This is a genomic window from Rhodococcus shunpengi, from assembly GCF_048381395.1.
Classification (GTDB): domain Bacteria; phylum Actinomycetota; class Actinomycetes; order Mycobacteriales; family Mycobacteriaceae; genus Rhodococcus.
In genome coordinates this window covers 1-57,671 of record NZ_JBLWIU010000035.1, presented here as the reverse complement: position 1 = coordinate 57,671, position 57,671 = coordinate 1, and the positions used below count along the sequence as shown (strand labels likewise).

At 62.6% G+C, this 57,671-nt stretch carries 49 protein-coding genes and 1 pseudogene (1 of these 50 running past the window's edge); 36 read left to right on the top strand and 14 right to left on the bottom strand.

The annotated features are described in order from the left end of the window. On the top strand, positions 1–1,010 hold the 3' portion of the coding sequence (locus tag ACNJ7K_RS24120) for an AMP-binding protein (RefSeq protein WP_487042311.1). It extends 241 nt beyond the left edge of the window; the window shows 1,010 of its 1,251 coding nt (coding positions 242–1,251); its start codon lies beyond the left edge, outside the window; the stop codon is at positions 1,008–1,010. 149 nt (positions 1,011–1,159) lie between these two features. Here the strand turns inward: ACNJ7K_RS24120 and ACNJ7K_RS24115 are convergent, their stop codons facing one another. Further along, complete coding sequence (locus ACNJ7K_RS24115) at positions 1,160–1,912, bottom strand: FadR/GntR family transcriptional regulator (protein ID WP_487042310.1); 753 nt, start codon at positions 1,910–1,912, stop codon at positions 1,160–1,162. A gap of 964 nt (positions 1,913–2,876) precedes the next feature. On the opposite strand from ACNJ7K_RS24115, the gene ACNJ7K_RS24110 reads away from it, so the two are divergent. The 5 genes from ACNJ7K_RS24110 (at position 2,877) to ACNJ7K_RS24090 (ending at position 10,200) form a co-directional block, all read left to right on the top strand. Continuing rightward, on the top strand, positions 2,877–3,923 hold the full coding sequence (locus ACNJ7K_RS24110; protein ID WP_487042309.1) for an LLM class flavin-dependent oxidoreductase: 1,047 nt from the start codon (positions 2,877–2,879) through the stop codon (positions 3,921–3,923). 453 nt (positions 3,924–4,376) lie between these two features. After that, on the top strand, positions 4,377–5,225 hold the full coding sequence (locus ACNJ7K_RS24105) for an SDR family NAD(P)-dependent oxidoreductase (RefSeq protein WP_487042308.1): 849 nt from the start codon (positions 4,377–4,379) through the stop codon (positions 5,223–5,225). Between the two features lie 11 nt (positions 5,226–5,236). Next, positions 5,237–5,746, top strand: coding sequence for a nuclear transport factor 2 family protein (locus tag ACNJ7K_RS24100; protein ID WP_487042307.1), 510 nt, complete (start codon positions 5,237–5,239; stop codon positions 5,744–5,746). Positions 5,747–6,262: 516 nt separating this feature from the next. Continuing rightward, positions 6,263–8,032, top strand: coding sequence for an FAD-binding protein (locus tag ACNJ7K_RS24095; RefSeq protein WP_487042306.1), 1,770 nt, complete (start codon positions 6,263–6,265; stop codon positions 8,030–8,032). Positions 8,033–8,844: 812 nt separating this feature from the next. Beyond that, a complete protein-coding gene (locus tag ACNJ7K_RS24090) occupies positions 8,845–10,200 on the top strand; it encodes an MFS transporter (protein WP_487042305.1) in 1,356 nt (451 codons plus the stop codon). Positions 10,201–11,221: 1,021 nt separating this feature from the next. Here the strand turns inward: ACNJ7K_RS24090 and ACNJ7K_RS24085 are convergent. Continuing rightward, the gene (locus ACNJ7K_RS24085; protein ID WP_487042304.1) at positions 11,222–12,019 is read right to left on the bottom strand and encodes a crotonase/enoyl-CoA hydratase family protein; all 798 of its coding nucleotides are present in this window, start codon (positions 12,017–12,019) and stop codon (positions 11,222–11,224) included. A gap of 122 nt (positions 12,020–12,141) precedes the next feature. Here ACNJ7K_RS24085 and ACNJ7K_RS24080 point away from each other — a divergent pair, with 122 nt between their 5' ends. Continuing rightward, entirely contained in the window at positions 12,142–12,357 is a 216-nt protein-coding gene (locus tag ACNJ7K_RS24080; protein WP_487042303.1) for a hypothetical protein, read from the top strand. Positions 12,358–12,383: 26 nt separating this feature from the next. Here ACNJ7K_RS24080 and ACNJ7K_RS24075 read toward each other — a convergent pair whose 3' ends face one another. After that, entirely contained in the window at positions 12,384–14,474 is a 2,091-nt protein-coding gene (locus ACNJ7K_RS24075) for a beta-glucosidase (RefSeq protein ID WP_487042302.1), read from the bottom strand. A gap of 1,629 nt (positions 14,475–16,103) precedes the next feature. Here ACNJ7K_RS24075 and ACNJ7K_RS24070 point away from each other — a divergent pair. Both ACNJ7K_RS24070 and ACNJ7K_RS24065 read left to right on the top strand, forming a co-directional pair. After that, positions 16,104–16,502, top strand: a complete 399-nt coding sequence (locus tag ACNJ7K_RS24070) for a hypothetical protein (protein WP_487042301.1) — start codon at positions 16,104–16,106, stop codon at positions 16,500–16,502. 89 nt (positions 16,503–16,591) lie between these two features. Further along, the gene (locus ACNJ7K_RS24065; protein ID WP_487042300.1) at positions 16,592–17,662 is read left to right on the top strand and encodes an Abi family protein; all 1,071 of its coding nucleotides are present in this window, start codon (positions 16,592–16,594) and stop codon (positions 17,660–17,662) included. 155 nt (positions 17,663–17,817) lie between these two features. Here ACNJ7K_RS24065 and ACNJ7K_RS24060 read toward each other — a convergent pair whose 3' ends face one another. Further along, positions 17,818–18,024, bottom strand: coding sequence for a hypothetical protein (locus tag ACNJ7K_RS24060; protein WP_268655834.1), 207 nt, complete (start codon positions 18,022–18,024; stop codon positions 17,818–17,820). Next, the gene (locus ACNJ7K_RS24055; RefSeq protein WP_139000140.1) at positions 18,008–18,511 is read right to left on the bottom strand and encodes a hypothetical protein; all 504 of its coding nucleotides are present in this window, start codon (positions 18,509–18,511) and stop codon (positions 18,008–18,010) included. Before ACNJ7K_RS24055 ends, ACNJ7K_RS24060 begins: the two co-directional genes overlap by 17 nt. Before the next feature lie 560 nt (positions 18,512–19,071). Here ACNJ7K_RS24055 and ACNJ7K_RS24050 point away from each other — a divergent pair. Continuing rightward, positions 19,072–19,350 (top strand): hypothetical protein, encoded by a 279-nt coding sequence (locus tag ACNJ7K_RS24050; protein ID WP_487042299.1) that lies wholly within the window; start codon positions 19,072–19,074, stop codon positions 19,348–19,350. Positions 19,351–19,756: 406 nt separating this feature from the next. Here the strand turns inward: ACNJ7K_RS24050 and ACNJ7K_RS24045 are convergent, their stop codons facing one another. Continuing rightward, positions 19,757–20,413, bottom strand: coding sequence for a DUF2510 domain-containing protein (locus ACNJ7K_RS24045; protein ID WP_206022915.1), 657 nt, complete (start codon positions 20,411–20,413; stop codon positions 19,757–19,759). Positions 20,414–20,796: 383 nt separating this feature from the next. Here ACNJ7K_RS24045 and ACNJ7K_RS24040 point away from each other — a divergent pair, with 383 nt between their 5' ends. The 3 genes from ACNJ7K_RS24040 to ACNJ7K_RS24030 all read left to right on the top strand — a co-directional run bounded on the left by ACNJ7K_RS24040 (position 20,797) and on the right by ACNJ7K_RS24030 (position 23,359). Continuing rightward, the gene (locus tag ACNJ7K_RS24040; protein ID WP_268655836.1) at positions 20,797–21,486 is read left to right on the top strand and encodes a hypothetical protein; all 690 of its coding nucleotides are present in this window, start codon (positions 20,797–20,799) and stop codon (positions 21,484–21,486) included. Between the two features lie 55 nt (positions 21,487–21,541). Then, positions 21,542–22,384 carry a serine hydrolase gene (locus ACNJ7K_RS24035; protein ID WP_240794966.1) on the top strand — a complete coding sequence of 281 codons (843 nt, stop codon included), beginning with the start codon at positions 21,542–21,544 and terminating at the stop codon, positions 22,382–22,384. Positions 22,385–22,996: 612 nt separating this feature from the next. Then, complete coding sequence (locus ACNJ7K_RS24030; protein ID WP_240794965.1) at positions 22,997–23,359, top strand: hypothetical protein; 363 nt, start codon at positions 22,997–22,999, stop codon at positions 23,357–23,359. A gap of 297 nt (positions 23,360–23,656) precedes the next feature. On the opposite strand, the gene ACNJ7K_RS24025 is transcribed toward ACNJ7K_RS24030, so the two are convergent. The 4 genes and pseudogenes from ACNJ7K_RS24025 to ACNJ7K_RS24010 form a co-directional block, all read right to left on the bottom strand. Beyond that, positions 23,657–24,910: an acyl-CoA dehydrogenase family protein gene (locus tag ACNJ7K_RS24025; protein ID WP_138998927.1), complete on the bottom strand. Its 1,254-nt coding sequence runs from the start codon at positions 24,908–24,910 to the stop codon at positions 23,657–23,659. A gap of 54 nt (positions 24,911–24,964) precedes the next feature. Further along, positions 24,965–25,171 (bottom strand): annotated as a pseudogene (locus tag ACNJ7K_RS24020) (phosphotransferase family protein); the annotation flags it as partial. Between the two features lie 60 nt (positions 25,172–25,231). Continuing rightward, positions 25,232–26,638: a 4-hydroxyphenylacetate 3-hydroxylase N-terminal domain-containing protein gene (locus ACNJ7K_RS24015; RefSeq protein WP_138998925.1), complete on the bottom strand. Its 1,407-nt coding sequence runs from the start codon at positions 26,636–26,638 to the stop codon at positions 25,232–25,234. Between the two features lie 88 nt (positions 26,639–26,726). Continuing rightward, positions 26,727–28,325, bottom strand: coding sequence for an acyl-CoA synthetase (locus ACNJ7K_RS24010; protein WP_138998924.1), 1,599 nt, complete (start codon positions 28,323–28,325; stop codon positions 26,727–26,729). Positions 28,326–28,712: 387 nt separating this feature from the next. Between ACNJ7K_RS24010 and ACNJ7K_RS24005 the strand changes: the two genes are divergently transcribed. From ACNJ7K_RS24005 to ACNJ7K_RS23990, 4 genes are all read left to right on the top strand, one after another. Then, positions 28,713–29,087, top strand: a complete 375-nt coding sequence (locus tag ACNJ7K_RS24005; RefSeq protein ID WP_138998941.1) for a PEP-utilizing enzyme — start codon at positions 28,713–28,715, stop codon at positions 29,085–29,087. Next, the gene (locus ACNJ7K_RS24000; RefSeq protein WP_138998923.1) at positions 29,084–30,280 is read left to right on the top strand and encodes a hypothetical protein; all 1,197 of its coding nucleotides are present in this window, start codon (positions 29,084–29,086) and stop codon (positions 30,278–30,280) included. The genes ACNJ7K_RS24005 and ACNJ7K_RS24000 overlap by 4 nt, the downstream gene beginning before the upstream one ends. A gap of 198 nt (positions 30,281–30,478) precedes the next feature. Then, on the top strand, positions 30,479–32,212 hold the full coding sequence (locus ACNJ7K_RS23995; protein WP_138998922.1) for a PEP-utilizing enzyme: 1,734 nt from the start codon (positions 30,479–30,481) through the stop codon (positions 32,210–32,212). Positions 32,213–32,286: 74 nt separating this feature from the next. Then, positions 32,287–33,435, top strand: a complete 1,149-nt coding sequence (locus ACNJ7K_RS23990; RefSeq protein ID WP_138998921.1) for an Rv3169 family protein — start codon at positions 32,287–32,289, stop codon at positions 33,433–33,435. A gap of 220 nt (positions 33,436–33,655) precedes the next feature. Here the strand turns inward: ACNJ7K_RS23990 and ACNJ7K_RS23985 are convergent, their stop codons facing one another. Next, positions 33,656–34,489 (bottom strand): helix-turn-helix transcriptional regulator, encoded by an 834-nt coding sequence (locus ACNJ7K_RS23985; protein WP_240794963.1) that lies wholly within the window; start codon positions 34,487–34,489, stop codon positions 33,656–33,658. Between the two features lie 115 nt (positions 34,490–34,604). Between ACNJ7K_RS23985 and ACNJ7K_RS23980 the strand changes: the two genes are divergently transcribed. Genes ACNJ7K_RS23980 through ACNJ7K_RS23925 form a run of 12 tightly spaced genes read left to right on the top strand, consistent with a single transcriptional unit; the run spans position 34,605 to position 46,910 of the window. Next, positions 34,605–35,321, top strand: coding sequence for a PEP-utilizing enzyme (locus ACNJ7K_RS23980; RefSeq protein ID WP_138998919.1), 717 nt, complete (start codon positions 34,605–34,607; stop codon positions 35,319–35,321). A gap of 3 nt (positions 35,322–35,324) precedes the next feature. Next, a complete protein-coding gene (locus tag ACNJ7K_RS23975) occupies positions 35,325–36,902 on the top strand; it encodes a hypothetical protein (RefSeq protein ID WP_138998918.1) in 1,578 nt (525 codons plus the stop codon). Next, a complete protein-coding gene (locus tag ACNJ7K_RS23970; RefSeq protein ID WP_138998917.1) occupies positions 36,889–38,358 on the top strand; it encodes a class I adenylate-forming enzyme family protein in 1,470 nt (489 codons plus the stop codon). The genes ACNJ7K_RS23975 and ACNJ7K_RS23970 overlap by 14 nt, the downstream gene beginning before the upstream one ends. A gap of 30 nt (positions 38,359–38,388) precedes the next feature. Continuing rightward, on the top strand, positions 38,389–38,997 hold the full coding sequence (locus ACNJ7K_RS23965) for a hypothetical protein (protein WP_138998916.1): 609 nt from the start codon (positions 38,389–38,391) through the stop codon (positions 38,995–38,997). Next, positions 38,994–40,733, top strand: coding sequence for a pyruvate, phosphate dikinase (locus tag ACNJ7K_RS23960; RefSeq protein WP_138998915.1), 1,740 nt, complete (start codon positions 38,994–38,996; stop codon positions 40,731–40,733). The genes ACNJ7K_RS23965 and ACNJ7K_RS23960 overlap by 4 nt, the downstream gene beginning before the upstream one ends. After that, positions 40,730–41,290, top strand: coding sequence for an acetyl-CoA carboxylase biotin carboxyl carrier protein (locus ACNJ7K_RS23955; protein WP_138998914.1), 561 nt, complete (start codon positions 40,730–40,732; stop codon positions 41,288–41,290). The genes ACNJ7K_RS23960 and ACNJ7K_RS23955 overlap by 4 nt, the downstream gene beginning before the upstream one ends. Further along, entirely contained in the window at positions 41,283–42,692 is a 1,410-nt protein-coding gene (locus ACNJ7K_RS23950) for an acetyl-CoA carboxylase biotin carboxylase subunit (RefSeq protein ID WP_138998913.1), read from the top strand. The genes ACNJ7K_RS23955 and ACNJ7K_RS23950 overlap by 8 nt, the downstream gene beginning before the upstream one ends. Then, the gene (locus ACNJ7K_RS23945; protein WP_138998912.1) at positions 42,689–44,188 is read left to right on the top strand and encodes a carboxyltransferase; all 1,500 of its coding nucleotides are present in this window, start codon (positions 42,689–42,691) and stop codon (positions 44,186–44,188) included. Before ACNJ7K_RS23950 ends, ACNJ7K_RS23945 begins: the two co-directional genes overlap by 4 nt. Beyond that, positions 44,188–44,598, top strand: a complete 411-nt coding sequence (locus tag ACNJ7K_RS23940) for a Zn-ribbon domain-containing OB-fold protein (protein WP_138998911.1) — start codon at positions 44,188–44,190, stop codon at positions 44,596–44,598. The genes ACNJ7K_RS23945 and ACNJ7K_RS23940 overlap by 1 nt, the downstream gene beginning before the upstream one ends. After that, positions 44,598–45,737 carry a thiolase family protein gene (locus tag ACNJ7K_RS23935; RefSeq protein ID WP_138998910.1) on the top strand — a complete coding sequence of 380 codons (1,140 nt, stop codon included), beginning with the start codon at positions 44,598–44,600 and terminating at the stop codon, positions 45,735–45,737. The genes ACNJ7K_RS23940 and ACNJ7K_RS23935 overlap by 1 nt, the downstream gene beginning before the upstream one ends. Beyond that, positions 45,734–46,510, top strand: a complete 777-nt coding sequence (locus ACNJ7K_RS23930; RefSeq protein WP_138998909.1) for a tyrosine-protein phosphatase — start codon at positions 45,734–45,736, stop codon at positions 46,508–46,510. Before ACNJ7K_RS23935 ends, ACNJ7K_RS23930 begins: the two co-directional genes overlap by 4 nt. Further along, positions 46,497–46,910: an SRPBCC family protein gene (locus tag ACNJ7K_RS23925; RefSeq protein ID WP_171061651.1), complete on the top strand. Its 414-nt coding sequence runs from the start codon at positions 46,497–46,499 to the stop codon at positions 46,908–46,910. Before ACNJ7K_RS23930 ends, ACNJ7K_RS23925 begins: the two co-directional genes overlap by 14 nt. A gap of 90 nt (positions 46,911–47,000) precedes the next feature. Here the strand turns inward: ACNJ7K_RS23925 and ACNJ7K_RS23920 are convergent, their stop codons facing one another. Next, positions 47,001–47,159 carry a hypothetical protein gene (locus ACNJ7K_RS23920; protein ID WP_171061650.1) on the bottom strand — a complete coding sequence of 53 codons (159 nt, stop codon included), beginning with the start codon at positions 47,157–47,159 and terminating at the stop codon, positions 47,001–47,003. A gap of 508 nt (positions 47,160–47,667) precedes the next feature. Here ACNJ7K_RS23920 and ACNJ7K_RS23915 point away from each other — a divergent pair. Beyond that, positions 47,668–48,867, top strand: coding sequence for an acyl-CoA dehydrogenase family protein (locus ACNJ7K_RS23915; RefSeq protein WP_138998907.1), 1,200 nt, complete (start codon positions 47,668–47,670; stop codon positions 48,865–48,867). A 61-nt stretch (positions 48,868–48,928) separates the two neighbouring features. Here the strand turns inward: ACNJ7K_RS23915 and ACNJ7K_RS23910 are convergent, their stop codons facing one another. Next, positions 48,929–51,277, bottom strand: a complete 2,349-nt coding sequence (locus ACNJ7K_RS23910) for a LuxR C-terminal-related transcriptional regulator (protein WP_487042331.1) — start codon at positions 51,275–51,277, stop codon at positions 48,929–48,931. Between ACNJ7K_RS23910 and ACNJ7K_RS23905 the strand changes: the two genes are divergently transcribed. The 5 genes from ACNJ7K_RS23905 to ACNJ7K_RS23885 all read left to right on the top strand — a co-directional run bounded on the left by ACNJ7K_RS23905 (position 51,161) and on the right by ACNJ7K_RS23885 (position 54,462). Further along, positions 51,161–51,523, top strand: coding sequence for a hypothetical protein (locus ACNJ7K_RS23905; RefSeq protein ID WP_240794971.1), 363 nt, complete (start codon positions 51,161–51,163; stop codon positions 51,521–51,523). The two genes, ACNJ7K_RS23910 and ACNJ7K_RS23905, sit on opposite strands and share 117 nt — an antisense overlap. Positions 51,524–51,836: 313 nt before the next feature. Continuing rightward, positions 51,837–52,232, top strand: coding sequence for a nuclear transport factor 2-like protein (locus ACNJ7K_RS23900; protein ID WP_138998905.1), 396 nt, complete (start codon positions 51,837–51,839; stop codon positions 52,230–52,232). Positions 52,233–52,244: 12 nt separating this feature from the next. Next, the gene (locus tag ACNJ7K_RS23895) at positions 52,245–52,889 is read left to right on the top strand and encodes a 3,4-dihydroxy-2-butanone-4-phosphate synthase (protein WP_240794961.1); all 645 of its coding nucleotides are present in this window, start codon (positions 52,245–52,247) and stop codon (positions 52,887–52,889) included. Positions 52,890–52,935: 46 nt separating this feature from the next. Continuing rightward, the gene (locus ACNJ7K_RS23890) at positions 52,936–53,442 is read left to right on the top strand and encodes a flavin reductase family protein (RefSeq protein WP_240794960.1); all 507 of its coding nucleotides are present in this window, start codon (positions 52,936–52,938) and stop codon (positions 53,440–53,442) included. A 42-nt stretch (positions 53,443–53,484) separates the two neighbouring features. Further along, positions 53,485–54,462 carry an NAD(P)H-dependent flavin oxidoreductase gene (locus ACNJ7K_RS23885; RefSeq protein WP_138998903.1) on the top strand — a complete coding sequence of 326 codons (978 nt, stop codon included), beginning with the start codon at positions 53,485–53,487 and terminating at the stop codon, positions 54,460–54,462. A gap of 521 nt (positions 54,463–54,983) precedes the next feature. Here the strand turns inward: ACNJ7K_RS23885 and ACNJ7K_RS23880 are convergent. Then, positions 54,984–55,820, bottom strand: a complete 837-nt coding sequence (locus tag ACNJ7K_RS23880; RefSeq protein ID WP_138998902.1) for a mycofactocin-coupled SDR family oxidoreductase — start codon at positions 55,818–55,820, stop codon at positions 54,984–54,986. Between the two features lie 838 nt (positions 55,821–56,658). Between ACNJ7K_RS23880 and ACNJ7K_RS23875 the strand changes: the two genes are divergently transcribed. Then, the coding region (locus tag ACNJ7K_RS23875) for an acetyl-CoA C-acetyltransferase (RefSeq protein WP_487042298.1) at positions 56,659–57,671 on the top strand (1,013 nt) is incomplete at its 3' end.

Genomic DNA, 57,671 nt, shown 5'->3' with positions numbered 1-57,671 from the left:
TCAATCACGATCTCGATGCATCCGAGATCGCGTACATCCTGGGCAACTCCGATGCCAAGGCATTCATCGCGCATGAGCAGTTCGCCGACAAGGCCAGGGCAGCCGTCGTCGAAGCGGACCTGCCTCAACTCAGGACGTTGGCAGTGGGCACGATCGAAGGGTTCGTCGAGTTCGCGGACGTGGTCGACCAGCAACCCGCTATAGAACCGGATGGCAGGACCGCAGGCTCGCCGATGGCTTACACATGGGGTGCAAGCGGCCGTCTCGAAAGTGCAAGGCGACCACTCTCCGGGATGACACCAGAGACGCAGGACGCGCTCACTTCACCAATGAACATGTTGGCAGTGTTCGGATTGTCTCAGGCAGTACGTAATGCGCATCTCTGCGTATCCCCGCTTTACCACGACGCGCCTCGAGAGTATGCGCTGTTCGCGTTGCAGCTCGGACATACGGTGATCTTGACGACGAGCTTCGACGCGGAGCAGTTCTTGACACTGGTCGAAAAGCACCGGGTCACCAGCACACAGATGGCTCCCATCCAGTTTTACCGGCTGCTCAAGCTTGCTGAAACCACCCGCGAGAGGTACGACGTCTCGTCGCTACGCGTGATTTGTCATACCGCAGGTCCATGTCCGGCGGATGTCAAACGACGCATCATGACGTGGTTCGGTTCGGCCATGTACGAATCCCATTCCTCAGGGGACGCAGTCGGCGGAATCCTGATCACGCCGACCGAGGCACTCGATCGCCTACAGACTGGAGGACGACCCACTCTGCACGGCGCCACCGTAAAGATCCTCGATGAACTGGGAAACGAACTGCCGTCCGGCCAACCAGATGCCGTGTACCCGGCCCAACCACAGACAAGACGTCCCACAAGTGCCCCAAGAACGGATCGGAGGCCGCGCCCCGCCGTGACGTCTGTTGCCCGATGGGCGGTGGCACCTGCCAGGAGGAAAGCGGGTACCTGTGTCGTGTGTCGCGGTGAAGAGTCCCGCACCGAGGCGTAGGCACACGCCGGTCCTGTCAACGAAGAGCCGATGTTCCCGGCCGCTGCAATTCATTCGGGACTTCGGCCGTGGAGGTCGAAATCGAATGAGTTTCACCTGAATTTCCATGCAGCGGTGAGAAATTCGGACGCTCGACAGTTACCTCCTAATCAGCTGATTGCCTCACCGGTGGAAGAGTGCTCCTTGACGAACTCTAGGTGAACGGCCATTTCGCGGGAGGCTGCCTCGGAGTCTCCCGCTTCGATAGCCTTCAGGATCGCGAGGTGCTGCTTGACGGTCTCGCGTCCCACTTCTTCGCTGAGATCGAGGAAGGACACCGGCTGGGAAGTGCTGTGAACTGATCTCACGAGCGCAGCGAGGAGGCGATTGCCCGAGGCCTGGGCGATTGTGGAATGAAATTTGTGGTCGAGTGCTGGGACGGCCGGGTCGCTGGTGTCCGCCTTCCGTTGCTTGTTCACGACGTCACTGAGTATCTCCAAGTGGTGATCTTGGCGATGAGAGGCAGCTAGTGAAGCCGCGGGAATTTCCAGAATCTCCCTCACGGCCGTCAGTTCGGCAATGTCGAGCGTGCCGAGACGAAGGGTTGTGGACAGGGACTCCGAAAGCTGGTTGGACAAGCCCTCGTGGGTTACCGAGTTGACGAAACTACCCCCCGAGGTTCCAGGAACTCTGCGGATCAGCCCGCTCTTGGCGAGTCCTTCGAGTGCCTGGTGGACCGTCGGCCGGCTCACCTCGAAGAGAGTGGCCAACTGCGATTCGGGCGGAAGCTTCTCGCCGTGCGCGAACTGGCCCGATAGTATGGCTTTCGCGATCTGGTCTTCCACCTGCTTACGGGGCCGCTTCACCGGCTGAGGAGCGAAGCTGTTGGCAGCCTTCTTTGCCTGCGAGCCACGTGCGGCCATGACGTGCACCTTTCCTGAATGGGGTCGCGCACTTGATGCAACCCGATGGTCCTGGATCAGCATAGTTGTTTGCTCCTCAGTAGTTGTTCACCCGGATGCTCACAACTTGCGCCGGTGTCGTGTCGCGCGGTGATCCTCTTGTAGTGCCGGGTAGCGCAACGCCTTCAGTGCGGATCCGCAACCGAAGAGTCCGTGTGAAGGGACCTCGCTCGGCTGTTGTCCGGCAAAGACGTGCGCATCGGTGAACAGCGAGACTGCCGCGAACAGTGACTCTGTGCTGCCTATCGGTTCTTCCGGCGACTCTTCCGGCGATGTCCTGGCAGCTCCGATGAATTTGTAGGCCCTGGGTGCTGATCTGGCGATTCGCGTACTTCTCGTCCTGACCGCAGGTAGGCGGGATCGACCCCCTCCGAATCGACATGCAGCATCAGAGAGACTTGCTTGCAGGGCGTTCATCATGCTGATGAGAGTCAAGTGTTTGACCTCTTGCATCTTTCGGTACGTCGGTATACGGTTGTGCGCCAGGTCACATAGTGCCAACGATGCCGTCTTAGACGATCATCTGCCTCGTTCGGAACCGTCACTTGCTTGAAGGGGTACCGGCGAAATGCTGAAGTCAGTCAAGGGAGAAGGGGTAAGGCTCGATGAACACTGATCTTCGCCAACCCGACGGGTTCGGGGCGGGCGCTACCCCGAGATTTGCGTTCGGTAGCGCGACGTCCTGAATTCTGCCGAAATTGCGACCCCCATCAAGAAAGGTCTAGCGAAGGGGTCGATTATCGCTGCGTAACTGATAGACCTCTCTTACGCCCGTCGGACCGACTCGCCCGAGCGATTTTCCTCGTGGTGTACCGAGATGGAAATTGTACGTCTCGTATAGGCGGCCACACGTTGCAAATCAGTCACGTTATCAATTCTCTCAGAAAATAGCTGCTGTTGGGCACGGAGCTGGAAAGGTGAAAAGATGATTGAAATCCAAATGATGTTGGAGATGCGTTTACCTCGGGACGGTGAGGTATCACACGATCAGTACTACGAGTGTGGGCTGAGGCTTGCAGAGATCGCTGATGAAATACCGCTAACAGCAATCCTTCTCAACGAACATCACGGTTCGCCGGACGGATATCTGTCTTCGCCCTTCGTGTTCGGAGCAGCCATTGCGGCGAGGACGACCAAGATTCGTATTATGGTACCGATTATGCCGTCGCTGCATGCTCCCGTCGAAATGGCAGAGCATGCAGTCACGCTCGACCTTATAAGCAAGGGTCGCATCGATCTTCTTACCCTTGTGGGATATCGTCCGGAAGAGTTCGAGATGAATGACGTCAGTTTGGCGGACCGCGCCTCACGGACGGACGAGGGGCTACAGGTTCTTCGTGGAGCGTTCTCGGGCAACCCGTTTCAGTGGAGGGGCAAGGAGATCTTGGTCTCGCCGAGGCCCGCGCAGCCGCAAGGCCCACCGATCTGGGTCGGTGGCGCCGTGCCAGCATCCGCAAGACGGGCGGCGCGGTTCGGAGACGGCTTTTATCCGACCGTTCCCAATGAAGAATTGTTTCAAATTTACCGTGAAGAGTGCCAAAGGATCGGCAAGGGATCGGGAGCTGTTTGGCACAATCCCCTGGCTCCCCTCGCAATCTTTGTCTCAGATGACGTCGAGCGAACCTGGGAAGATATCGGCGAGCCCTGTATTCACGCGCTGAACACATATGCAGAATGGGCGGCGGCCGGCTCCGGAGAGTCGCCGATGACGATGTCCATGGATGTGAATCAGCTACGCGGCAGTGGGATAGTTCAGGTACTTACACCCGACGAAACGCTCCGTCTGGCAGAAGAGAAGGAGCGTGCAGGAAACTACCTCTCACTTCACCCGCTGTTCGGAGGAATCCATCCAGATGTTGCGCTCCGCTCGATGGAACTGTTTGCCGACAAAGTCGTTCCCCGCCTGGACGTGAGACCACCCAAGGCAGTCGAACGCAACGATCCCGCCTCCCGCTCACAAATTCCGGCTTAAGATTCCGGTCCAGTGCTCTGTAGCCATCGAGTTACAGGCGTTTACGCAAGAGGGGCCGCGTGATTTTCGAGCAAGCGACCTTCAGCGTGATCGCGCCGGCAGATGTGCCTGTACCCGGCCAGGTTGTAGGAAATTTGCGCACCTTATCTCTGCTGAAAGGCGGATGCGTAGGATGTAAATCACGGACCAGCACCCGAAATGAATCGGTTGCGCTTCCGGCGCAATGAATCCTGATTTCGGGCGGGAAATCGGTGGTCGGTTAAGGGGCGATCTACATCGCACACAGTCCGATGTCAATGTGCCGGACTTTTCGTAGCAAACTTCCAAAGTTCCTGAGGGTTTGGACATTCGGTACAGACACCCTTCGCGTAAGCGCTATCGAGACAGGATGCAAGCATCGAAACCACTGAGCTTTGTCGGCTGATTTCTCACGTCCGAAGAGGGACCCATCGGATGCATCGGTTACGTAAAGGAGCGCCAAGCATGGATGACAATATTTTCTTGGAACGGTACGGTCCGTGGGCTGTAATCGCGGGAGCGTCGGAGGGGACCGGTGCCTCATTTGCTCGGAGACTGGCGCGATATGGCGTTAATCTTGTTCTCGTGGCCCGACGTGCAGGACCGCTGCAGGATCTCGCGGACGATATTCGGGTGAACTACGACGTAGAGTGTGTTACCGCGTGTATCGACCTCGGCAAGGAAAACGCTCCTGAGCGATTGCTCGACGTGGCAGGCGACCGCGAGATCGGTCTGTTCATCTTCAACGCCGGCGCAGATCCCAACGGGGAAATGTTCCTGGATGCAGCCCTAGATGATTGGAACTCATTGGCCGTGCGCAACGTCATGACGGTGATGAGATCGACTTATTATTTCAGTGGTCCAATGCGCGACAGAGGTCGAGGTGGGGTGATCCTCGTCGGGTCCGCGGCGTGTTACAGCGGTGTCCCGGGCATCAGCGTCTATGCCGCAACCAAAGCATTCAATCTGGTACTCGGCGAGGCATTGTGGGCGGAAATGCAGCCGCACGGTGTCGATGTCCTAAATCTGGTCCTTATGCACACCGATACTCCAGCTCACAGAAAGTTGATGGCTAGCCGGGGGATGGCCCTGCCCGATGACTTGGCGTCGCCCGATGAGGTCGCTGCAACAGGTCTCGAGCGTCTGCCACATGGTCCGATTGTCAACTGGGGGTTGGACGATGAGGAGACAGGTTACACGGGAATCGGTACTTCGGCTCGCGCCCGCAAGGAGCGTGTCCTGGCCCTCACCGAATCCGTATCGGCTTATGTGAGAAAAGGATAAGTGATTCAACATTGGAATCGACGCGTTTCACTGCGGATGTCGCCGATAAGATCGCTATCATGGAGCAGATCTACCGCTATTGTCGGTCGGTCGATCGGCTTGATGTCCCACTTGGTCACAGCGTATTTCATGAGAAGAGCTACGTCGACTATGGCCCGGGAGTTTACAAAGGAGACGGTCGGGGAGTCATTGATTACATCTGTCAAGCCCATAGTGAGTTCCTCTCGCATTCTCACCAAGTTTCGAACATCTTGATCGATATCGATGGTGATCGAGCAGGTAGTGAGGCCTATGTGACAGCCACTCTTCGTACTGGCGACCCAGCGAGGCCACGTGAGATCCGTGTCTATGGGCGTTACATCGACTCATGGTCGCGCAGAGAAGAAAAGTGGGGAATCGACAGACGCGATGTGGTGATCGACTTTGACTCCGTGAGCGAAGTATCTCCTGTCCAAACAGAAGTACGTGGAACTCGGGATCAGTCAGATCCGTCGTATCAAGTTTTCTTACACAGACCGTGAGTTTGCCGACGGTACCTGACCGTAGCATTCCCTCGGTCAGGTACCGGGGGGGCGAAGATCGTCGCGCGTGCGTTCCGCGATGCCGCTCCATGGGCGCAGTCACGCAGGCGAGCTGTGGACGCGCCCTTCGTCGAGGCCGGTGCTTGCGGTGGGTGAGCGCCGCCCGGTTGAAGGTCTTGACGTGCCCGAGTTCGGCGAGCTGGAATTCGACGTCTCTGGCCGGTCGCCGCGGTCAGTTGATGCCGGAACTATAACGTTAAGACCGACAAATATGTGCTTCAATCAAGATCGATCTTCGACTTGTAATTGTGGCCGTTCGTGCACGGGGTTATAGTCGCCTTCGCTGTTCGGCCGAATAGTCCTGTAGTTGGCGCCGCGAGATTCAAGGCTGAAATTATGAGTCCGGCTCGTGTTCGAAAATCGATCGATTCATAACGGAACGAGTTGGTCCCCTTTATCGACTTGACGAGATCACTCTCTGTCAGTGGAACTTCAAGTATTGCGGGAGGAAAATCAGTGTTCGATCAATCCGGGGCGACGAATGGCACAGTATGGGACGTCTCATTCGACTTTGTGAGTGTCGGGAGCGGTGGCGGTGGGCTCGTCGCTGCATTGAAAGCCGAGGACGAGGGTCTGGATACGCTCGTCATCGAGAAGCAATCGTTGGTCGGTGGGTCCACCGCGATGTCCGGTGGCATGGTCTGGATGCCGAACAACCCCCTGATGCGAGCGAACGGCACAGACGACTCTTACCAGGACGCGCTCGCCTATTTCGATTCCGTGGTCGGTGACGGCGGGCCGGGCTCGTCGCCGGCTCGACGGCACGCATTTGTGACCGAGGGGCCCCGGATCGTGGGCTTCCTGCAGCGGCACGGCGTGAAGTTCGTGCCTGCTCCCGGCTGGGCCGACAACTATGACACTTACCAGGGCGGCAAAACCGAGGGACGATCGATCGAGTGTCCGCCCTTCGACGCCGGCAGGCTCGGAGAATGGGAGCACAAGATCCAACCGGGGATCACGGCAGGAATCGGTTTCGTTGCAGGAACTTACGAACTTCTGTCCCTGATGAACTTCAATAGGTCCGTTCCTGCGTTCGTTCGGACGGCGCGTATCTTCCTGCGGACCAAGCTCGCGCGCGTACGCAAGAAGACTCTCCTCGGCGGTGGAGCCGCACTGATCGGCAACTTGCTCGAGGCGACCTTGGACCGGGACGTCCCTATCTGGACGGACACCGCAGTCGTCGATCTGGTAACGGAGGGTGACCGAGTCGTCGGTGTGCGCGCCACAAGGGCCGGCAAGGATGTGTACATCCAGGCCCGTAAGGGCGTGCTTCTCGCAGCAGGCGGCTTCGCGCACAATCGGCAGATGCGCGAGATGTACGGTGGCGACCAGATCCCTCCGGGTGAGTGGACAATCGCGAACCGGGGCGACACCGGCGAGGTGCTCGCAGCTGCTATGCGGCTCGGTGCGCAGACCGACCTGATGGACGAGGCCTGGTGGCTCCCGCGCACGATGGGTGGGGGCGGTATCTCGACCTTGGACAACGCGCGGTGCCGTCCACGTACGATAATGGTCGACGCATCCGGGCAGCGCTTCGTGAACGAGGCCAACTCCAAGGTGCAGGTCGGCAAAGCAATGTTCGCCCGCGACAAGACCGCTCGGGCCATACCGTCCTGGCTCATCACCGACGACCGCTATCGACGCCGGTACAACCACACCCACTCGCTGCGACACTTGGGACGTTTTCCGAAGGAATGGCTGGCGACAGGATACGTAAAGTCTGCTCCCACTCTTGAGGATCTCGCTCGTTCCTGTGGCATCGACCCTCACGGACTGGAAGCGACGGTGCAGCGGTTCAACGCCCATGCCAGACAGGGCATCGATCCGGACTTTCATCGTGGAGAGTCCGAGTACAACCGTCTCAACGGTGACCCGGCCAACAAGCCGAACCCGACGCTCGGCCCGATCGAAGACGCACCGTTCTACGCGATCGAGTTGATACCCGCCGATGTCGGTACCTGCGGGGGTCTGGTAACCGATGAGCATGCCCAGGTTCTGGGGACCGACAACGAACCCATCACCGGTCTCTACGCCACCGGCAATACGACCGCCACCATCATGGGACGCACCTACATGAGCGCCGGCGGAAGCATCTCCAACAGCATCGTGTTCGGTTACCTCGCTGCAGCACATGCAGCACAGTGCACGAGCGAGACCGACGCGCGCCACACGTCCAGTGGGGACAGTGCTAGAGATTCGATTGGTGACGGTCCCAGACGGCTTTGAGTCGTCTCCATCCCCGGTGCGTGAGCTGTCGTCATCGGCCGTGGTGTCCAACGGGCGCCGATGCGCGGGATTCGCCGACATCAGTGGCAACATCGAATCGAAAGCTACCTGCACAACGTGCTGCGAAGTCGGACTCGATTCCCTGAGGTAGGAGAATGCTCTCATCTGCCTCCTGCGCACACTCAACTTTCCGCGGGCGATAAATCGTCATACCGATGTCCTGGCATGGTTCGACAGCGGCACAGGCCAACAGTGACTCGCGATGGACTACGACGATCTCGTCCGAGGGAACGACGGCGAGTGGCGTTTCACTCAGCGGAGCATTCGTTTGAGAGGGACGGTGACTCCCACGGAGCAACGCTAAGAACTAGCGGCCGTCACTGAGGTATTGTCCAAGTCGCCTGCACGGGTTGCGATCTGCACGCAGCGGTGAGCTTGTCGTTCAGGGGTCCGGCGACTTCGGCCTCGATGCTCTCGAATCCGCTGGCAGCGACTTCTTCGCGTCGTGAAAGTATTTGCAGCATAGAAGGCGCGATCAGCGCAGGTCCCTGCGATCAACGTGATTCTACGCTGGTAGATCGAGAATATCGTGCCTGCAATGTGCTGGTGACCTACGGTTCCCCAGTGGATCTGTGCATCTCGGTCGACGTGAAATCGACGTCGACCGATCACAGCGCCACTCGTTGAAGGCGCAGTCGTGCAATGTATCTAATCTGGATTCACATTCCGAGTTACCGTCGGTCGGTGCGGAGATCCGCGTCGACTCCATCCGTCACCCCCTGATTCTCAGCGTTTCACGATGGAGGACTTTTATGAAGTTGAACGCATCCACTGATACCGAAAGGTCGCGGTTCGGAATCCTACCGGTGATAGCTACCTGTCTGGTCATCGCGACATTGGAAGGGCTGGACATGATCATGTTCAGCGCGGTTCTGCCTACCCTCCTCGAGGAGGGTGAGTGGGGAATCACCGCGGCCACAGCCGGGTTGATCGGCAGCCTCTCGTTATTGGGCATGCTCGTGGGCGCGATCGTCGCCGGCTACGTCACGGACACCGTTGGGCGCAGACCTGTAATTCTCGCATGCGTCGTATTATTCAGCCTCTTCACGACACTTGGTGGGCTGGCCTCCAGCGCCACTCTGTTCGGGGTGTTCCGTTTCCTTGCGGGCGTCGGATTCGGCGGTGCCCTGCCCACCGTCATCGCGTTGACTATGGAGTATGTTCGAAAAGATCGCCGCCAGTTCTACAACGGTGTAGTCCAAACCGGCTTTACGCTCGGCGGCTGCCTAATCGCGCTGGCCGCGATGGTAGTGATCCCCTCCTACGGGTGGCGTCCGCTGTTTCTCATTGGCGGCGGACTTGGACTCGTCGTGCTCGCGATCGCGGCCAAGACCCTGCCCGAGTCGATCGCTTTTCTTGCTCGGACAGGTCGGGTCGAGGAGGTTAGCCGGATACAGATGCGTTATGGGGTGGAGGTGGAGGAGAACCCGCCGGCAAAAAATTCTGGCGGAGGATCCGGCGACCGAAGTCAGGCACTGCGGTTGATGTTCGGACCGCAGTATCGAGTCGCGTCGCTGCTCTTTCCGCTTATTTGCTTCTGCGGTCTCCTGGTCGCCTACGCGATGGGCACATGGATCCCCCAGATTCTCCGCGCCAGTGGCTATGACCTCGGATCGGCATTAACGTTTCTCATCGGGTTCAACCTGGGCAACGCAATGGGCATGGTGGTTATCAGCGGTCTCGCTGACCGATTCGGGTCGCGTCCGGTGATCTCTCTCGGGTTCGTCGCGGGAGCCGCGGCAGTGGTCCTGTTGACGTTGGAACCGGCACAGGCGATCGTGTTCGTACTTGTTCTGCTGATCGGTTTCTTCTCCTCATCGCAGACAGCTGTTTCAGGCTTCGTTGGGGTCTACTACCCGGATCGCGCAAGAGGCACAGCGCTGGGGTTATCCCTCGGGTTGGGTCGCCTAGGTGGTATCTGTGGACCGATCCTCACAGGTCTGATCGTTGGGTCATCGCTAGGGGTCGAATGGGCGTATTACATATTCGCAGTAGTCGGCGTACTCACGGCAGGTCTGGTTCTGCTGGTGCCTCGAATCAATCGTTCGACGAACGACGAAGAATACGGACCGACAGGTGAGCGGCCGACTGCGTCGGCAGAAGTGTAGCCCGGCAACCGAATAAAGCCCGTTGACCGATCGCTTCATCCTCAAACCGTTCGTGTGTTCCGGAGAACAGAAGGTTGCTTTGAGGAGGTGGTTCATTGTTCGTAGCAAGTCGTCACTTGTGGTAGAAGTCCGGTCCGGGTAACTGTCAGATTGCCCAGTAGCAGGCTGGCGGCTTCACTTGGAACGGAGTGGGGGCGAGGGCAGCGTCGAAAGCCCTGCAAGGGCAAGCGAAGATGCGGTCCGCAGCGTGAAGCGAAGACTGCGACGTTGTTAGAGGTCCCCCTCTTGGGGTGAAGGGAATGAGCTGGCGGCGTGGATGCAGAGGCTCCTTTGGCCGACGTCGCGGCACGCAGGTGGGAATCGAGACGGCCGAGGCTGAGGTTGCTGTCGATCGCGGCCGGGTCGCCCGGCATGCCCGCAGTGTCCATCTGCGTCTGGCCACTGTAGCTCCCGAGGTCGATGTCCTCGTAGTCGGCGTAAACCGGCGCACCACGCTCCGGCGCCCGCGTGATCTGAACGTATCTGTTTCATAGAGACGAAAGGTCTCCATAGCCGATCCGAACGGCCCAGGCTGGCACGTCATCCGTGGGAAAGATCGAGGTGAAGAGGCAACGTAATCGGCGCAGTACCTACAGACTGACCGAGACACTCCAGCCTGCGCAGTTCACCTGCCGTGAATCCGCGTCTCACAGACGTGGCGACCTGACTTGCCGGTATCCACGCGCTCGGTAGTGAACCCGAGCACCTCCATCATGGCCGCGGGCTGGGCCTTCAAATCCTGAGCTACCGCGACGAGATCGCGCGAGCTCCTTCGATGCCGCGTGCAACCTCATGCCCGACCCCCGGTTTATCGCGACCGCCACAAGTGTTCGTGGGAGGAAGTGACGCTCGCGCCACCTCGGTCCCGGTTTGACTCTCGCTCTTCCTACTCGAGGGATATCCGGGAGGCGTGCGTCGAGGACGAAGACACCACCGGCGGGGATAGCAATATGGCCCGCCGGTGGTGCGGCAGATCAAAAAATCAGCGGCCTGTCCAGACCGGCGCACGCTTTTCTGCGAACGCAGTGGGGCCTTCTTTGGCGTCTTCGCTGGAAAAGACGGTCGAGAATGCTGCGGCATTCTCGTCCCACACATCCTGCTCCCAGTCGGCACCGGTGGCCGTGCGATGAATCATCGCCTTCGACTCCCGGACCGAGATCGGTGCGTTCGCAGCGATCTGCTCGGCGAGTTCGAGTGCCACCTCGAGCGCGGTGCCGGCCGGCGCCACGCGGTTGACCAGTCCCAGCTCTTTGCCTTGGGCAGCGGTGATCGGCTCGCCGGTAAGGGCGAGCTCGAGGGCGACCTTCTTAGGGATCTGCTGCTGCAGACGGATCACGCCGCCTGCCGCGGCGAACAGTCCTCGTTTGACCTCGGGCAGTCCCAACTTCGCTTCCTCGTCCACCACGGCGAGGTCGCTGGCAAGGACCAGCTCGGTGCCGCCGCCGAGTGCGAAACCATTGACCGCAGCAATGGTCGGCTTGCTCACCCAATGCTGCACGTATCCGGCGAAGCCCCACTCGGGGTGGCCTTCGGCGGCGGTGTCCTGGCCGGCGGCAAGGGCTTTGAGATCGGCTCCGGCGCAGAATGCGCGGCCGGCGCCTGTGACCACGATGACACGGACCTCGTCGTCGGCTTCTGCTTTCTCCAGCAGTGTTCCCACGGCGGTCGACAAGGCTGAGTTGACGGCGTTCAGTGCCTTCGGACGGTTCAGAGTGATGACCGCGACGTTGCCGCGCCGCTCCCACAACGCTGCGGGAGCATCCACCTCGGTGCTTGTCATATGTATGGCTCCATAATGTCGAAGGAAGTGTTACTGATCGATCGTTAAACAAGTAGCATGCAGTAGAGCAGCCGGTCAATAAAATCACCCGATGTTCAAAGTAGTGCCCCGCGAATCGCAGTATGCAGTTTGGCGTCGATGCCGCCGCCGATGCGTTGAGGATCCCGGTTCGTCAACACGGAGGTGACTTCACCGACGACGCGCTCGACGTGCTCGTCACCGCCAGCGGCGGCTACCCGTATTTCCTGCAGGAGTTTGGCAAGGCCATCTGGAATCTCGCACCGGAGGCGAGCACACTGGTGCCGTCGACGATCGCACGGTTGACGACTTGTCCGTGACCGGAACGTTCACGCGCCCAGCGGGGTCAGTTGCCGAACAGTGCGTTCGCCAACGTTGTCTCGGCGGTGAGGTCGAAACTGCGGGCGGACTTACCTACCGCGACTTTGTATGTCCCTTCGGTAATGCGCCATTTTTTGGCAGTACCGTCGAAGCGGGCGAGTAGTCGCGGCTCGGCAATCAGTCGCACTCGATGTGATTCGCCGGGTTGTAGCTCGAGGCGTTCGAAGCCGAGCAGTCGCTGCCGCCGTTCGCCGACCGCTTCGGTGAGGTACAGCTGGGGTACGTCGACGCCGGGGCGGTCGCCTGTGTTGGTGACGGTGAACGTCGCCGTGACCGTCTCACCGCCGGTCACGTCGAGGTCGCGGTACTCGAAGGTGGTGTAGCTGAGTCCATGGCCGAAGGCGTACATGGGTGTGGCTCCGGTCTTGGCGAACCAGCGGTAACCGATCTCGGCGCCCTCGTTGTATTCGATCGTCACCGCGGTGCCCCACGGTGTCCCGAGCCCTGGCAGGTCCGGCCGGGGTGTCTGCTGGAGATCTGCCGGGAAGGTGATCGGCAGCCGGCCGGACGGGTTGACCGCGCCGGTGAGCACTTCGGCGATCGCCTGCCCGCCGGCCTGTCCCGGGTACCACGCCTGCACGATTGCTTTCACCTTGTCACACCATGGCATGGTCACGGGGTTTCCCGTCTCCAGCACCACCATGGTGTTCGCGTTGGCGGATGCTACTGCGTCGATGACAGCGTCCTGACCCCACGGCAGCGAGAGGTCGGCGTTGTCGAATCCCTCGCCCTCGACGCGAATCCCGAAGGCGATCACGAGGTCGGATCGTTTCGCGGTCAATGCTGCCTCTGCCGGGGTGTACCCGGGGTCGAAGTCGAACTGTGCCTGGGGTAAAGCTTTTTTCAGCTCCTGCAGGGGAGGGGGCGGGAGGAGGAACAAGTTGCGGTGTTTGCCCATGACGCCCGCTCCACCGATCTTGATCACATCGGCAAAGCCACCCACCGGGGCCACTGCCCCCGAGCCGGTGCCGCTGACCACCCCTTGCTGTGCGTAACCTCCGATGACCGCGATCGTGAGCGGCCTGTCCGTGGGGATCGGCAGCACACCGTCGTTCTTGAGCAGCACGATGCCTTGCCGCGCCCCTTCCAGCGCGATCTGGTTGTGCTCGGCCAGGTCGATCTGCGGAGCAGGGCCCCATCGGTCGACGCCCACGGCGAACAACGACCGCAAGATCCGGCGCACCATGTCCGAGAGCCGCTCGGCGGGTAGCCTGCCGTTGGCGTAGGCATCTTTGAGTTCGTCGATGAAGGGCTGTTTGCCCCACAGCATCGTGTCCGCCTGGATGCCTGATTCTTGGTCGAGGCCGTTGAGCGCGAATTGCCAGTCCAGGGTGGCTCCCCAGTCGGACATCACATACCCCGGGTAGTTCCAGGCGCCTTTGAGTACCTCGTTGAGCAGGTGGTGGTTGCCGCCGGCGTACTGGCCGTTGATCTTGTTGTAGCCACTCATGATCGCGCCGGGTTGTGAGCGTTCGATCGCGATCTGGAATGTCAACAGGTCCGATTCGCGATGCGCATCGGGCTCGATGAGCGCATCGAGCCAGTGGCGGTTGGTCTCGTTGCAGTTGAGCGAGTAGTGCTTCAGCGTCGAGACGACCTGCTGGCTCTGGATACCGTTGACCTGCTCGGCGGCGAGAATCGCGCTCAGGTAGGGATCTTCGGAGAAGTATTCGAAATTGCGGCCGTTGCGCGGGTCGCGTGCCAGATTGCAGCCACCGGCGAGCTGGACATTGAACCCCCGCACCCGCGCCTCACGGCCGATTGCCTCGCCACCCTCGCGCACCAGCTGCGGGTTGAAACTCGACCCCAGCGCAATCAACGACGGGAATGCCGTCGCGCCCTTATCATCCGGCCGATAACCCGGATTGGTCACACCCATGCTGGCATCGCTGCTCTGAATCGCCGGGATCCCCAGACGAGGCACACCTGGCGTATAACCCGCGCTCATGTTCGTGACCTCTTCCGGTATACGCGGATCCCGCGTACCCGCAGCCGTACTCCCCGGTACAGCCCCGAGGACACTGATGAGCAATGAGAACCGCTCCTCATCGGTCATGTGTTCCTCCGCCTCACGCGCTCGGCGGTCCGCCGTGGAGTCGGCTCTCTTGTCACCCAGCTTCGTCATAACCGAGGCTCCTCCGCATCAGGTGATCGTCCGACACCGCCAGGGGCGTCTCACCTCGGCCGTACCTTCGGCAGCCACGGGCACCAACCTGAGAGTTTGTTCCGGTACACAACCCCTGAGCGGGCCTCGGCACGGTGCGCATGGTCATCGTTGTCGTCCGTCCGCGCGTCGATAACTGATACGGACTGATTGTCCTCCGAAATCCCGCCCCGGGCATCCGTTCATCAGGCGTTATCTGCAGTTACTCGACCGCATCGACGCAGCAGAGGCGGCGACCCGGGAGACGGTCCGTGTCCGGGCGGCCGCGTATGGCTGCCCGCACGTCGACTACCGTGACGGCCGGTTCGCACGGGTGTTCTACGACATCGACAGCGGCGAGCTACTGGCACAAGAAATTTGTGACCATGACTGCAGAACCGTGTCGTCGGTGCAGTTGAGGTCGGCACACCGCGCGGTGGACTGCCTCCAGACCGATATCCCGATATCCCGATATGCCGATATGCGGTGCGTCCAGCCGATGGTCATTCACGAGATAGGTCGAGGCGTATCTGTCCGACGAACTCGACACCATCCTGACCTATTGAGGGCCCAGGCAGCCCGGGACTGAAGGGCATGTACGCGGTCTGTGGTGACGTGCCAGCGCCGAGTCGACGAAAGAGCGGCTATCGGCCGGCTACCGGGACAACGGTGAAAGCGCGAGCGAGGTGCGCACTCGTCGCTTCAGTGCCGCATCAGTCGGGTGAAAGCGCGCGGTCAGTACTGCCACAGGCGGGACACCGGGTGGAGACGAAGAAGGATCGGATGCGTTCGGTCGCCTCTCGGCGAAGCGCGCAGCACGGCTCCAGCCGAACGGAACTCCGTGAAGGCAAAGGGTTGAGCCCGGGGGACACGAAAACGCACCCGATCCGGCCAGTGCAACGCGACCGTACGTCAGCCTATTCCCGCGGGGATTCTGTAGCGGTCCTGACCGTGTGAGCTGCGCCAGTGGCTCGGATTCAGGAGTTTATGAATCTGCGTCGGCACGCATGCGTGCCGCGCGTGAAATGCATGCACACGTCGCAGGCCACGCATGCATCGTGGATCGGCCAATCAAACAGCGTGCAAGGTCCGGGGTTCTTCACGAACGAGGAATGCCTGGGCTCACAGCTCCGGGTCGGGCCCGGCCTGGGGACTGGGGACTGGGGTCGGGTGGCTCCCAGGTGGCCGCGGTTGTACTACCGCCGGTGTGCCGGGCTTCGCGTGGTGTGGGTGACCGGACACGGCGGCGCGCAGAGCGGAGAGCAACGCCTCCTGCCCGCCGACATCACGACCGACCTGCCGCGCGTAGCGGTGCCGCTATCGGCAGGTGGTCGGCTCGCGTGAGGGTCGGCGACGTAGCGGCGGATGAGGCCGGACAGACGCGCCGGGGCGATGGCCATCCCGTCGATGCGCTGACCGCGGTCGAGCATGGTGACCAGCTCGTGCAGCGCTCGGGCTGTGTCTTTGCGAGCGCCTGTGCGGGCAGAGTGCAATTTTCAGTCGGACAGCCGGTCTCGGTGTTGATGGGTGATTGTCAGCAGGGTGCACAAGTCGGCGATGTCCTTGGTGGCGAGGCTGTGGCGCCAGGTGAGTGCCTCGAGCACCATCGCCTGCTCGATTGCCGGGCACCGGCCCCTCGAAACGCACGGTCTCGCCGGTCGTCAGCCGTGCACGCACCTGAACCTGAATCAGGCCGGGGATGGCATCGAAACCGCACGCGGCGTTGTCGATGCGTTCGAGCCGGAGACCGCCGATGTCGGGAATCCACGGGTCTACGGACAGGGGAGTGTCGTCACCGGAGGGCGCCTGGTAGCGGTTGCCGGTCACAAGTCGATAGCCCCGGGCGAGCAGTGCGGTGTGGAAGGTGGCGTCGGCCGCGGCGACGGTCTCATGCCGGTATCGGTGTCGGCGGTGACTCGGGCAGCGGGTCGCTACGAATGATCCTCCGGGTGCCCGTGTGCTAGCATCGTTCACATCATGATCAGCCCGTTGCCGCAAGGCGCGGGCTGATTTTCTATTTTAGGAACCTCATGGTGGAGTACACGAAGCCCTGGCTATCTCTCGAGCAACAGGCCGAGCAGTTGGCGAGCAGCGGAGTCGAGGTGGGCGACCGAGACCGTGCGGCTGCACTTCTGAAGGCGGTCGGCTACTACCGGCTCACCGGCTACCTCTACCCGTTTCGGAAGTCCGAGTCGTACTTGAGTGGCGATGGTCGCACACGTACGCGCGTGCTCAGCGGTTATAGACCGGGCACCACCTTGGACCATGCGCGGTCGATCATCGACTTCGACCGGCAACTGCGCATGCTCGTGATGGACGGCCTCGAACGTATCGAGGTCGCGGTACGGATGCAGATCGGCTATGTGCTCGGCCGCACTTCACCCTTCGCGCATATCGACTCAGCCAACTTCACGGCAACGTTCACGAGTGAAGGTACCGATCCTGTCACCGGCAAGCCGACACCCAGCTCTTATACGACATGGCTTCAACGAGTTGATGAGCGGCGAGCACACTCCGACGAGCGATTCGTCGCCTACTTCCGGGAGAAGTATGACGACCGGATACCGGTCTGGGCGCTTACCGAGATTCTCGAGCTGGGCCAGCTCTCAGTCCTGTACAGAGGACTGCGCCAGCAGGACGCCGAAGAGATCGCTCTGGCGTTCGGAGTACCGACAAAGAAGCTCATGGTCAGTTGGCTCGCCAGCTTGAACTACGTGCGGAACGTAGCAGCACACCACGCTCGGCTGTTCAACCGAAAGCTCCAGTACGCACCAGCGCGACCCAAGATAGGGCGTGTGCCGCTCCTTGACCACCTCCGGCATGAGGAAACCGCCAAAAGGATCTTCGGTACGTACAACGCACTCGCCGTGATCGCCTACCTCCTGGCGTCGATCGATGCCGAGACGCAGTGGCAACGGCGACTCGTAGCACTGTTGCACACGTTCCCTACCTCGCATGTGTTGTCGACCAGCTCGATGGGGGTCCCGCTTGAGTGGGAGTCTCTCGATCTTTGGAGTCCATGCCGGACAATCGATCCGGGCCGTGATCGTTTCGATCATGACCTGAGTCGAGCAGGGCTGCCTACTTCCGGTCCGAGTTGATCATCGCTGCGATCGTTCTGTGGCTTCGATGGTCCACAGGACTGGTCCTAGTCGCGTGCGGCGTCCGTACGCGCCGGCAATCGCGTCGATGACGCTGTTCCTTGTTGGGCGAGGCGATCATTGATCCCCGTGACCGTCGATGTGATCGGGCACAGCTACTTCGGAGTGTTGAGTCCAGGGATGCCGAGTTCTGTCTGTACTGCTTCGAGATAGCCGGCACGGGCTTCCGATGTAACGTGAGCTTGGGCGGCAAATTCTTCTTGGGAGCGCGCTACTTCCGCTGTGGCGACGTTGCTGAGGTCGTACATCTGGTCGTTCGTCAGGTAAAGGATCACTTTGGATGCCTCAGCGACTTTCACCACGACTTGAACGGCAGCTTCGGCGACTTGGGGTGGAACCCAGCAGTTGTACGGCTGAAAGCTTGGCGTACAGATCGACAGTGTGGTCGGTGAGAGGTTGCGTGGCTGCCATGATGGCGGCCTCGCGCTGTTCGGCATTGAGCGGGATTTCAGGATTGAGTGCCTGAGACAGTTGTCCCGCGAATTGCGATACTTGGTCGGCCACGACGAGAAAATCCGTGTAGACCTGCTGGCGCTGGGCCTTCCAGAACTCGTTGTTCGACTGGGTAATAGCGGCTTCTGCTTGTTCTGATGAGTTGACAAGGTTGAACACTCCCGCGCTGACGGAACCGAGGAGAGTGCCGGCAATGGCCATGCTCGCAACCACGATGCTGAGCCGGTACTCGCGGCGCTGCGGCTCCAGCGGTTGGGTCGGGCGTGTCGGTCCGCGTGGTGCCAGCCGCTGCACGCTCGGATCACGCAGTCGGGTCGTGCGGTTGAAGACCGCCATTTCACCCCTTACCTCGGCCTTCTTGCTCAGATCGCTGTCCTGGCCGCTATTCGCGTCTGTCAGGGAATTCCGGTAGGGCGCGTTGCGATGTCCTTCGCCTCGGCGGGGCTCACCCCGACTATGCGCAGCATCGCCGAGCACAGATTTCGTCCATGTTGTCGGGGGCCTGCGCCGCGACCTCCGTGGTGGAACGTCGACAGCAGAGCCGAACACGCACGCGGTTGCGATAGCAATGCCGGTGGCTGGTAGCTCAGTGTCCGGTGATGGCGTTGTAGCAGAACAGTTCTCTGCCAACGCTTTGAGCGTGTTTCTGCGCTGGCTCGAGCATCGTCTCTTCGGGAAATGGATTATTTGTCTAATGGATTATTTGTCTTCTGCTCCTTGACCTGATGGGACCGGATTCGTCCCGGCCCGTACCCAAGAGTGACCCTGCTGCGCTCAGGACGGATGCGTAGTCGACTACCTGAATCTGACGCATCCGGATGACCGGCCCGCACACGTCCGCCCATGATGAAGGATCGCCGTGACGCGTCGTGCGGCGTGACAGAAAGGACCGTGCGGTGCCTGATCCCGCAAGTAGCTACCAGCGCCATGCCCGGGAAGTCGAGGAGACGGTGGTCCTCCTCCGCAACCGGCTTCTGCAATTACGTGCTGAGGTGGATGAGTGGCCGGATGCACGACACGGTCTGCGCGTCGCCGAGTCCGGGGACAGTGCAGACGCGGACGAACTAGCGGCGGTCGTGGCTGCGGAGATTCGTGATGCGCGAGCAGCACTGGCACACGTCGATGCCGCGCTCCGATCTGCATGGGATGCGGTGAGTCGGCTATACGTGCTGTGATTGATCTCCGATCGATGTGAGTGATTACCGACTCGGAAAGCTGCGGTCCGGAGTTTGTCCCCGCCGGTTGTGACCGGCGTACGTCGCAAGATCATCGAGGTTAACAACGACAGCGACCTCACCTACTGTGGCCCTCGCGTGAACCACCCCGCGCCCGTCTGTCGCCGACACCGTCAACGATGGATCCCGCCATGAGGGCATAAGCATGGGCAGACGACTGTGTGGGACGGTCTGTCTGGCTCGATCGGTTGCGGTCGCTAGTGTGCTTTGACTTTGGTCAGGGTGCGGCAGTCGGGGCTACCAGCCATATGCGCGCGATGTGTTTGGTCTCAAACAGTCCGTCCTCGCCTTCTGCCACCGATTGGTGCGGACTCCTGTTTCCTTTCCGCCGTGTAATCGGAGAGGCTTACTTTCTGCGGGTTTGCCTGGCGACGGTCAATCCGGTGAGGCATAGCGCGGCTGAGGACAGTGCGGTCAGCCACAGGCCCCATCCGATCTGTACTCCGACTGTCCGGTCGAAGACTTCGGTGCTCATCGAACTGACGTCCATGATGTCCACGAGGGAGATCACCAGGCAGATGACGCCGGCTATGACACCGAGCCAGCGATCACCGATGCGGGACTTGCCTCCGCGGGCGAGGATAGAGAACAACGCGATGGCGGCGACGATGCCCAGTGCCAGGGTGATGCCACCATCGCCATCGATGCCGTTCTTTGAGAACGCCATAAACGATGCCCACGGTCCGATGCTGCCAATGATGATCCCGACGCTGGCGGCGATGGCTGCGATGAGATTGGGCAAGTAGTTGGTGGCGGGCGTTGAGGTCGTGAACTGCGCCGGTCCGCTGCCGGCGGTCTGGCCCAGGGGAGGCGCGAACGCCTGAGCGGTCGCGAGTGGATCAGTGTGGGTGGGGATGCTCATCGCGGTGGCGAGTGGGTCGGCCTGTGCGGGAGCTGCTGGAGCGGGCGCCGGGGTGGTCGTCTCGGTCCAGTTCTGCCCGTCCCACCACCGGAGTTGCGCTGGGGTGGCGGGATCGGGATACCAACCGGGGGAAGTGCTCATCGGGCATCGGTACTTTCTCTTGATTCTGCACTCGTGAATCGAGCATCAGTACCTGCTGCGTTACTCCTGTAACCGGACGTAACGGGCATTGAGAGTGTGCACTCGTGTTTGTCGTCGCAGTCGGTGTAACAGGGCTGGAGAGCTGACGGATATAGCTATGCGGACAACGTTTGTGCGAGGGCAGGGCCGGTCTGTGGACTCCGCGGGCCATCGTTGATACTGCAAGTAGCTGCGAGTCGGGCGCGGCGGCCGGGATGAACCAGCACAGACACGTCCGTGAAGGTGTCGATAAGTCTCTGCGGTGCAGAGAAGTCCCGGCGCCACCTGTCCGATCAATCGGCCCATGTGGAGTGGGTTGGCGCAGAGAAAGGTCATCACGCTCGATGACACAGCCGCCGCAATGGGGCTCGAACCGGGACGACAACGCATACGGCTCGTACGGAAATGACGACCAGCCGACCGCTCAGTATCCGCGTATCAACGATGCCCCGCCGCCTCCGCCCCATATGCCCACCCAGCAGCCGCAGCCGGTACCGCAGCAGCCTGCTCAGATGCCGCCTCCGAGCTACCCGCCTCCGACGGGTTACCCCATCCCTGCACCGCCGGCGCGGAACTCCAATGCGGCCGTGTGGGTCGTGGTGGCGCTCCTGGCCGTCGTGGTACTCGGTCTCGTCGGCTACATCTGGCTGTGGCCGCAGATCGTCAACGACGACTCCGCAGCCGGCCCCTCGACGTCGACCTCGACCGTTGTCGTTCCGGCACCCGGTGCCGGCCCCGCCCCGGCACAAGGTGGCGGACCTGCGCCGGCGGAAAGCGTCCCCTCCTATTCGACACCGTGCGCGAGCGTGTTCGGTAGCTCGAGTTTCGGGACGTCCGCTGTGGGGAGCACAGTGACCTCCTGCGAGTTCGCCGAGGAGGTGCGCGCCGCCTACCTGCGGCAAGGCGTGCGCAACGGAACGGTGTCGATCGACGCCTACAGTCCTGTCACCGGCCGTACGTACACCATGACGTGCTCGGGCAGCGCGGTCGTCACGTGCACCGGCGGCAACGACGCTGTGGTGTACCTCTACTGATATGAGCAGCCCTTCACGTCCGGTTCGCCGCGCATCGCGATGGACAACTGCACTCGTGACGCTCGCCGGAATCGCTCTGGGCGGTTGCAGTTCACCCACCCAGAACGAACCGGATGTGGTCGTCATCGAGACGATCACCGCACCTGCCGTCCCTGCTCCAGCAGCATCCCCCGATGCTGCTGGGGCAGCGGTGGGTGGCCTCGACCAGTTCGGCGCCTTCGCTCAGCAACTGGCCGCGCGCGTGGGGTTGGCGATCGTTCCTGTCGGTGGTGGGCAGGCGCTGACCGGGGGTGACTACATGAGTGACGTGGCGTGGTCGACGATCAAGGTGCCGTTGGCTATGGCGGCGTTGGCGTCTGATCCCACTCAAGTCGACAATGCGACTGCGGCGCTTACTGTCTCGGATAATTCTGCTGCTCAGGCGATGTGGGACTCGCTGGGGTCCGGGGTTGCAGCGGCTACCGCGGTGCAACAGGTTCTGGCGGGCTACGGGGATGTCACCACGATGGTGCAACCGGAGGTTGTCCGTCCCGGATACACCGCGTTCGGGCAGACCGTGTGGCCGTTGGTCGATCAGGCACAGTTCGCTGCAGCGATGCCCTGCCGCGACGACGCAGCGGCGGTGCTCTCTTTGATGGGGCAAATTTCGCCTGATCAGTCCTGGGGTCTGGGACGGCTCCCCGGGGCTCATTTCAAGGGCGGTTGGGGACCGGACGAATCCGGTGGGTATCTGGTTCGGCAGTTCGGCGTCGTTGATACCGCGTCGGGTCAGGTTGCTGTGTCCGTCGCGGTCGCGCCCGATTCAGGGACATTCGAGGACGGCATTGCGGTGCTCGACCAGGTCGCTACCTGGCTTGCGCCGCGCCTTGCGGCCTTGAATGTCGGTACTGTGTGCTGACTTCCGGACGCACCCCAATAGATCCGTGAGCGGCGAGCCTGACTGCCGCGGGGAACTCGGCGTTCAGGTGCGTGGACGATACTGTCGCGCTTCTGATCGTGGGTGACGCTGCCTCCTTTGCTCCCGCCCGTGGTGGCTCGACCTACGGTTCGACGAAGTTCATAGGGAAGACGAACTCGAAGCGCTCGTCGGACGGGAGATCCAGGTGACGTTGTTGCTCTTCACGTGCGTGCACGATGTCGTTGGCGTTGAAACGCCTGGGTGGCCCGGTGCGATAGTCCAGTCATAGTCAGTCTGCGTGGTCGTCCTGCTGAAGAGCACGGTGAGGTCGTCGACTGTCCTACTCGACCGGAGATCTTCATCATGGCCAAGACCCACGCGTTGTTGGCGGTCCTGTTCACCTGCGTTCTCGCAGTGGGTGGCTGTGCCAGCGACAACGGCGACACACAAGATCCGTCGGAAACGACTGCAACGTCTTCGACTCCCGCCCCCACCTCCCCGTCGATGTCAACCACAATGACTCCCAGTGCGGTGCCGCCTCCAGCTCCCTCATCGGAGCCTGCCGTGGCGCCCGCTCCAGCACCGGTCACATTCGAGTGCGGTGATCCGACGATGTACGACTATGGCACCGCTTTGTACTCGGACGGCACCATCGGCTACGAAGCCAGCTGCGACACCCGACCGGCCGAGCCGGTTCTGCAGTACTGCGACTACGGCGGTGTCGCGGTCTACACGGATGGTAGTTACTCGACGACCGATCCCGCGTGCGCCAAACCTGCGCCAGCGCCGTCGTCCGGGGATTCGGGGTATCCATACGATCCGAGCCAAGATCGCAATGGAGACGGCGTCGTCAGCGGCTACGAGCGTTGTGGCACCGCCTGCGGCGAAGCGCCCACCAGCGGAGAAACTCAAATGCGGAACGGGTGTGAAGAAGGTTGGATCGATCCGCAGACGTGCGCGCAGGCAGGCTACTGACAGCACAGTTCGTAGAGCGTCGGTCGTTTCCAGCCGATTCACATCGTCGCGGCGATGCGGAGACGTGCTGCGACAGACTAGTCGAGTGGGCTGTAAGGCTGGGTGCACTCGCGGTGCCGGGATATCGACAGCGTTGATCCCTCGCCGTGATGTGAGAGTCGTATGCGTCGGTATCCCGCGGGCATTGTGCCGCCAGCGAGAAGGGCGCTGCGATAGAGAATGCATCCGTGGTCCATGGCGCAGACAAGCGCTACTGGGTGGCTTGCCGACGTCGGGATCGGTGTTTATCGAGGTTAGCTACTCCCAGTGCTTGCGGAGCTCGGTCTTGGCGATCGTGCGGACGTGCACTTCGTCGGGGCCGTCGAAAATCCGCATCGCTCGGTGCCAGCCGTACATCGCAGCGAGCGGCACATCGTCGCTGACCCCGGCACCACCGTGCACCTGGATGGCACGATCGATGACCTCGAGAGCGACGCGGGGGACCGCCACCTTCGCTGCGGACACATATGGTGCTGCCGCCTTGTTGCCGTGCTCGTCGATCGTCTTGGCGGCGAGCTGGCACAGCAAACGCGCCTGGTCGAGCGCGATGCGGGATTCGGCGATCTGCTGTTGGATCACCCCTTGCTCGGCGAGCGGCTTGCCGAAGGCGACGCGCGCTCGGGCGCGGGTGGTCATCAACGCCAGAGCGCGTTCGGAGGCGCCGAGTGCGCGCATGCAGTGATGGATGCGTCCCGGGCCCAGACGGGCCTGCGCGACCGCGAAACCGGCACCTTCCTCTCCCAGCAGGTTCTCGGCGGGGACACGGACGTCGTCGTAGACGACCTCGCAGTGTCCGTGCTGGTCGTAACGGCCGAAGACCGGGACGTCGCGGACCACGGTGACCCCGGGGGTGTCGACGGGGACGAGGATCATGGACTGCTGGCGGTGCGGCGGGGCGCTGGGATCAGTCTTGCCCATGACGATCAGGATCGTGCACCGCGGGTCGGCGGCACCGCTGGTCCACCACTTGCGTCCGTTGATGACGTAGTGGTCACCGTCGCGCTCGATGCGGGTCTCGATGTTGGTGGCATCGGAACTCGCGACGTTCACCTCGGTCATCGAGAACGCCGAGCGGATCTTCCCGTCGAGGAGCGGGTCGAGCCACTGCTTCTTCTGTTCATCCGTGCCGAAGAGATGGAGCAATTCCATGTTCCCGGTGTCGGGTGCCTGGCCGTTGGTGACTTCGGGGGCCAGATGCAGGCTCCATCCGGTCACCTCGGCGAGTGAGGCGTAGTCGAGCTGGCCGATGCCGGATTCTGCGGGGAGAAAGAGGTTCCACAGTCCGCGCGCGCGTGCCTCCTTCTTGAGTTCCTCGACGACGGGCGGCACGGTGTGGTCGTCGGGTCCGGCCTGTCGGCGGTATTCCTCGTATGCGTGTTCGGCGGGGAATACGTGGCTGTGCATGAAGTCGACAAGCTTGTCGCGAAGCTCCAGAGCCTTGTCGGAGGGGCGAAGATCGAGGGCAGCCGGGTCGACCGGCGTGTGTCCGAGTGCGTTGAGGTGAGAAGTCATGGGAGTCCTTCGTGGTGGAGTGCCCGGTGGCGCGGTGGATCGTGGCCGAATCGATCAGCCGGAGAGATCCGGAACCGACGATCGGGCCGCTCGCTTGAGAGCGCGTTCGAGGAGCGGGCCGACCATCTCGCCGATGTCGTCGAAATCGTCGCCCTCGGTGGGTCTCTGGAGATGGCGGGCGTGGATGCTTTCGAGAATGACTGCGATCTTGAAGTCCGCGAAGGCCACATACCAATCCATGCCCGACACGTCGATTCCTCGGTTTTCGCGTAGGCATGCACGAGGTCACGTGTGGGAACGTCTGGCGTAGGGGTGTTCTTGTCAGAGGTGAGCGATGCCGGCCAGTGTGCGAACGTAATCGGCGGCGCGGGTGGCGTCGAAGGACCGAGCGATCTGGAGCTTTTCTGCTTCGAGAGAGCCTTCTGCGTGGGTGGCGAGGACGGACTGGTAGCCGCCGTAGTCACGCGCGGTCAGATCGGCGATGAAGTGCAGCAGCTGTAGACGCTGCTCGGCCGGTACCGCCGCGGCGTAGTACTTTTCGAGCACGGCGCGGATCTGCGGGTTGTCCCAGTCTTCACCGCCGGGACCGGTGGCGAGCAGTCCGCCGGACAGGTCGGTCAGGATTGCGGTGGCGTTGTGGAAGCCGTGAGCGAAGTGGTATTTGGCCATGTTCACCGTGAGTGGGTCGGGTTGTTGCACGCCGTGCTCACCGGGACGCGAGCGGATCGCCGACAGTTCGGCGAGTCCGCGTACGGTTTCGCTCCAGGTGATCAGTTCTGTGAGTTTGCTCTTGACGTGTCCGGCTTTGTTGATGCCGTTGGCTTCGGCGATGAGTGTCGCTGCTCCGATGATGATGTCGAGCAGGGGAAGTTTGTAGTTGATGGCGGTGAAGCGGTGGTAGTCGACGAACGCGAGCGCCAAAGGTCCGGCTAGTTCGGGTCGGCGGTTGAGGAACACGCGGTCCTTGGGGACGCGGACATTGTCGAAGACGGTCAACGACTCGAGCAGCTTGTGCCGGGTCGAGAGGGGGAACTCGAAGCTGTTGCGCTCGCCGGCCGCATAGGGTGAGACGTACAGCTCGAGCCCGGGGGTGTCGATGGGGATGGCGAAGGACACAGCGTAGTCCGCGTCGTCCGGGCCCATCGCGCGGGTGGGCAGCACGATCAACTCGTCGGCGTTGGCCGAGAACGAGGTGTGGGTCTTGGCGCCGCGGACGGTGATGGACTCGTCGTCTTCGTCGACGATGTGCAGGTACAGGTCCGGATCCGCCTGCTCGCTCGGTCCCAGGGTGCGGTTGCCTTTGACGTCGGTCTGCGCGACGGCTAGAGCCAGGTCGTCGCGGCACACGCGCTGGTAGAAGGCGCGGGCGTTGTCGAGTCCTTCGCCTTCGGTGGCGCGCAGCAGCGCGAACAGTGCGTCGCTGCCGACCTCCTTGAGCACGATGGTGCCGCCGCCGCGTCGGGAGACTTCTTCGATCAGGGTGCCACGTCGCACGAGATCCTCTGCGGTGGCGGGGGCGACGTAGAAGGTACTGACCGTCTCGCCGTCGACCTCGGTGACCGCCAGGTCGGGACGGTCGGCGGCGATGTCGAAGCAGATCGCCGAGTGCTCGACCGCCAAGGCCAGTTCCGGGTGTGCCGTAACGTCGGCGACCTGCGCGCCGCGGTAGAAGACACGTCGGTCGTCCGACAGAGCCTTCCGGTACGCGTCAGATGAGCGAATAGTCATGAAATTCTCCTGAGTGAAAAGGTTTATCCACCGTGGTGTGGTTTCGAGGTGGCGGTGCGAAGCGGTAATGCGGCGGGGTTTTCCGGCGCTAGGTGCGGGCGATGGATAGCTCGCTGGAGAATTGCTCGCGCAATCGGCGCTTGAGAATTTTGCCGCTGGGGTTCTTCGGAAGGCTGTCGACGATCACGACGTGTTTCGGGACCTTGTAGCCGGCCAGAGTCTTCCGGCAGTGCTCGACAACGGTGGTCTCATCGATTTCGGAGGCTGCGACGACTACGGCTGCGGCGACGGCTTCGATCCAGCGAGGATGAGGAACGGCGAAGACTGCTACTTCCTCCACGCCGTCGAGGGTGTAGATGACCTCTTCGACTTCTCGGGTGGCAACATTCTCACCGCCCGTCTTGATCATGTCCTTCTTGCGGTCCACGACCCAGAGATAGCCTTCGTCGTCGAGGTAGCCGAGGTCACCGGAGTGGAACCATCCCCCAGTGAACGCTTCTGCAGTCTTTTTGGGTTGGCCGAGATAGCCGACTGTGGCATGCGGACTGCGGTGTACGATCTCCCCGATTTCTCTTGCGGGCAGGGGTCGGTCCTGGTCGTCGACGATGCGGGTTTCTACGTTCAACGCCGGCCGCCCGGCGGATCCGGCTTTGCGAATTTGGTCTTCCGGTCCTAATGCGGTTGCCAAGGAAGCCATCTCGGTTTGGCCGTAGAAGTTCCACAGTCGGATTCCGGGTAGTCGACGGTTCATCTCGTGCAGGATCTCGACGGGGAGGGCGGAGGCGCCGTAGTAACCCTTGCGCAGTGACCGAAGATCGGTGGTGTCGAAGTTCGGCGAATGCAGCAGTCCGATCCATACGGTCGGAGGGCAGAACAGATTGGTGATCTGTTCTTCTTCAATAGTGTGTAGCAACAACTCCGGGTCTGGTCTGTCGAGGATGACACTGGTGGCCCCGAGATAGATATCCGTGCTGAGGAAGTTGTCCAACTGAGCGCAATGATAGAGCGGAAGAGCATGGACTTCCTTGTCTCCGGTCTCCATTCCGCCGGTGACGATGCAGCTGACGTACTGCCACATCAACGAGCGGCTGGTGAGCAGTGCGCCTTTCGGACGGGACTCCGTGCCTGAGGTGTACATGATCCGGATGACGTCATCGTCACTGACCGACACGTGCGGCGCTGCCTTGCCGCGAAAGTCCGTCCACTCCGATATCGGTGTCCACCCTTCCGGCAGTGGGGAATCGGACAGTTCGATACCTACTTTGATCCGGACAGTTCCCGCGGACTCGGCGAGGGCCTGACCGGCAATGGGGGTGAGGGAATCTTCGACCACGAAGGCGTCGGCTCGACAGTCGTCGAGAATGTAGGCGATCTCCGGTCCGGTGAGCATGAAGTTGACCGGGACGAAGACGATCCCGAGACGCGCTGTCGCGAAGTTGAGGACCGGGAGCTGCCAGCAGTTGTGCGACAGCACGGCCAGGCGGTCGCCGCGGCGTAGGCCGGCATCGTGTAGCGCGGCTGCGACACGGTCGATCACGGCATCGAGCTGCGTGAACGTCAACCGAATCTCGCGGTGCACGATCGCGAGTTTGTCCGGGAAGCGTGCTGCGGATCGGCGTGGAAGGTCGCCGATGGATTGTGTGCGTGCCTGGGACACGACGGGGGAGTAGGCGCTGTCGAACTGCATGTGTGGACCTCTTTGTTCAGGTGTGCGTCGGAGTCGGTGGTGGTCTCCGTCTCGCGGCGCGACTCGTGGGTGAACTGTGCCTGTGCAGGCGGGGAAGCCGATACCGTCCAACTACGTGGTCACTACGGATCGGGACCAGGCTTTGGTTTCGGGGTGAAAGATCCAGCTCACCCGCTCGTGTACCGAAAGAGTCACTGCGGCTATGTATCTGTACTTACGGGTGACACATCCTGACCCCTGTCATCCGCCACGGAAGTGTGATGTGGAGCGGCAGTGTCCCCCTAAGTGGACTGGATCACACCCGGATGAGTTCATATGGTTCCGTCAGCGCGTACATCTGCGTACCCCGATTCACCCGCGCCCTCCAAGGGCGGAAACGGAGCAGCAATGAACGAAAATCTCGCTGAAGTCGGAACAGGAACCAATCTCTTCACCGCCGGGACGGTCCGAGGCGTGGCTCGGTGGTTCAACGACACGTCGGACGTGCTGTCGATCGATGACGACGACCTCGAAGACACAATCGCGTTCGTCAACAAGGGCGGCATGACCTTCTTGTCGCCGATTCTGCCGGATCTGAAGGGCATCGTCTGTACCGCGGGCAGCCGCGAATCGCATCTGGCGATCTTGTGCCGCGAATCCGACGTGCCGTGTGTGCTGGCGGCAGACCTCGTCGAGTCAGTCTCCGACGGCGATGTCATCGTGCTTGATCTGTCCGATTCGGAGACGGCGCGTATCGCTCTGGCGGCCGAGGTGTCGGCATGACCGCACAGTTGACCACTCCGGCGAATCTGGATCTCCTCTACACGGACCCCGCCTACGAGCCGACACTCGACGAGTGGAATTGGCTGGTGCACAAGGCTGGTGTTGCATACAAGTCCGAACTTTCCGCTCGCACGGTGTTCGAATCGGAACTGTTCGGAATGAACACCTACATCATCATGTCGATGATGGAGGACTATCTGCGTGTACCCGAGCGCATCCGGACGATCCGCAAGCACGCGACGCCGGCCGAACTGGTCCGGAAAGCTCTGCCAATCGGCTCCAAACGGAGCTTCATCAATCTGACGGCCACTCCGTTGCACTATCTGACCGGCCGCGAGCTGTTCGTGGACCTCGGTGAGAACACGCTGGCCGACGGACTCGAGGACCAGCTGGAGGTTCTCCGTTTCTGGCGCGAGGCGACCATCGCGATGCGCACGGACGGTGCACTGTTCAACATGGATGCCGAGCCCGCGAACAGCTCTCACGTCGTCGACGACCGACTACTCTCCGAGATTCGCGCGGCATTGGTCCCTGCCGACGGTCCCACCAAGACAGCGATCCGCAAGTTCGGAGCACGCCTGACCGCGTATGCATTCCTCGAGAACTGTGATGCACGAATGGCTGTGTGCGACACGGGACCGTACGTCCTCGAGGACGGAACGTTCCTCGCCTTACGTGAAACCTGCGCTGATGGTGAAGGCGACTTCCCTTGGCTCGACGGAATCAGGGAGTCGCTGCCGTACCATCACTTCGTCATCGCCTATCGCCTGCCGAGCACGGTGCAGATGGACAACAACGTCTGGGGTACAGCCTGGTTCACACCGAGCGATTATCAGGGCGACATTCTCGAAACCCGTGTGTTCACGACGGACGATGGCACTCTCCGGCCTCTGGACCTGGACGAAATCGAGGCTGCAACGAAGGCTGTTCGTAAGGCCCACCGTGCTTTGTATGAGCGGCTGGCAAACACTGATCCGCAACAGCGCAACCTGTATGCAACCCAGATGTACGCGTGGAAGCTCAAAGCGTGGGCCCGACTCGCCGAGTGCTACGACGACATCGACTGGAGCGTCACACCCCGCATCGCTGAGTCCTTCCAGCAGTTCAGCGACCCGGATCTGGCGTTGAACATGATCGGCGGCGTGTTCGTGCCGGGTGATCGTGATAGCTGCTTCCGCCCGCTGGGAGGTTGATGGCCGAGTCTCGCGTGGCGTTGATCCCTATAGCTGCCGTCCCGCTCACGACCGAGCCGACGCGCCTCTGAGCACCACGCTCTCGGGTGGAGGGCGCGCACCGGCCCCGACAACCGGGGGTAGGGATCGCCCCCGAGCACGCTTCGTGCCGGCTGGGCCGGAGAACTGCTGATTTGCCCTACTGGAAAAGGACCCCGCATGACTACTGCCGCGACACCAGCGCGCTACAAAGGAGTGAGCTCGTACAACTTCGGATCTGCGTTCGGCACGATCCGTGCCTTCCACACACCGCAGGACGTCATCGACGTCTTCGGTGACGACCTCGGTAGTGTCATCGCGCTGGTGGAGTCCGGCGGCACTACCTTCCTCTCGCCGATCCTCGGCCGATTGGGCGGAATCGTCTGCACGTCCGGCACCTCCCGGTCGCACTTGGCTATCGTGTCGCGAGAATACGAAGTTCCGTGCCTGCTGGCCGTCGACCTCGCCGACTGGATGCCTGCCGACGGTGATGCGGTGCGTATGGAGTCGTCGTCCGACAACGAAGGTTGGCTGATGCCGGCCAGCGAGGCAGACGTGTCGGGCGAGAGCACCGCCGATGTCCTTGCTATCCCTGCCCCCGTATCCGACGACATCTCGCATGCGGGGCCGACCCGCCAGTACACCTCCAACACAACCGGCTGTCCTGTCACCGACTGGTGGAACTACATCGCTACCGTCGGAGACGAGATCGGGCGCAAGCCCTTTCCGTCATCGGTCACGGTCGACACAGTGAAGCAGCTGTGTCGTGAGGAGATGAGCGACAACCAATTGGAACAACTCATCTTGCACATGGGTCGGTCCTTCAAGCCGGAGATGACACGACGGTCCGGCTTCACTTCCGAGATCTTTCCAATGATGCCGTACATGTCCATGTCGGTGATCGAAGACTTCTACAGCTATCCCGACCGGATCCGCGTGATCGATGCCGCCATGACGGCCGAAGAGATCGGTGCTCGACTGCGTATGCAGTCGGGGCAGATCAGTCCCCTGTGGATCTGGATGGTCGGGTATCACTACCTTTGTGGACGCGAGCTTCTCATCAGTCTCGGAAAGCTCGGTCCGAATGATGCCCTCGATGACGTGCGGACCGTCATCGACTTCTGGAGACGACTCACGCTCGCCCATCGAGGCGACGGCACGCTCGACTACAAGGACGCCGGCTTCACCAACAAGTACCTGCCGCCGCAGAAAGTGGACTCCTTGTGCCGGACTCTTCGACCCTTGGACGCCGCGACGAGCAAAGAGTTGAAGCAGATCAACGCTGCGCTGTCAGGGTATTGCTTTATGTACTTCACCGACTCGCGGGTCGGCATCTGCGACAACGGGCCCTATCCGGACGAGAGTCGGGGCACTGCGGTCCTGGTACGGGACTTCCTGAGTTTGGACAGTGGCCCCTTCGCTTACCCCTGGGCTGAGCAGTGCAATCCCGGAGTCAGTGGCGTGACGTTGACGCTCGAGTACTCACCGTCGGCGTTCCGCGACTTCGAGATCAACGATTGGGGTACCACCTTCACCGAACCCGACCACTTCCTTTCTGCGGTCGTCAGTGCGTCGGTGGTGGCCCGATATGCCGACGGAACCACCGCCGTACTCTCGCCGGAAGAGTGGCCGGAGCTCGCCAAACGTCTGGGCGCCGAGCACCTCGGGTTGTATCGGAGCTTCAGCGACATGGACCGGGAGAGCCGCATCCTCGCAGCCACGAGAATGTACAGCTGGGGACTGCGGCCGTTTGCGCGTCTTGCCGGGGTCGAAGACGCCGTCGACTGGTCGTTCTCGGACCATACGATGGCTCTCTTCCCTGAACCGCTCGCAGACGACGATCAAGCAGCAGCAATCTTCGGCGGAGCGCTCGTCACCCACGAGCGTCCCAGTGCTTTCACGGGTTTCAACTAGACCACCGCGCCCGAACGACCGCACAACGCACCACACGAAGTGGCCGCCGGCAGGTGGCCCGAAAGGTAGAGATCATGCGTCAGTCAATGCAGCTCGTGACACCTGCAGACGAATACCTGATCCATCAGACACCGGATACGTTCTCGATCGTGTCCGATTCGGATGTGTCGTGGACGGAACGAGTCTGGTGCTCACTGTTCGCTCGCGACGGCTCGCTCCAGATCGATTTCGGCCTGGGTAAATACCACAACCGCAATGTCATCGAAGGATTCGGTGGTATTTCCCGAGGCGTAGAGCAGATCACCGTACGAGCGAGCACCGAGCTCGACCAACACCCCGAGCGGACAGGTGTCGGACCGATCGACTACGAGATCATCGAGCCGATGCGCAAGGTCCGGTGCATCCTGCGTGAAAACGACGTCCAACCCCTGTCCTTCGACGTCACCCTCACGGCGGTCCTGCCACCCTTCCTCGAACGCAAGGATGCGCAACGCGGGATGGACGGCCTGCGGATCTCCTCGGACCTGCGTCGATTCCATCAGCTGTGCACTGTCTCCGGGTGGGTCGAGATCGACGGCGAGAGAACGGAAATCACCGACGAGACCTGGCTCGGATACCGGGACCGCTCGTGGGGTGTCCGTATGGACGTGGGTGAACCGGCGCCGGACGTCCACGCGCCGAACCGCATGAACCAGAATTTCCTGCTTACCTGGAGCCCGATGTACTTCCAGCCGGCAGATGGCAGTGCCCCGTACGAGATTCACCATTACCTCCAGTGGGTCGACGGCGAAGTCCACTACTTCTCCGGGTTCGTCAACTACGCGGATGGCCGTCAGGAGCCATTGCACGGCATGGTGGACGATCTGAAATACGACCCTGCCACACGCCGCTTGCTCGGCGGCACGATGACCTTCGATTCCGGCTGGGGTAAAACGCGCACGGTGGAGATTGCGCCCGTGTCCGACATCGGATTCCACCTCGGCACCGCACTCTACTTCGGGTACAAGGGCGAACGGCACGGCGGGTGGAAGGGCATCGACCACGTCGACGGCGAGCGGTACAAGGACATGACCGACCGTCAAACGCTGCTCGAAGCTCACCAGCTGCGAGACTGCGTGATCACCACCCGTGAAGGTGACGCAACAGGATTCGGAATCTTCGAATCGATGGTCATCGGCGACCATCCGCGCTACGGCCTCCGTGGTCAGGACTCGTTCCTCTGACGGTCACCGTGACGCAGTCTGCCCGAATCGGCCGCCGTACCCTTGCGGAACTCAGAGGGTACGGCGGCCGACGCCGTTTCGGGTCGTGGCCACCGAACAGGTGACGCCGATCGTCACGGAATGCGCACTTCAGCAGTTGGTTTGATACGTGTCGGCGCGCCTGGGCCGGCTCCTCGCGGCATCGTGGACGTCGCGAGGAGCCTGCCCTGATAGCGCCTCGTCACCGCCGTTGCGAGCGCGCGAGCAGCGCCAACTCCATCCTGGACTGGCAGCCAGTGGCGGTGAGGATGCGGGAGATGTACTTCTTGACACTGTCTTCGGCCAAGGAAAGCGTCTCCGCGATCTGCGCGTTGGACAGGCCTTCGGCAACGAGGTGGACCACCTGTTGTTGCCGCTCCGGAAGTCGGGTCAAGGTAGCGAGCGGCCGCGTGGTGGGTAGTCCGCGGGCGATGGCGGACAGTTGGCGGCTGAGCAATCGAAGGGTCGCCATTTCGTGCACGCCGAGCTTGTTGGGCTCGGGATCGAACATGCCGACCAGGGCAGTGTGTCCGCCACCGAGTTCGAGTCGCATCGCAGCGGCAGTTTCCATTCGCCATGTCGAGCGCAGGAAATGCCGGACGTACGCGGCTGCCGCCGGCGGCAGGGGCGTGACCGCCTGCAGTTCCGTCATGGAGGCGACTCCACTGGTCACCAGTTGCTGCACTGCGGCGCTGCAGCCGAATATATCGTGGCGGGCCCACCGTTCCTGGTATTCGGGCAGCATTTTCGCTGTTGCACCTTCGGTCAGTGGGGCGGCGTCCTCGAAGACGGTGTGGAAGGTCGCTCCGGCGAAGAAGGATACGTGTTGCAGGCCGAATTGATCTTGCAGGGCTTGGACAGTGCGTTCTTTGAAGTCGGGGACGGACGCCGCATCGGCGCAGCGTTCGAGTACGTCGAACGCGAGCTCGTAATCACGCGGTTCAAGGACTTTGCGTATTGGGGACCTGGTCGACGGGGGTGCGGAACGAGTGTTCCGAAGGCCTGTCGAATTGTCCCCCATAGTGGACTGGGTCACAGCGCGCATAGTAGCTAGATTTCGGTCACAGAGTAAGAGGTTCATCTGCGTACCCGCCGGTAGGTGCCGGTTGTTGCACCACGGCTCGGTCACTGCACGACTCGAGTGAGGAACAATGTCTGATTCTGAATGGACCAGTCCTAAATGGGGAGCTACGGAAGTGCTTCCGTTGCCGAGCCGCTTCAACTCCATGGTGCGGACGCTCGCGGCGGACCGTTTCGCAGCGACCGGTGCACGATGGAAGGACGTCGTCTTCGAGCGCGAATTCGAATTGTTCTCGCGCGCAGACGCGGACGCGATCGAGAAGGAAGTCCTAGACTCCGGCTACCGCTTCGACTTCTCGGCAACGGTGTCACTCGAATCCGAGCCGGAGAAGTACAGGCGACCTGAACGTGAAACACCGGGATTCGCCGAGGAACAGTCCACAGACGGCCGTAGACAGGTCGGTGTCGGTGACAACGTCATCAGCAAGGCGCAGACGGTCGTCGGCCCCGTTGCTCTGATCTCCACCATCGAACAGGTGATGGGTTACCTCACCGATGGGGTGCCTGCCGGCACCATCGCGGTGATCGACGATTCGGGCGGCACCTTGACCGCCCCGATCATCGAAGGGTTCGCGGGGGTCATCTGCCTCGGCGGTACGGTCCGCTCTCACCTGGGCATCCTCGCTCGGGAGTACGACGTTCCCACCCTGATGAACTGCAAGATCGACGAACTCCAGGACGGAGATCTGGTCGAGCTCGAAGTGACCGCGGCACCTCCCGCCTCGGATGCATACGAAACCGGCGACATCGGGCACGCCCGAATCTGGCTGATCGAGAACGAGGGCTGAAACATGGCGAACCTGAACTACCGGTCCCTGCTTGAGACCAACAACTACGTGCGGAATCTGTCCGACACCACCTACTGGCTGTGCATCACCCGCACGGTGCAGGAATCGAAGCTCTTCCCGATGAGCCCCTACATGCTGCTGAGCTATCTCAACAGCTTCTACCGGCTGCCCACCCAGCTGAGAGAGATCGATGCGATCACTCCCGCAGAAGAACTCGGCGACCGTGCACGCGAGGTCAGTCTCAAGGTCAACACCGTCAACGGCGCCTGGGGCATGCCCACCTTCTACCTCCTCGGCCGCGAAATGCTGATGAACTGGGGTCTGATCCGGCCCACGGACGCAGTCGACGACGTCGTCGACGTGCTCGACTTCTCGCGACGCTTCAACCTCGCATACCACCGCAACGACGGTCATCTCACCAACAAGGAATTCGGCGACCGCAGCCAGTTCCTGCCCGAGCGCACCGTACAGGTCTTCGAAGCCGACCTGCACGGGGTCGCCCCCGGCGACCGTCTGCACACTGCAGCTACCAAGCTCATCGCCCAATTGTCACAGTTCGCGTTCCTCGCGCACTGCGAGTGCCGCATCGGGCTGCACAACAGTGGGCCGTACAACTTCGGTAATGACCGGCAGATGATCGTGCGGGACTTCTTCGATCTCACCGAAGGCGACTATCCCTGGCTGGACGGCATCGCGACGCGACTGCCGTTCAACAATCTGACAATCCCGATTGTCTTCAAGGACACGAACTTCCATCTGATGGATGACTGGGCGTCGTTCGAAGCCGAGCCGAGCTACAACGCCTCCAACATCGTGGCCATCGGCATGTACAGCTCCGATGCCCTGACCGACGGTTATGTGCCGGTCGGGATGGACAATGCCGACACCTTGGCCGACACCATGGAGCAGTACCGCGAGATCCTCAACGAAGCGACCACCGACCTGTGGAAGCGCATCGCGTCCTGGTCCCGGGAACAGATGATCGACGCCGGCGCCCTCGTCTACTCCTCGGTGGGCAAGGATTTCGCACATCTGGCAGGAACCTACCGCCAGGACGACTGGCTCCAACTCGACGAACGCGTCCAACGCTTCAAGCCTCTGATGAACGACGAGTACGGACGCGACCACCTCGGCGAAATGGTCGGCCTGCTCGGACTGCCGCACCAGTCCGCCAACGAATACACGATGGCGCGCTACTCGTCGCAGAACCGGAACATGATCAACGGCATACCCTATTCGGTACTCACCGATGACGACTATGCCCCGACCGTAGGTGACCACTTCTCCGGCTCGAGCAGCCTGCCCGTCAAGACCGGGCTGTGGACAACCAGCGCCGGACGGATCGACATCGACGATTACAACGCGCGAGCGCGCGGGTTCACTCCGGCAGTGCTCGACGGTGCGCACCGCTACCACGACGAAGAATGGGTGAAATGGCACCACGGGAGCGCGCAAGCCGACGAGCTCTACCGCCTCACCCAGCGTGGCTCGCGCAACCTCGAGGGACGCGGTTCCGCACTCAGTCGTGCAGACCTGACTGGTCTTGGTGACCCGAAAGGCGACGACCATGCAGATCGGTGACCTGATCCGACGCGCCGGCGCGCAGTTCGGTTCGGCACCGGCGTTGATCCACGAGGACCGGGTGGTGAGCTTCGCCGAATTCGACGAACTCACCGACCGGCTCGGTAACGCCCTGCTAGCCGCCGGTCTCACAGCCGGCGACCGGGTTGCAGTGCTCATGCCCAACGGCATCGATGGAGTTGTTGCTTATTATGCGATTGCGAAAGCGGGATTGGTTCGAGTTCCGCTCAACGTCCGCGAGACCGCATCCGAGCACGCGTACAAGATCGACGACTCGCAGGCCCGCGCTCTCATCTACGCAGGAGACCCGCCTGCATCGGTCGAGGTGATGATCACCGCCGACGAACTGTCCGGCCTCATCGCGGGTGCCTCGCCCGGCCCGTGCGACATACGACGTGAGCAGGATGCACCGTTTCGTCTGGCCTACACCGGCGGGACCACCGGAAAACCCAAAGCGGTGGTCCTGACCACGCGCAGCGAACTCGCGGAGGTCGCCAACTTCCTCGTTGATCTGCTGCCCAACCTTCGGCCGGATTCGGTGATGCTGCATGCAGCGCCCATCACGCACGGCAGTGGTGCGTTCTTCCTGCCGCATCTGGTCAAGGGCGCTCCGAACGTGATCCTACCGAAGTTCACCTCCGCAGCCTTCCTTGAGGCAGCACAAAAATACCGGGCCACAACGACTTTCATGGTGCCGACGATGATCGCGCTGCTTCTCGAGGATCCGGACGCGGCGACAGCGGATCTCACCCTCGAGCGCCTGTGCTACGGCGGGGCTCCGATCGCTACCAGCGTGCTGCAGCGTGGTCTCGATCTGCTCGGCCCGGTCTTCGCCCAGCTGTACGGGCAAGCGGAAGCTCCGCTGGCGATCACATGCCTGCAACCGTGGGAACACACCCCGGAGCGGCTCACCTCCGCCGGCAAGCCGTACACCTTCGTCGAGGTCCAGATCCGCGACACCGACGGCAACGTCCTCGGTCCCGGCGGGGTGGGAGAGGTTCTCACCAGAGGTCCTCACACCATGAGCCGGTACTGGCGACGTCCCGAGGCGACCGCCGAGACGATCGAACCGGACGGGTGGCTGCATACCGGCGACATCGGACGGTGGGACGACGACGGCTACCTGCATCTGCTCGACCGCCGGCACGACGTGATCATTTCGGGTGGCTTCAACGTCTACCCGCGTGAGGTCGAAGACGCCCTGCTGACCCATCCGTCTGTGATCGAAGCAGCGGTTGTCGGCCTTCCCGACGACAAGTGGGGTGAGCGGGTCGCGGCTGCCGTGGTCACCCGCAGCGAAACGCGTCCCGAGGAGATCCTCGAGTTCTGCGCGGACCGGCTGGCCGGATTCAAGCGCCCGCGTGCCATCGAAATCTGGCCCGCAATCCCTACCAGCCCCGTCGGCAAGTCGCTACGCCGCGAAGTACGCGACCGAATGGCCGCGGCCCGGCAGTGACCCGCCGACCAGCACCGAAAGGACCCCATCATGCTCGATCCGTACGAGCTCACCGTGCACACCCTGACTCTGCGCCAACTCGGTTCCGCCGAAGATCTCAGTGACATCAACGGTCTTGCGGTCGACGACGTCGAAGCGGCACTGGAGAAGGCCGTCGTCGAAGGTACCGTCATGGCCGCGCGCGGAAACAATATGATCACCCCTGCGGGCCGTGAATTCCTCGACACCGTGTACCCGCGCACGTTCGCTGCGCTGCGGGCCGACCCGGCTGTCACAGCAGCGATGGATGCCTTCGAAACGGGCGTGAACAAACAGATTCTCGCACTGACCACCGACTGGCAGACCATCGAGATCGACGGCGATCGGGTGCCCAACGACCACGGCGACCAAGACTATGATTCCAAGATCATCACCAAGCTCGGCCGGGTGCACGAGAAGACCTACAAGGTCCTACGCCCGCTGGCCGACGCGGACCCTCTCGTCGATCGATTCCTCGACCGGATCGGCGACGCTCTCGTCCGCGCGGAAGGCGGCGAAACCGACTACGTCAGCGGGGTACGGGTCGACTCGGTGCACACCGTGTGGTTCCAGATGCACGAGCACATTCTTCGGCTGACCGGAAGGGAACGTCCGGAATGAGTACCACAACGAGTTTGCAGTGGCTGGTCGTACCGGACGAGGTCGCAACCGAACCGAGCCGGGATCTGGTGGGTGGAAAAGCATGGAGCCTGTGGCGCATGCGGTCCCTTGGACTGCGGGTTCCTCCTGCCTTCGTCGTCACCACCGAGGCCTGCACGGCGTATTTCGCCGGTGGTCACATGCCCGAGGGTCTCGACGAGGAGCTGGTCGCGGGAATCCGTTTCCTGGAACAAAAACTGGGCCGTACTTTCGGTGGTAGCGAACGCCCGTTGCTTGTCTCGGTGCGATCGGGTGCTGCCATCAGCATGCCCGGCATGATGGACACGATCCTCGACCTGGGATGCAACGACACCGTCGAGGCCGCCCTGGCCGCCGAGAGCGGCGATCCGGATTTCGCGGCCGAAGTGCACCGCCGATTCACAGGGTTCTACGGCCGACTGGTGCTGGGATGCACCGAAGACCTCGACGACTTGCCTGACACCATCGCCGTCCGTGCGGCCATCGCCGAGGATGTCGACGCGACCGTACCGGCAGACCCGTGGGAACAACTCCGCGCCGCTGTGGCCGCGGTGTTCGAGTCGAGTCGCTCGCGACGTGCGCTGGCCTACCGCAAGCACTACGGCATTCCCGACGACCTCGGAACGGCGGTCACCATCCAGGCGATGGTCTTCGGCAATCTCGACGACGACTCCGGTACCGGGGTGCTTTTCACCCGTAACCCCGTCGACGGCACCCGAGAGCCCTACGGTGAGTATCTGGCCAAAGGGCAGGGTGAGGACGTGGTCTCCGGCCGGATCACGCCGGAACCGTTGTCCTACCTCGCGGCTCGCTGGCCTTCGGTGCACGCCGAACTTCTCGAGGCTGCGGAGTGTCTCGATCGCGAGGGCCGCGATGCGCAGGACATCGAGTTCACCGTCCAGAGCGGCGAGCTGTTTCTGCTCCAGTCGCGTCCGGCGAAGCGGACCGCCCGAGCAGCGGTGCGCATCGCGGTCGAACTCGTCGACGAAGGCGTCCTCGAACCGGACGAAGCGCTGTCGCGAGTGACCGCCGATCAGATCCGGACCCTGTTGCGGCCCGAGATCGCTGCCGGGGCCGCTGACGACACCGACGTGCTTGTCAGTGGTGTGCCTGCCAGCCCCGGAGTGGCAACGGGACTGGTGGTCGACACCCCGGAAGCTGCGCAAGCCACGCCCGGTTCCATCCTGGTTCGCAAGTCGACCAGTCCCGACGACGTGCACGGGATGATCGCCGCGTCTGCGGTGATTACCGAGCAGGGCGGGTCGACCTCGCATGCGGCGGTCGTCAGTCGGGCGTTGGACACACCGTGCGTCGTTGGATGTGGCGCCGGCACGGTCACGGCTCTGGTGGGCCGTACCGTCACGGTCGACGCGACGACCGGTCGCGTCTACGCCGGTGAGCTGCCGACCTCGGCCGTGGATGAAAGTGAGGAAGACGATCTGCGCCGCCTCACCGAATGGGCCGAACGCGCCGCACCGCTGACGGTGAGCACGACTGCCGTGCTCGAGCCGGTCTTCGACGCGGATGCCACGGCTATCGACGATCTCGGCGAGAAGCTGCCCGACATCCCTGCCGGCACCAAATCTGTTCGCGGAGGAATTTTCTGCGCCCCCGACGGTGTGCGCGCTGCCATGGACGCAGGCGTCGAGGAGATCGTCACCGCTCACCGGCTTCCGGTGCTACTCGCTGCCGTCGCACACCACAGGAGAATCTCATGACCACACCGGAGCGTGTCACCTACCGCGACGTGCGGGAGATTCTGCGTACCTTCCGCGACTCCGGCTGGGCCGCGATGACGCTGGAAATGGACGGAATGCGCATCACCGTCGGCAAGGACGGTCCGCCGACGGCCCCGGCACGAGCTGTTGCCGATGTACCGACACCGGCCCGGCAGGTCGCGTCGGCGACCGTCCCTGCGGTGACGCACACACCGCCGACCAGCACAGCCGATAGTACGAACGCCGCCGATACGGCGCCTGGCGTGGATGTCCCAGTCCCGGTACCGGCGGCGTCGGCGGACACCAGCGGGTGCATCGAGATCACGTCACCGACCGTCGGTGCGTTCTGGGTGGCGCCGAGCCCGGGTGAACCGCCGTTCGTGCAGGTCGGGCAGAAGGTCGAGGCCGGCGAGCAACTCGCGATCGTCGAAGTGATGAAGCTGATGAATCCGGTCGTTGCGCCGCAGAGCGGCGAGATCGTACAGATCTGCGCCAAGAACGCCGATCTTGTCGAGTTCGACCAGGTGCTGTTCTTGATCAGGCCGACCGATGACTAGCCCTTCGAATCTGGCAACCACGGTGTCCGAAGGCTTCCCCCTGCGGCGCGTGCTGGTCGCCAATCGCGGTGAAATTGCAGTTCGTGTCATCAAGGCGTGCCGCGACCTCGGTATCGAAACGGTGGCTGTCACCTCGACGGTGGACAGAGCCGGTCTCGCGGCCCGGATGGCGGATCGAGCGGTATGCATCGGTCCGCCGCCCGCCGGCGACAGTTACCTGTCCATTCCTGCGGTGCTCACCGCCGCACTCGGAACCGGTTGTGATGCGGTACATCCAGGCTACGGATTTCTCTCCGAGAATCCCGAGTTCGCTGCGGCGTGTGTTGCCGAAGGGCTGGTGTTCGTCGGTCCTCGCCCCGATGCGGTGGCCGAGGCGGGGGACAAGGCACGGGCGCGGGAGTTGGCGCGTTCGGCGGGGATACCGGTGCTGTCGGGATCGCCTGTGCTCGACTCGACCGAGGCTGCAGTCGCGGCAGCCGCCGAGCTGGGTTACCCGGTCCTGGTCAAAGCCGCGGCCGGCGGCGGTGGACGCGGCATGTCCGTCGTCGAGAACGAGGCCGAACTTCGCGCACGGTGGTCGTCGGCCGCCGCCGAAGCACAGTCGGCGTTCGGTGACGGCCGCACCTATATCGAACGGTTCATTCGCAATGCCCGACACATCGAGGTGCAGGTCCTCGGCGACAAGCATGGCTCGGTGATCCATCTCGGTGAACGCGACTGCACGCTCCAGCGCCGTCACCAGAAGGTGGTCGAAGAGTCGCCGGCACCGAACCTGCCGGAGAAGGTGCGGCAGGATATTCGGTGCAGCGGCGTCGCCTTCGCCCAGGCACTGGGTCTCGACAGCGCCGGCACCGTGGAGTTCATCTATGACTCCGACACCGAGGAATTCGCGTTCCTCGAATTCAACGCCCGGATCCAGGTCGAGCACCCCGTCACCGAGATGGTCACCGGCGTGGACCTGGTCGTCGAACAACTGTGCTCGGCGGCGGGTATTCCGCTGCGGTTCGCCCAGGACGACATTCACATCGTCGGGCACGCTGTCGAGGTCAGAATCACCACCGAGGATCCGGCACGTGGATTCCTTCCCAATCCCGGCACGGTCACCCGATGGGAACCGCCGAGGGGGGAGGGGATCCGCGTCGACAGCCACTGCGAAGCCGGCTATGTCGTTACTCCCTACTACGACTCCCTCCTGGCCAAGATCGTCGCGCACGGCCCGGACCGAGACACGGCCGCGGACCGTATGGTCGCTGCACTGGGAGATCTGGGAGTCTCCGGCGTCCCCACGACCGCAGGATTCGCACGGGTAGCGCTCGACCATCCGGACTTTCGGGCGGGAACTGTGACCACCGACTGGATCGCCGCTCGGGGCCTACCCCACTACTTGGAGAAGATCTCATGAGCTATCTGGACTGCGCCCCGCGCAATGCCGACGGCAGCCGCCGCACCATCGACATCGTGGACCAGACCTTGCGCGATGGTCCGCAGAGTTGGTGGGGCATGCGCCTGCGCAAAGACATGGGCTTACCCATGGCAGCGGAACTGGACCGCACGGGCTTTCACACCATCGATCTCGTCGGAAGCTCCATCTTCGAGGTGCTGGTGCGGCACTGTAAGGAGGATCCCTGGGATCAACTGATCTCACTGTCGGAGGCCATGCCGAGAACCACGGTGCGGGCCGGCACTCGAAGCAACGGCATCGTGACCTTCGGGCTCACGGCAGACAGTGTGATGGATCTGTGGGTGCAGCGGTTATGTGCACATGGCATCGGCAGCTTCTGGATCTACGACGGACTGTTCAACATGGACAAGATCGGTCGGCTGGTCAAGACGGTGCAGGCCGAAGGTGCCCAGGCCATTCCGTGCATCCTCTATGCGGACACGCCCTATCACACCGACGAGTACTACGCTGCTCGCACTCGTGAGCTCGTCGCCACCGGCGCGGACGGAATCGAGCTCGAGGACGCTGCCGGTCTGCTCACTCCAGAACGCACGCGGTCGTTGATCGCGGCGATCAAGGGCGCAGCCGGTGATCTGCCCGTGGAGATCCATTTTCACAGCAACAATGCGATGGCACCGGTGAACTATCTCGAGGGTGTGCTCGCCGGCGCCGACCGTGTCCACACCGCCAGTCGTCCACTGGCCGCTGGCGTGTCTTTGCCCTCCACCGAGAACACGGTGGCGAATCTGCGCTATGCCGGGTTCGACGTCGATCTCGATGACTCTTACTTCGCTGCCGTCGAGGAGCACTTGCTTCGCGTGGCCGATTACGAGGAGTTGCCGGTCGGTCAGCCCGCGGAGTACTCCTTGTTCCAGTATCGGCACCAGCTGCCGGGCGGGATGGCCGGTACGTTCAAGGCGCAGCTGCGTGATCGTGGCATGGAGGACCGTTTCGAAGAGGTACTCGACGAAATGTCGGTGGTACGCGAGGAACTGGGCTATCCCGTGATGGCGACGCCGTTCTCGCAGCTGGTCGGCACGCAGGCGGTACTCAACGTGGTGACCGGATCGCGCTACTCGGTCGTGCCGGATGAGGTGATGATCTACGCTAACGGCTTCTATGGTAAGCCCGTCGCTCCTCTCGATCCCAATGTCCTCGACAAGATCATGAGCTCGCCCAAGGCGAAGAGCTACGAGAACTGGGAGCCCCCACAGCCCAGCCTTGCAGACCTGCGTGCGAAGTTCGGCGGCTCGATCAGTGACGACGAGCTGATTCTGCGGCTTCTGGTGCCGGAAAACGATATCGACGTCATGCGCGCGACCCCTCGACGTCAACGTGACTTCTCCCCGACGAGCAGGCAGACGCGGTACATCCAGGAACTGGTCGAGACCGCGGTCGGTGCCTACTTGCACATCGAAGCCGACGACTTCTCGCTGACCTTGGAAGGGGACCACTGATGAGCGAGCTCGGCGTGGGTCGACCCACCAAGCGGCGGGCCGGTTCGGCGGTCGGCGGTCTTCCGGTGGCCGACCCGCGGCCGACCTTCGACGGCGAAGTCGTGCTCGGCACGCGGTGCACCGAATGCCGATATCCGACTGCCCAGCAAGGACTGCCGTGGTGTCCGGTGTGCTACGCGGCCATGGACGATGCACGTTTCGCTCGGACCGGAAAAGTCTGGTCGTCCACGGTGGTTGCCATCCCGGTCGGCACGCATCGACCTCCGTTCGGTTTGGCCTATCTCGACCTCGACGATGGTCCCCGGGTGCTCGTCCATCTCGCGGAGCCTGCCGTGCTCGAACTCGGCGCTCGTCTCGAGATCACCGGGACAGACGACGGCAACCTTGTTGCGTCCAGAAAGGTGCAGTGATGGAACAGGCGATGCTGTGGGGTGTGGGAACCTCCGCCTATGGCCGGTTCCCGGACCGGAGGGTGGAGTCGCTGGCCTGGACGGCAGTGGCCGAGGCGGTCCGGGATGCGGGTATCGAGCCGGGGCAGATCGATGCGATCATCGTCGGCTCGGTGTTCGGTCCGCCGGGGGTGGCCACCCGGGTCCAGCGAGGGCTCGGAATCCCCTCCGTTCCGATGTGGACGGTCGAAAATGCCTGTGCCAGTGGAACGAGCGCCTACCACGAGGCAGTCGAAGCGGTACGTCTGGGTAGGTTCGGTTGCGTACTGGTACTCGGCGTGGACCAGATGTCGACCCTCTTCTCCGGCGCGATCGTCCCCGAGGCCACCGATCCCGAGGGGGCGTCGTCGTTACCGCTGCCCGGCCTGTACGCACTGCAGGCACAACGGTATGTGGGGGAGTTCGGCGTTACCCCCGAGCAGCTCGCGGCCGTCGCGGTGAAGAACAAACGCAACGGCATGGACAACCCGCGTGCCCAATTGCGGGACGCAGTACCGACCGTGCAGGAGGTGCTGGACTCCCGCATGATCGCGGAACCTTTGACCTTCCTGCAGTGCTGCCCCACGAGCGATGGTGCGGGCGCTGCGATCGTCGGGGGCGAACGAGGCAACCCGAACGACCTGCGTATCGAATCCTCCGTCCTGGTCTCCGGTGCGTTGTGGGATCACCGCAGCGAGGAGGTGTGGGGGTACGCGAGCGTGGCACGCGCCGCCGAGAAGGCATTCGCAGAAGCCGGCCGCACTGCTCAGGAGATCGATGTACTCGAAGTGCACGATGCCTTCACGATCGGCGAGATCATCACCTTGGAGGCTTTGGGCCTTGCGCCGCGCGGTAAGGGTGCCGAACTTGCCCCCTCCGGGCACACCACGCGTGATGGGGTCCAGCCGGTCAATCCGAGCGGGGGGTTGTTGTCGCGTGGGCACCCCCTCGGCGCCACCGGCATGGCACAGATCGCTGAGATCTCGTGGCAGCTGCGTGGACGTGCCGGCGCTCGACAGGTCGCGCGGCATCGGGTCGGTCTGGTGGAGACCATGGGGGGAGGGGCGGCCGGAATGGACGGCAATGCCTGCGTGATCACGATCCTGTCGACCCAGTCATGACGTCCTTATATGCGGGACTGCTGGGGTTTCGGGACCTGGGCGGTTTGCGGACGAACGACGGTGGACGCGTTCGACATGGCGTGCTCTACCGCAGTGGAACCCCGCAATTTTTGGACCTGCACACAGCCCGCGAGTTGATCTCTGCGACCGGGATACAAGCGACGATCGATCTACGCCTGCCTCATGAGGTCGCGGTGGAAGGTCGAGGTCCGCTCGACGAGTTGCGTGTGGCCCATCTTCCGAACCCGTTCAGTATTCCTGACACAGTCGCGTCGGACTCGGCTGTGGCCCCTATGGTCGGCGACGATCCTCTTGTCACGAGATATCTCTCGTACCTGGAGGCCGACGCAGCTGGGGCGGTGGCGGTGCTGTCCCGGTTGCTCGAGCCGGCTACGCTGCCGGTGCTGGTGCACTGCACTGTCGGCAAGGACCGAACCGGAGTGGCGATCGCGCTGGTGCTTTCTGCCATCGGCGTGCGGCGTGGAGACATCGTCGCCGATTACGCGGCTGCTACCGACGACGTGGTTGCGTCGATGCGCAGATTGCGTGAGATGGCCTCGTACGGTCCTGCGGCGGATCTATACCCGCCGGAAGCGTGGACTGCGCCGCCGGACGCGATGGAACGCTTTCTCGACCGTGTCGATCGAGAACACGGCGGAGTGTCGGCGCTACTTCAGCGTCATAGGATCGGGCCCGATGCGGTCGAAAGGTTGTCGAAGCTTCTCGTTGCCTATGACATCGCCGAAACGGAGGAAGACGATGCAGGTGAATGAAAGTCGAGTTGTTGCCGCTGACCCGGCGACGGTATGGAAGATCGGTGGCGACACCGCGAATGTCGCGGATTGGATTCCCGCGCTGGAAAGCTCGTATCAGCGTGGAGATATGCGGTACACGACGTTGGCCGGTGGTGGTGAAGCCGTCGAACGGATCGTCGAGCACGATGATCAGCAGAGGCGTTACGTGTACGACTATGTCTCGGGTCCCTTGCCTCTCGAGGTGTACCGGTCGGTCTTCGCTGTGGTCGATCATCCCGATGGTGCACGGATCACCTGGGACGCAGATTTCAGGGGTACTTCCGCTGAGGAGGACGCTGCGCTGGCCCAGGCGATCTCGGAGATCTATCGTGCGGCACTGGACGAACTGGAGAACCGCGTCGTTCGCGACCGGGTATGAGCGATTCCTGGAGACGATGATCCCTTCGGCCGAGCACGGTCGAAGGGATCATCGTTTCCGCAAGCGTGATGACGCTATGTTCCGGGCTCGTCACGACGCCGGCTCGCCATCTTCCTGGTATGTGTCCACGAGACGGTTCCGTTTCTCGTACGCCATGTCGAGGGCAAGGCTTTCAAGTTCTGCCACGATATGGAGGATCGAATGCGCCGGATATCCGAGGTTCTTACCGGACTGGGGGTTGCGGGTCATTGCCTTCCTCGCTGTCGTCATGCCGTGTCGCCTGGTCGGAAGCGGAGATGCCGTGCAAGCGAAACTAATCGAAGTTGCACGTAATCGAGTCGATCAACTCGACGAGTGTGCTGATTCTATCTGCGGTAAGCGAATCTCTCACGAAGATTCTGGTGAAAAACCGTGTGGGAGCGGGTGCTTGCAAGCGATACACAGCTCTGTGGGCTACGGATTGGTGGCCTGGGTGTATCACCCGCGGGTGTTCGGCATTGTGGGTGTGATGTCCTGTGCCACTGATGCCACTGACACATCTTGACCGTGACGTCCGGGTAGCGGAGGGGTAGGTGTCCCCGTCGCGCTGAGTGACGTTGTGCAGGCCAGATGTCGTTACTGCTGTGGCTGCGTACGCGGGTGTCGCGGTCCCGTAGGCGACCACGTAGTTGCCCCGCTGTCGAGACATGAGTGGCGAGTCATTGTGCTTCCAGTCATATGCAGGTACTCGTCGTACCCACATGGAAGGAATCCTCGGATGACACTCACCGCGCCTGTTCTCTCGACCTACCAGCAGCGTGCTCGCGGAGCGGAGTATCTCGATCGTGCCCGTGAAGTAGCCAAGGTCATCGACGCCGAAGCAAACGCTATCGAAGCCGGAGCGACGATCACGCGGCCCGTCTACGACGCGCTGGCCGAGGCAGGCTTGTTCTGGATCCTGGTACCGGAGGAGTACGGTGGCGCCGGCCTCGACATCGTCAGCGCCTTCAAGGTTATTCAGGAGCTCACGCGCGCCGACGGCTCCACCGGGTGGGCGTTCATGGCCAACTCGTGCAGCACCGGTGTTGCAGTCGGTTACACGAATCCCGAGGGTGCTCGCGAGATGTTCGCCGGAGTCGACAAGGGCATCACCGCGGGAATGATCGTCCCTACGGGCAAGGGAGTCCGCGTCGAGGGTGGCTATCGCGTCACGGGCCGCTTTCAGTTCGCCAGCGGTTCGGCGCATGCCTCCTGGATCGGTGCCGGTTTCGTCGTCCACGACGACCAGGGCAATCCCATCGTCGATGCGAACGGTCAGCCCGAGGCTCGCATCGCGTGGATTCCCAAGGAGAAGGTCGAGTTCCTCGGCAACTGGAGTGTCATGGGCATGGTCGGCACCGGTTCGTACGACTATCAGGTGAGCGACGAGTTCGTGCCGGAGCGGTTCACCATGGATACCTTCTCGACCGTTCCCGTCCGTCCCGAGGCGGTCTACCAGCTCGGGCTCCTGGGCATCGGTGTCGGTGGCCACGCGCCGGTGGCGCTGGGGCTCGCTGAGCGCGCCCTGGAGGAGATCGCGCGCATCGTGTCGGGCAAGGTGCGCCCGGGATACGACGGTTTCGTTGGTGACTCCGATGTCTTCCGGATCGAATTCGCGCGTCACGAAGCGCTGTTCAAGGCTGCGTGTGCGTACGTCTACGAGGTGTTCGGGGACGCGGAGGACACGGCGGCGGCAGGACTGCCCATCTCGGACGAGCAGCACGCGCGGCTGCGGCAGGCTGCGACCTGGGTGCAGGAGGTCGCCGGCGATGTCGTGATGTTTGCGCATCGTTGGGCCGGTAGCGCGACGGTGCGTACCCCGAGCGTTCTCGGGCGGTGTGTGCGTGATGCTGCGGTCGCCACTCAGCACGCCCTGATCGACCGCATGACGTTGAGGGACGCCGCCGGGGCGATCCTGCCCGGCTACCAGCAGAGCTGATCGGCTCTCTGCCACGGGTGTTCGCCCGGGTCGTGATGGCGACCCGGGCGACCGGGGCTGTTCAGGTCGAGAAGAGTGCTCGGGGTACTTCGGTTCGTCGGGACAGGCACAGCTTGCGTAACAGGTGCTCCACATGTCCTTCAATTGTCCGAGGTGAGAGCACCAGCTTCTCGGCGATCTGCTTGTTCGTCAGGCCCTGCGCAACCAGATCGGCGACCTCGCGTTCACGAGGTGAGAGAAGCTCGAGTTGAGAGGTGTCGGCGTTCGTGGTGGCGCGGGTGAACAGACCTCGGTCCGGGACCGGATGCTCGTCGCCGGTGCAGTCCTCGTCGAAGATGTAGGCGAGCAGTTCGGGTGCGGTCATGGCCTGTCCTCGGGCCCATGCGGCGTCGAACGCGGATGTCCCGATGTGGCGTCGTGCCGTATGGACTGCGCGTTCGCGCAACGTATTCCAGTGGTCGGCACCGTAGAGTTGCTGGCCGATCGAACCCCACATGGACGAGGCGGCGCCCAGGACGACGGCGGCACGTGCACCGTGGCCCTGCGCGGCGAGTGCCCATCCGAGCAGGTCGGCCATCACGGTCTTACCGATAGGGTCGGCGAACTCTCGCTGATATCGAAGTGCTTCGAGGGCGCGCTGGACAGCGGTGTCGGGGGCGTTCTCGAGCAGTGCGACGTGGCCGAGTCCGTAGGTCGCGTAGGAGTGGAACCACAGCTCGCCGATTTCGTCGGTCTTGGTGAACACTCGGTTGAACGCCTCCGCGGCGCTGGAGACGTCCTGTGTGGAGCAGAGCAGCATGCCGCGGTGGATCTGCAGCATCGATACCAATTCCGGCTCGGAGCCGTACAACTGGTAACCGCGTTCTGCTTCGTCGAGGTATGCCATTCCGGAGTCGGGCCGGCCGGCGAAGAAGTCCCGTAGTCCGGTGATGTGCACTGCGAACGACCGGGTAACCGGATCTTCGCGGTCGCCGGCGAGCTCACGGGCTCTGCGTAGGGTGAAGTCGGCGGCGTCTCGGTCGCCTTGCAGTGTTTGAACCAATGCGAGCACGGTCAGGATGCGTCCTCGTGCGGTCCTCGAGACTCCGGGCAATTCGAGCGCCTGCGTCAACCACATGCGGTGTTCGCGTACGGAGATTCCGCATGCCCACAGGAATCTCGAGGCTCCCAGGGTGTCCGCGGCCCGTTGCACGAGTGCGGGGTCGGCGGGGTCGTTCGTTACCGAATGCAGCGCCGCGCGGATGTTTCCGCGGTTGATCGACACCGCGGTTGCTCTCGCCAACTGTTCGGGGCCGTACCAGGACGCTGTTGATTCTTCGATGATGTGTGCGCAGTACTCGAGCAGGTTCGTGTTCATGTGGCGGCGTTCCGGGACGGTCAGTTTTCCCCATCCGTACTCTCGTATCGATTCGAGCAGTCGGAAGCGGACACCGTCCTGCGATGTCTCACGCACAACCACGGACTTGGCGACGAGTGCTGCGGCTGCTTCCATGATTTCGTCCTCGGACAGGACGTTGTCGGAGCACACGGCTACTGCTGCGGCGAGGTCGAAACTGTCTGCGAAGACGGAGGCTCTGCACCACAGGGTGCGTTCGGTTTCCGAGCACAGTTCGTAGCTCCAGTCGATGGTGGCCTGCAGGCTGCGATGGCGTGGTGTGCGTCCGCGTGCGGAGACGGTGAGCATCGACAGGCGCCGATCCAGTCGTTCGGCCAAGTCTTCGACGGAAAGGACGTTGAGGCGGGTGCACGCCAGTTCGATGGCCAGGGGGAGTCCGTCGAGTCGCTGACAGATCCGTCTGACGGCCTCGACATTCGAATCGCTGAGTTCGAATCCCGAGAGCGCCGACTCGGCGCGGCTTGCGAACAGTTCGACGGCTCCCGAGCCTGTCCCTGCGTGCGTCGGCAGGGGAGGGAGATGGAAAACGTACTCCCCGGGAATGGCGAGGTATTCACGTGACGTGGTGAGGATCCGAAGGTTGCTGGTTTCCTCGATCAGACGGCTCGCGAGGGCGGCGACTCCTTCGACGAGATGTTCGCAGTTGTCGAGGATCAGGAGCATCCTCCGATTGCGTAAGTACTCGACGAGGATGTCGTCGGCAGAGCTTTCCGGACCGTCGCGGGTTTCGAGTCCGAGTCGATCGGCGATCGCCTGACTCAGCAGGTTTTCGCTTCGCAGAGAAGCGAATTCGACGAAGCGTACACCGTCGGGAAATGCCCGTCGGTATTCTTCCGCGGCGCGTACGGAGAGTCGGGTCTTTCCGATTCCTCCGGGCCCGACCACAGACACCAATCGGTGGTCCCCGAGAAGCCGACGGACTTCACGCAGCTCGTGGTGTCGCCCGACGAAACTGGTGGGCTGCTGGGGAAGGCCGGTCCCGATCGAAGGATGCTCGAACGCGGGAGTGGTCATCTCGGTCTTGATCTGGTTCACCTTGCGTACGAGAAGCGTGCGGGAGTGGTTCCACTCGATACATCTGCCGAGCTCTGCGATGGAGATGTCCGGAGTCCGCTGGAGGAGGTCGCGGATGCGTGCATCCGCGTCATCGGCTACCGAGCCCTTCAACCTTCGGTGGTCGTGCGGCGGTTCTGGCATGGCAAGGGCCCGGCGCACCGTGTTCCGGGAGATACCCAAGCGCTGGGCAATGCCCTTGATTGATTCACCTTCACCCCGGCATCGATGGATTTCGGACCATTCGTCGGCGTTCACCGCACCTCCTATGAGACCCACATCACTTTGCTGGGGGAAGGCGATACGCCGCAAGAAGGGGGGTCAAGATGTGTCAATCACGACTTTATAGGAGGTGGCCGCCACCCAATTCCCCCGAACAAAAAGCCCATGAACAGCAAAAACTGCGATCGCGACGGTGGGATCACCACCCCCGTAGCCGGTCACGTGGTCGGACGGTTACCGGATGCCGCCGCCCTTGCGAAGGTGGTGTGGACCACATCCCATTGACGGAGGTACACCAATGACCCAGCAGAACGCCGACGCACTCACCAAGGCCTTCGCCGCAGCCGACCAGGGTGATCCCGCACCCCTCCTGGACCTGTACGACGACACGATGACGTGGGCCGGATTCACATTCGACGGCTCGCAGCGGGTCTACACCAAGGCGGAGTTCCTGGAGGGACTCGGCGTGCTCGCCAAGCTCGACGCCTCGGCAAACGAAGTGCTCAGCTGCGACGTGATCGACGACGAGCTCGTGGTGGCCAAGATCCGGGCATACCGCAAACTCGGGAATCACGAACTGGATATCACCATGGTCATGGGCCACCGGTTCGTCGACGGCAAGGTCGTGCGCGGCAACGATCTCGTGCCGTCCTCGTTCGAAGCGTTCTGGTCCGCCACCGGACTCGCCGGCTAACGGGTGATGGCGATGAGCATCGCACAGCACCGCACGCGCACCACGGCTCTCGACGCCGCCGTCGAGGCACTACAGACCGGTAGCCCGGTGCTGGCACTCGACGATCTGAACGGCACCGGCATCGACATGATGATCCTGGCCGACCGGGCTTCGACATCCATCGTGGCCGAAATGATCCGTGAAGGAAGCGGATTCATCTGCGTCACCGTGAGCTTGTCCGATGCTCATCGCCTGTGCCTCCCGCCGATGACCTGGGACACAGGTACGTCATACAGCGGACCGATGTGCGTGGCAGTCGACGCCGCGGAAGGCGTAGCGACCGGCATCTCCGCACGAGACCGTGCGGTCACGCTCCGCACCCTGGGCGATCGGCGATCGACTCCCGCGTCGTTCACCCGACCGGGTCATGTCATCCCTGTCCTGGCAACGGACGACAACACCCCCAGCAGACCGCGCATGATCGCGGAGGCCGGGTACCTCTGTACCGCGACGGCGCCGGAAGCACCGGGCTGTCCGGTGGCATTCACCTCCCTGGTCTCGCGCATCGATCCGCGTCGAGAGGCCGGCATCGACGAAGCCCGGCACTGGGACCTGCCCACGATTCGTTACTCGGAACTGTGGGCATCGATCATCAGCAGTCATTCCGCCGTTGCCTGAACGGCATCACCCACCGCACTCGACGTCACGGGGAGACCGACCGTCCATGAGTATCTCCAACTCGACCACCTACGCCGAAGACGAACTGCGGGTCGACTTCAAAGAGGCAATGGCGCACATGTGCGCACCGGTTACCGTCGTCACGACGATGGACGGCGATCGCCCGCACGGCACGACCGTCAGCGCCGTGATGTCCCTATCGTTCGAACCACTGTTGATCGCAGTAGCGATGGCAACGACATCGGAAAGCCTGTCCGCCATCACACGCGCCGGCACCTTCGGAATCAACGTCCTCGGAGCGCAGCAACACGCCCTCGCCGCACGCTTCGCCACCAAGGGCGACGACAAGTTCACGGGAACACTCTGGCATCAGCACGATTCGATACCGCGACTCGACGAGACCGCGATCTGGCTCTCCTGCCAGGTCGACCAGATCCTCCCGGGCGGCGATCACGCCATCGTCGTCGGAGCCGTCACCGGCGTCGACACCGACCCGACCGCCGCACCACTGACCTACCACGGTCGCCGGTTCGGAACACACACTCCGCACTAGCACGTGCTGCAGTATCACCGTGCTGCTGAAAAGGATCCGACATTGAGTCTTCCGCCTGTTCTCCACGACCGGCTTCGTCTGCCCGTGGTCGCCTCCCCCTTGTTCATCGCTTCCAACCCCGATCTGGTCGTTGCACAATGCACCGCCGGAGTCATCGGCTCGTTCCCCTCGCTCAATGCGCGACCTCAGCCGACGTTGCGTGAGTGGCTCACCGACATCACCGGGAGGCTGGCGAAACACGACGCGAACAATCCGGAGGCACCGTCCGCTCCGTACGCGGTCAACCTAATCGTGCACAAGTCCAACGCTCGGCTCGAGGAGGACCTCGACACCATCGTCGAGTTCGAAGTTCCGATCGTGATCACCTCGCTCGGTGCCCGCATCGACGTCAACGACGCCGTCCACTCGTACGGCGGCATCGTCCTGCACGACGTCATCGACAACACCTTCGCCCGCAAGGCTGTCGCCAAGGGCGCCGACGGTCTGATCGCTGTCGCTGCCGGAGCCGGTGGCCACGCGGGGATACAATCCCCATTCGCGTTGATCCAGGAGATACGTGCGTGGTTCGACGGCCCGCTGTTGCTGTCCGGAGCCATCGCTCACGGTCGCGCCGTCCTCGCAGCGCAGGCTGCCGGAGCCGACCTCGCTTACATAGGTTCCGCCTTCATCGCCAGTGCCGAAGCCAATGCCGACCCCAGGTACAAGCAGATGATTGTCGACTCGACCGCCGGCGACATCGTCTACTCGAACCGGTTCACCGGTGTTCACGGCAACTACCTGCGAGGAAGCATCGAAGCAGCCGGGCTTGATCTCGACGCCCTCACCGGCTCCCGGCCCACTGTGCCGAACTTTGGGATCAACGAAGACTCGGAGCCGGAAACCAAGCCGCAGCCGAAGCCATGGCGCGATATCTGGGGCGCAGGTCAGGGCATCGGTGCTGTCGACGACGTACTGCCGGCTGCAACGATCATCGAACGCCTCAGCGCCGAATATGCGCAGGCAAGAGCTGCGTTGCTGTGACAGCCGGTCTCGTTCGGCCGCTTCGAGGCTGCGGTCAGTCATCCGCCAGGGATGCACCACAGGTTCACCGTCACACAGCGCCTGCTATCGCACAGTTCGAAACCACGCCGTAGCCGACTTCGATCACCGAGTCGAGCACCGTGCGCGATTCGGGAAGCAGGCGCGAAGTACATCGGGAGACGATCGGTCGGGAAGCGTCAGGCCAGTGGAGCCGCGATGTCGGTTTCCCAGGTCACAGGATTCGTGCTGAGGAGTCACTATCGCCCGGTGATCCGGCTCGACGGATCGCATCAGGGAGGCGATCCCATTTAGCAGGAGGTGGCGGCGCACGTCGCCTCCGGGGATTACCGACAAGGACATCGTCGCTGCGCTGGTTCGTTCGCCGCACCCGGTCGGGGACACGTCGAACACCTTCTGGAGAAGTTGGCATGAGCAGGCGTGACGCGATCGCCGAGGCGCTTGTGCGGAGCGGGGCACACCGAGCTGGTTCCGGGTGCCCCGCTCCTCGCGGGGTCCGCTGATCAGACTTTGTTGAGCGCGCCCGCGTCGACGGGCATTGCGATGCCGGTGACGTAGCGTGCCGCATCCGAAGCTAGCCACACCACGGCGTTGCTGACATCCACCGGTTCGATCCAGGGAGTTGGCAGCACGTTCATCGCTGTCTCGCACGCTTCACGAAAATCCTCATGTGTGGGCGTTTCGAGGTCGGGACGGAACAGACGGTACATGTCCACGTTGTCGATCATGTCCGTCAGCACAGAGGTGGGATGGATGGAGTTGCATCGAATCCGATGGGTGCCCAGCTCATTGGCGGCAGTTCGGGCGAGACCGGTGACGCCGTGCTTCGCAGCGACGTAGTGGGCGAAATTGGGGAAACCCTGCAACCCGCCGGTGGAACTGATCAGGACGATCGACCCGCCCTCACCCTGCTCGATCAGGACGGGAACCGTCGCGCGCATCGTCTTCCAGACGCCCGACAGATTGATATCGATCATTTCGTCCCATTGCTCTTCGGTCAGCTCATGCAACGGAGCGGACGAGAAGATACCGGCGTTCGCCACCACGGTGTCGAGACGCCCGAGCTTTGCGACACCCTCGGCGACCACGTCCTGGAGCCGATTCAGTGACCGCACGTCGGCGACCGCGACGTGGGCACGCCGCCCGAACTTTTCGATGTGCCTGGCCGTTTCCTGGAGTTCGTCCTCCGTCGCGCCGCGGTACTTTGTCGTTGCCGGCGTGGCGCAGATGTCGACGATGATGACGTCGGCGCCTTCCTCCGCGAGCCGGATGGCGTGCGAGCGCCCTTGCCCGCGTGCTGCTCCCGTTACCAGCGCGACCTTGCCTTCAAGCTGTCCCATCAAGGGTCCTTCCGTGGTAATTACGGTTGTGAATGGACGGGGTGTCTCAACAAGCTGTCTTCTCGTCGACGCGCAGGATCGGGGTGGTGTCGACGAGGGAGGATTCGACCGACCGGTGTGTGCTGCGTTGCCATGGTGGCGTCGCCACGCACGGGCCGAGCGCACCCAGCGGTGAGGTGGGCGCAGCGCGTCGGTGCGTCAGAACAGATACTGATCGGTCGATGGCTTGCGTCATGAAAATGACCTTCCTGGTGTGCAACTCGCTTGTCGTCCCTCGCGCGTTTCGACGGGGGACGAGAACGCGGTATGCCGTGGATCACAATGGTCGGTCCGCGAGTTGCGCACAGGCGGGTGACTACGTGGTCCGCTACGTGGTCACCCATTCGGGTAGTTGCACGAACCCATGGCCACGGGCATCAAGGGTGGTATCGCAGACCGGCGGCTCGTAAGGGGCGGTCACGCAACTGCGCGGAGGCTCGCTCTGTGTCCACGGCGCGATCGCGGCAGGGTCGGTGTCGTGCGGGTCCCGATCGATTGTGATCGGGTGCTCTGTCAAGTCGTCCACTGAGTGGACGAACCGGATCGTCGGATCTTTCCAGGCGATCAGATTTCAGCACACCACTTTTACCGCTTGCTCGGGACGAGACGTACTGGTGTACTGACGCCGGGCACCGCTAATCGTTCATTGGGTGGACGAGGATGCTCGAAGCCGGCCCGCTGGGCCCTGCTGTCTGTTGTGCTGGGGACGGTATCGGTGGTTGGCGTGCCTGTAGGTGACATCGAGCCCCCGTGCGCGGTGGACGAAGAGTTGGATGACGACATAACTAGGGAAATATCAATGACTGCAACTGTTTCGGTGATTATCGCTGGTGCTCGCACCCCGATGGGGCGTCTGCAGGGTTCGCTCAAGGATTTCTCCGGATCGGATCTCGGTGGCGTGGCGATCTCCGGTGCACTCGAACGCGCCGGTGTGGCTGCGGAGCAGGTCGAATACGTCATCATGGGCCAGGTTCTCACCGCCGGCGCCGGCCAGATCCCGGCCCGTCAGGCGGCCGTGGCTGCCGGCATCCCGATGGACGTGCCGGCACTGACGATCAACAAGGTGTGTCTGTCGGGCATCAACGCGATCGCGATGGCCGACCAGCTGATCCGCGCCGGCGAGTTCGACGTCGTCGTCGCCGGCGGCCAGGAGTCGATGAGCCAGGCCCCGCACATGCTCGAAAAGTCCCGCGCCGGCTTCAAGTACGGCGATGTGACCCTGCGCGACCACATGGCCTACGACGGTCTGCACGACATCTTCACCGACCAGGCGATGGGCAACCTCACCGAGTCGGCCAACTCGGGCGAGCGCTTCGTCTCCCGCGCCGAGCAGGACGCCTTCGCCGCCGCCTCGCACCAGCGGGCTGCCCGCGCCTGGAAGGACGGCCTGTTCGACGACGAGGTCGTGCCGGTGTCGATCAAGCAGCGCAAGGGCGACCCGATCGTCTTCGCCGCCGACGAGGGCATCCGCCCGGAGACCACCGCCGAGTCGCTCGGATCGCTGCGTGCGGCGTTTGCGAAGGACGGCACCGTCACCGCCGGTTCGGCCTCGCAGATCTCCGACGGTGCCGCCGCGGTCGTCGTGATGAGCAAGGCCAAGGCCACCGAGCTCGGCCTGAGCTGGATCGCCGAGATCGGCCGCCACGGTGTCGTCGCGGGACCGGACTCGGCCCTGCAGTCGCAGCCGGCACGGGCGATCGCCCGGGCCTGCGAGCGTGAGGGCCTCGACCCGACCGAGCTCGACCTCGTCGAGATCAACGAGGCGTTCGCCGCCGTCGGCATCGTCTCTGCCCGCGAGCTGGGCATCGATCC

Excerpts from the sequence above, each read along its gene's own strand:
- ACNJ7K_RS24005 (WP_138998941.1), top strand. The coding sequence starts at position 28,713 with ATGAACGAAAATCTCGCTGAAGTCGGAACAGGAACCAATCTCTTCACC.
- ACNJ7K_RS23955 (WP_138998914.1), top strand. The coding sequence starts at position 40,730 with ATGACCACACCGGAGCGTGTCACCTACCGCGACGTGCGGGAGATTCTG.
- ACNJ7K_RS23980 (WP_138998919.1), top strand. The coding sequence starts at position 34,605 with ATGTCTGATTCTGAATGGACCAGTCCTAAATGGGGAGCTACGGAAGTG.
- ACNJ7K_RS23960 (WP_138998915.1), top strand. The coding sequence starts at position 38,994 with ATGAGTACCACAACGAGTTTGCAGTGGCTGGTCGTACCGGACGAGGTC.
- ACNJ7K_RS24065 (WP_487042300.1), top strand. The coding sequence starts at position 16,592 with ATGGTGGAGTACACGAAGCCCTGGCTATCTCTCGAGCAACAGGCCGAG.
- ACNJ7K_RS24010 (WP_138998924.1), bottom strand. The coding sequence starts at position 28,325 with ATGCAGTTCGACAGCGCCTACTCCCCCGTCGTGTCCCAGGCACGCACA.
- ACNJ7K_RS23930 (WP_138998909.1), top strand. The coding sequence starts at position 45,734 with ATGACGTCCTTATATGCGGGACTGCTGGGGTTTCGGGACCTGGGCGGT.
- ACNJ7K_RS24055 (WP_139000140.1), bottom strand. The coding sequence starts at position 18,511 with ATGGCGGTCTTCAACCGCACGACCCGACTGCGTGATCCGAGCGTGCAG.
- ACNJ7K_RS23975 (WP_138998918.1), top strand. The coding sequence starts at position 35,325 with ATGGCGAACCTGAACTACCGGTCCCTGCTTGAGACCAACAACTACGTG.
- ACNJ7K_RS23940 (WP_138998911.1), top strand. The coding sequence starts at position 44,188 with ATGAGCGAGCTCGGCGTGGGTCGACCCACCAAGCGGCGGGCCGGTTCG.
- ACNJ7K_RS23880 (WP_138998902.1), bottom strand. The coding sequence starts at position 55,820 with ATGGGACAGCTTGAAGGCAAGGTCGCGCTGGTAACGGGAGCAGCACGC.
- ACNJ7K_RS24045 (WP_206022915.1), bottom strand. The coding sequence starts at position 20,413 with ATGAGCACTTCCCCCGGTTGGTATCCCGATCCCGCCACCCCAGCGCAA.
- ACNJ7K_RS23895 (WP_240794961.1), top strand. The coding sequence starts at position 52,245 with ATGAGCATCGCACAGCACCGCACGCGCACCACGGCTCTCGACGCCGCC.
- ACNJ7K_RS24110 (WP_487042309.1), top strand. The coding sequence starts at position 2,877 with ATGATTGAAATCCAAATGATGTTGGAGATGCGTTTACCTCGGGACGGT.
- ACNJ7K_RS24075 (WP_487042302.1), bottom strand. The coding sequence starts at position 14,474 with ATGACCGATGAGGAGCGGTTCTCATTGCTCATCAGTGTCCTCGGGGCT.
- ACNJ7K_RS24000 (WP_138998923.1), top strand. The coding sequence starts at position 29,084 with ATGACCGCACAGTTGACCACTCCGGCGAATCTGGATCTCCTCTACACG.
- ACNJ7K_RS23965 (WP_138998916.1), top strand. The coding sequence starts at position 38,389 with ATGCTCGATCCGTACGAGCTCACCGTGCACACCCTGACTCTGCGCCAA.
- ACNJ7K_RS23900 (WP_138998905.1), top strand. The coding sequence starts at position 51,837 with ATGACCCAGCAGAACGCCGACGCACTCACCAAGGCCTTCGCCGCAGCC.
- ACNJ7K_RS24090 (WP_487042305.1), top strand. The coding sequence starts at position 8,845 with ATGAAGTTGAACGCATCCACTGATACCGAAAGGTCGCGGTTCGGAATC.
- ACNJ7K_RS23925 (WP_171061651.1), top strand. The coding sequence starts at position 46,497 with ATGCAGGTGAATGAAAGTCGAGTTGTTGCCGCTGACCCGGCGACGGTA.
- ACNJ7K_RS23990 (WP_138998921.1), top strand. The coding sequence starts at position 32,287 with ATGCGTCAGTCAATGCAGCTCGTGACACCTGCAGACGAATACCTGATC.
- ACNJ7K_RS24040 (WP_268655836.1), top strand. The coding sequence starts at position 20,797 with ATGACACAGCCGCCGCAATGGGGCTCGAACCGGGACGACAACGCATAC.
- ACNJ7K_RS23890 (WP_240794960.1), top strand. The coding sequence starts at position 52,936 with ATGAGTATCTCCAACTCGACCACCTACGCCGAAGACGAACTGCGGGTC.
- ACNJ7K_RS23950 (WP_138998913.1), top strand. The coding sequence starts at position 41,283 with ATGACTAGCCCTTCGAATCTGGCAACCACGGTGTCCGAAGGCTTCCCC.
- ACNJ7K_RS23920 (WP_171061650.1), bottom strand. The coding sequence starts at position 47,159 with ATGACCCGCAACCCCCAGTCCGGTAAGAACCTCGGATATCCGGCGCAT.
- ACNJ7K_RS23945 (WP_138998912.1), top strand. The coding sequence starts at position 42,689 with ATGAGCTATCTGGACTGCGCCCCGCGCAATGCCGACGGCAGCCGCCGC.
- ACNJ7K_RS24030 (WP_240794965.1), top strand. The coding sequence starts at position 22,997 with ATGTACGACTATGGCACCGCTTTGTACTCGGACGGCACCATCGGCTAC.
- ACNJ7K_RS24025 (WP_138998927.1), bottom strand. The coding sequence starts at position 24,910 with ATGACTTCTCACCTCAACGCACTCGGACACACGCCGGTCGACCCGGCT.
- ACNJ7K_RS24015 (WP_138998925.1), bottom strand. The coding sequence starts at position 26,638 with ATGACTATTCGCTCATCTGACGCGTACCGGAAGGCTCTGTCGGACGAC.
- ACNJ7K_RS23910 (WP_487042331.1), bottom strand. The coding sequence starts at position 51,277 with ATGACCACTCCCGCGTTCGAGCATCCTTCGATCGGGACCGGCCTTCCC.
- ACNJ7K_RS23935 (WP_138998910.1), top strand. The coding sequence starts at position 44,598 with ATGGAACAGGCGATGCTGTGGGGTGTGGGAACCTCCGCCTATGGCCGG.
- ACNJ7K_RS24080 (WP_487042303.1), top strand. The coding sequence starts at position 12,142 with ATGCAGTTTGGCGTCGATGCCGCCGCCGATGCGTTGAGGATCCCGGTT.
- ACNJ7K_RS24115 (WP_487042310.1), bottom strand. The coding sequence starts at position 1,912 with ATGGCCGCACGTGGCTCGCAGGCAAAGAAGGCTGCCAACAGCTTCGCT.
- ACNJ7K_RS23970 (WP_138998917.1), top strand. The coding sequence starts at position 36,889 with ATGCAGATCGGTGACCTGATCCGACGCGCCGGCGCGCAGTTCGGTTCG.
- ACNJ7K_RS24105 (WP_487042308.1), top strand. The coding sequence starts at position 4,377 with ATGCATCGGTTACGTAAAGGAGCGCCAAGCATGGATGACAATATTTTC.
- ACNJ7K_RS23995 (WP_138998922.1), top strand. The coding sequence starts at position 30,479 with ATGACTACTGCCGCGACACCAGCGCGCTACAAAGGAGTGAGCTCGTAC.
- ACNJ7K_RS24085 (WP_487042304.1), bottom strand. The coding sequence starts at position 12,019 with ATGACAAGCACCGAGGTGGATGCTCCCGCAGCGTTGTGGGAGCGGCGC.
- ACNJ7K_RS23915 (WP_138998907.1), top strand. The coding sequence starts at position 47,668 with ATGACACTCACCGCGCCTGTTCTCTCGACCTACCAGCAGCGTGCTCGC.